This window comes from Leclercia sp. J807 (assembly GCF_009734465.1).
In the GTDB taxonomy this organism is placed as follows: Bacteria; Pseudomonadota; Gammaproteobacteria; order Enterobacterales; family Enterobacteriaceae; genus Enterobacter.
In genome coordinates, this window is record NZ_CP046446.1 from 1,036,082 (window position 1) to 1,093,752 (window position 57,671).

The 57,671-nt window shown below is 56.7% G+C and carries 52 protein-coding genes, 1 other RNA gene and 1 other annotated feature (2 of these 54 running past the window's edge); of the genes, 28 read left to right on the plus strand and 25 right to left on the minus strand.

Translation table 11 applies throughout. The features are described 5' to 3' along the window. On the plus strand, positions 1–406 hold the 3' portion of the coding sequence (gene cof, locus GNG26_RS04795; protein ID WP_103824050.1) for an HMP-PP phosphatase. The gene continues 413 nt to the left of window position 1, outside the view; 406 of the gene's 819 nt are visible here — the last part of the coding sequence; its start codon lies off the left edge, out of view; its stop codon occupies positions 404–406. Between the two features lie 41 nt (positions 407–447). Here the strand turns inward: cof and GNG26_RS04800 are convergent, their stop codons facing one another. Then, positions 448–1,494, minus strand: coding sequence for a PLP-dependent cysteine synthase family protein (locus tag GNG26_RS04800; protein ID WP_114387777.1), 1,047 nt, complete (start codon positions 1,492–1,494; stop codon positions 448–450). A 115-nt stretch (positions 1,495–1,609) separates the two neighbouring features. On the opposite strand from GNG26_RS04800, the gene GNG26_RS04805 reads away from it, so the two are divergent. From GNG26_RS04805 to amtB, 5 genes are all read left to right on the plus strand, one after another. After that, on the plus strand, positions 1,610–2,068 hold the full coding sequence (locus GNG26_RS04805; RefSeq protein ID WP_168194496.1) for an Lrp/AsnC family transcriptional regulator: 459 nt from the start codon (positions 1,610–1,612) through the stop codon (positions 2,066–2,068). A 30-nt stretch (positions 2,069–2,098) separates the two neighbouring features. Continuing rightward, positions 2,099–3,871 (plus strand): SmdA family multidrug ABC transporter permease/ATP-binding protein, encoded by a 1,773-nt coding sequence (locus GNG26_RS04810; RefSeq protein WP_156237932.1) that lies wholly within the window; start codon positions 2,099–2,101, stop codon positions 3,869–3,871. Then, positions 3,864–5,642, plus strand: coding sequence for a SmdB family multidrug efflux ABC transporter permease/ATP-binding protein (locus GNG26_RS04815; protein WP_156237933.1), 1,779 nt, complete (start codon positions 3,864–3,866; stop codon positions 5,640–5,642). Before GNG26_RS04810 ends, GNG26_RS04815 begins: the two co-directional genes overlap by 8 nt. Before the next feature lie 196 nt (positions 5,643–5,838). Next, positions 5,839–6,177, plus strand: a complete 339-nt coding sequence (glnK, locus tag GNG26_RS04820) for a P-II family nitrogen regulator (RefSeq protein ID WP_032616849.1) — start codon at positions 5,839–5,841, stop codon at positions 6,175–6,177. 33 nt (positions 6,178–6,210) lie between these two features. Further along, positions 6,211–7,497, plus strand: coding sequence for an ammonium transporter AmtB (gene amtB / locus GNG26_RS04825; protein ID WP_032616850.1), 1,287 nt, complete (start codon positions 6,211–6,213; stop codon positions 7,495–7,497). 96 nt (positions 7,498–7,593) lie between these two features. Here the strand turns inward: amtB and tesB are convergent, their stop codons facing one another. Then, positions 7,594–8,454, minus strand: a complete 861-nt coding sequence (tesB, locus tag GNG26_RS04830; RefSeq protein ID WP_103178494.1) for an acyl-CoA thioesterase II — start codon at positions 8,452–8,454, stop codon at positions 7,594–7,596. Between the two features lie 208 nt (positions 8,455–8,662). Between tesB and GNG26_RS04835 the strand changes: the two genes are divergently transcribed. Beyond that, positions 8,663–9,232, plus strand: a complete 570-nt coding sequence (locus GNG26_RS04835) for a YbaY family lipoprotein (protein WP_156237934.1) — start codon at positions 8,663–8,665, stop codon at positions 9,230–9,232. Between the two features lie 33 nt (positions 9,233–9,265). Here GNG26_RS04835 and GNG26_RS04840 read toward each other — a convergent pair whose 3' ends face one another. Next, a complete protein-coding gene (locus GNG26_RS04840) occupies positions 9,266–9,601 on the minus strand; it encodes an MGMT family protein (RefSeq protein ID WP_168194659.1) in 336 nt (111 codons plus the stop codon). 154 nt (positions 9,602–9,755) lie between these two features. Here GNG26_RS04840 and ffs point away from each other — a divergent pair. The 3 genes from ffs (at position 9,756) to GNG26_RS04855 (ending at position 10,590) form a co-directional block, all read left to right on the plus strand. After that, an RNA gene (ffs, locus tag GNG26_RS04845) (signal recognition particle sRNA small type) lies at positions 9,756–9,852 on the plus strand. Between the two features lie 271 nt (positions 9,853–10,123). Next, the gene (locus tag GNG26_RS04850) at positions 10,124–10,375 is read left to right on the plus strand and encodes a hypothetical protein (protein ID WP_039032396.1); all 252 of its coding nucleotides are present in this window, start codon (positions 10,124–10,126) and stop codon (positions 10,373–10,375) included. Continuing rightward, positions 10,372–10,590: a hypothetical protein gene (locus tag GNG26_RS04855; RefSeq protein WP_032616855.1), complete on the plus strand. Its 219-nt coding sequence runs from the start codon at positions 10,372–10,374 to the stop codon at positions 10,588–10,590. Before GNG26_RS04850 ends, GNG26_RS04855 begins: the two co-directional genes overlap by 4 nt. A 142-nt stretch (positions 10,591–10,732) precedes the next feature. Here GNG26_RS04855 and GNG26_RS04860 read toward each other — a convergent pair whose 3' ends face one another. Continuing rightward, positions 10,733–12,154 carry a PLP-dependent aminotransferase family protein gene (locus GNG26_RS04860; RefSeq protein WP_156237935.1) on the minus strand — a complete coding sequence of 474 codons (1,422 nt, stop codon included), beginning with the start codon at positions 12,152–12,154 and terminating at the stop codon, positions 10,733–10,735. Positions 12,155–12,238: 84 nt separating this feature from the next. Here GNG26_RS04860 and GNG26_RS04865 point away from each other — a divergent pair, with 84 nt between their 5' ends. The 4 genes from GNG26_RS04865 to GNG26_RS04880 all read left to right on the plus strand — a co-directional run bounded on the left by GNG26_RS04865 (position 12,239) and on the right by GNG26_RS04880 (position 17,601). Beyond that, positions 12,239–12,847, plus strand: coding sequence for a YitT family protein (locus GNG26_RS04865; protein WP_103824060.1), 609 nt, complete (start codon positions 12,239–12,241; stop codon positions 12,845–12,847). A 76-nt stretch (positions 12,848–12,923) separates the two neighbouring features. Continuing rightward, positions 12,924–13,997, plus strand: a complete 1,074-nt coding sequence (locus tag GNG26_RS04870; RefSeq protein WP_156237936.1) for a LacI family DNA-binding transcriptional regulator — start codon at positions 12,924–12,926, stop codon at positions 13,995–13,997. Positions 13,998–14,101: 104 nt separating this feature from the next. Continuing rightward, entirely contained in the window at positions 14,102–17,188 is a 3,087-nt protein-coding gene (locus tag GNG26_RS04875) for a beta-galactosidase (protein WP_156237937.1), read from the plus strand. A 59-nt stretch (positions 17,189–17,247) separates the two neighbouring features. Continuing rightward, the gene (locus tag GNG26_RS04880; protein WP_156237938.1) at positions 17,248–17,601 is read left to right on the plus strand and encodes a DUF1428 domain-containing protein; all 354 of its coding nucleotides are present in this window, start codon (positions 17,248–17,250) and stop codon (positions 17,599–17,601) included. Between the two features lie 32 nt (positions 17,602–17,633). On the opposite strand, the gene GNG26_RS04885 is transcribed toward GNG26_RS04880, so the two are convergent. Continuing rightward, complete coding sequence (locus GNG26_RS04885; protein WP_156237939.1) at positions 17,634–19,202, minus strand: EAL domain-containing protein; 1,569 nt, start codon at positions 19,200–19,202, stop codon at positions 17,634–17,636. 257 nt (positions 19,203–19,459) lie between these two features. On the opposite strand from GNG26_RS04885, the gene ykgO reads away from it, so the two are divergent. Further along, complete coding sequence (ykgO, locus tag GNG26_RS04890; RefSeq protein WP_003859006.1) at positions 19,460–19,600, plus strand: type B 50S ribosomal protein L36; 141 nt, start codon at positions 19,460–19,462, stop codon at positions 19,598–19,600. A 50-nt stretch (positions 19,601–19,650) separates the two neighbouring features. On the opposite strand, the gene GNG26_RS04895 is transcribed toward ykgO, so the two are convergent. The 5 genes from GNG26_RS04895 to acrA form a co-directional block, all read right to left on the minus strand. After that, positions 19,651–20,115 carry a YlaC family protein gene (locus GNG26_RS04895; protein WP_156237940.1) on the minus strand — a complete coding sequence of 155 codons (465 nt, stop codon included), beginning with the start codon at positions 20,113–20,115 and terminating at the stop codon, positions 19,651–19,653. Positions 20,116–20,378: 263 nt separating this feature from the next. Next, positions 20,379–20,597, minus strand: a complete 219-nt coding sequence (locus GNG26_RS04900) for an HHA domain-containing protein (RefSeq protein ID WP_032616864.1) — start codon at positions 20,595–20,597, stop codon at positions 20,379–20,381. 8 nt (positions 20,598–20,605) lie between these two features. Continuing rightward, positions 20,606–20,998, minus strand: a complete 393-nt coding sequence (gene tomB / locus GNG26_RS04905; RefSeq protein ID WP_103824066.1) for an Hha toxicity modulator TomB — start codon at positions 20,996–20,998, stop codon at positions 20,606–20,608. Between the two features lie 487 nt (positions 20,999–21,485). Continuing rightward, entirely contained in the window at positions 21,486–24,626 is a 3,141-nt protein-coding gene (gene acrB, locus GNG26_RS04910; RefSeq protein ID WP_103178504.1) for a multidrug efflux RND transporter permease subunit AcrB, read from the minus strand. 22 nt (positions 24,627–24,648) lie between these two features. Further along, positions 24,649–25,842, minus strand: a complete 1,194-nt coding sequence (gene acrA / locus GNG26_RS04915) for a multidrug efflux RND transporter periplasmic adaptor subunit AcrA (RefSeq protein ID WP_103824067.1) — start codon at positions 25,840–25,842, stop codon at positions 24,649–24,651. 142 nt (positions 25,843–25,984) lie between these two features. Between acrA and acrR the strand changes: the two genes are divergently transcribed. Together acrR and mscK are read left to right on the plus strand one after the other, a co-directional pair. Beyond that, positions 25,985–26,638, plus strand: coding sequence for a multidrug efflux transporter transcriptional repressor AcrR (gene acrR, locus GNG26_RS04920; protein ID WP_156237941.1), 654 nt, complete (start codon positions 25,985–25,987; stop codon positions 26,636–26,638). A 110-nt stretch (positions 26,639–26,748) separates the two neighbouring features. Next, positions 26,749–30,096 (plus strand): mechanosensitive channel MscK, encoded by a 3,348-nt coding sequence (gene mscK, locus GNG26_RS04925; protein ID WP_156237942.1) that lies wholly within the window; start codon positions 26,749–26,751, stop codon positions 30,094–30,096. Between the two features lie 29 nt (positions 30,097–30,125). Here the strand turns inward: mscK and rsmS are convergent, their stop codons facing one another. Beyond that, positions 30,126–30,284, minus strand: coding sequence for a pleiotropic regulatory protein RsmS (rsmS, locus tag GNG26_RS04930; RefSeq protein ID WP_103824070.1), 159 nt, complete (start codon positions 30,282–30,284; stop codon positions 30,126–30,128). Between the two features lie 12 nt (positions 30,285–30,296). Beyond that, positions 30,297–30,824 carry a primosomal replication protein N'' gene (gene priC, locus GNG26_RS04935; protein WP_103824071.1) on the minus strand — a complete coding sequence of 176 codons (528 nt, stop codon included), beginning with the start codon at positions 30,822–30,824 and terminating at the stop codon, positions 30,297–30,299. 50 nt (positions 30,825–30,874) lie between these two features. Between priC and GNG26_RS04940 the strand changes: the two genes are divergently transcribed. The 9 genes from GNG26_RS04940 (at position 30,875) to gsk (ending at position 40,351) form a co-directional block, all read left to right on the plus strand. Next, complete coding sequence (locus tag GNG26_RS04940) at positions 30,875–31,252, plus strand: DUF454 family protein (protein ID WP_156237943.1); 378 nt, start codon at positions 30,875–30,877, stop codon at positions 31,250–31,252. 152 nt (positions 31,253–31,404) lie between these two features. Beyond that, positions 31,405–31,956: an adenine phosphoribosyltransferase gene (gene apt / locus GNG26_RS04945; protein ID WP_010428187.1), complete on the plus strand. Its 552-nt coding sequence runs from the start codon at positions 31,405–31,407 to the stop codon at positions 31,954–31,956. 89 nt (positions 31,957–32,045) lie between these two features. Next, on the plus strand, positions 32,046–33,974 hold the full coding sequence (gene dnaX / locus GNG26_RS04950) for a DNA polymerase III subunit gamma/tau (RefSeq protein ID WP_103824073.1): 1,929 nt from the start codon (positions 32,046–32,048) through the stop codon (positions 33,972–33,974). Continuing rightward, positions 33,304–33,368, plus strand: a sequence feature (DnaX frameshifting element). Its footprint overlaps the gene before it by 65 nt. A 53-nt stretch (positions 33,975–34,027) precedes the next feature. After that, positions 34,028–34,360, plus strand: coding sequence for a YbaB/EbfC family nucleoid-associated protein (locus tag GNG26_RS04955; RefSeq protein WP_014882811.1), 333 nt, complete (start codon positions 34,028–34,030; stop codon positions 34,358–34,360). Beyond that, positions 34,360–34,965: a recombination mediator RecR gene (recR, locus tag GNG26_RS04960; protein WP_103178512.1), complete on the plus strand. Its 606-nt coding sequence runs from the start codon at positions 34,360–34,362 to the stop codon at positions 34,963–34,965. The genes GNG26_RS04955 and recR overlap by 1 nt, the downstream gene beginning before the upstream one ends. A gap of 111 nt (positions 34,966–35,076) precedes the next feature. Next, positions 35,077–36,951 carry a molecular chaperone HtpG gene (gene htpG, locus GNG26_RS04965; RefSeq protein WP_103824074.1) on the plus strand — a complete coding sequence of 625 codons (1,875 nt, stop codon included), beginning with the start codon at positions 35,077–35,079 and terminating at the stop codon, positions 36,949–36,951. Positions 36,952–37,130: 179 nt separating this feature from the next. Beyond that, positions 37,131–37,775 (plus strand): adenylate kinase, encoded by a 645-nt coding sequence (adk, locus tag GNG26_RS04970; protein ID WP_103178514.1) that lies wholly within the window; start codon positions 37,131–37,133, stop codon positions 37,773–37,775. Between the two features lie 246 nt (positions 37,776–38,021). Further along, positions 38,022–38,984, plus strand: a complete 963-nt coding sequence (gene hemH, locus GNG26_RS04975; protein WP_156237944.1) for a ferrochelatase — start codon at positions 38,022–38,024, stop codon at positions 38,982–38,984. 62 nt (positions 38,985–39,046) lie between these two features. Beyond that, positions 39,047–40,351 (plus strand): inosine/guanosine kinase, encoded by a 1,305-nt coding sequence (gene gsk / locus GNG26_RS04980; protein ID WP_114315738.1) that lies wholly within the window; start codon positions 39,047–39,049, stop codon positions 40,349–40,351. 75 nt (positions 40,352–40,426) lie between these two features. Here gsk and ybaL read toward each other — a convergent pair whose 3' ends face one another. Together ybaL and GNG26_RS04990 are read right to left on the minus strand one after the other, a co-directional pair. Then, entirely contained in the window at positions 40,427–42,091 is a 1,665-nt protein-coding gene (ybaL, locus tag GNG26_RS04985) for a YbaL family putative K(+) efflux transporter (protein WP_103824078.1), read from the minus strand. Between the two features lie 234 nt (positions 42,092–42,325). Then, positions 42,326–43,531, minus strand: coding sequence for an MFS transporter (locus tag GNG26_RS04990; RefSeq protein ID WP_103824079.1), 1,206 nt, complete (start codon positions 43,529–43,531; stop codon positions 42,326–42,328). Between the two features lie 163 nt (positions 43,532–43,694). Here GNG26_RS04990 and ushA point away from each other — a divergent pair, with 163 nt between their 5' ends. Further along, positions 43,695–45,347: a bifunctional UDP-sugar hydrolase/5'-nucleotidase UshA gene (ushA, locus tag GNG26_RS04995; RefSeq protein WP_114387762.1), complete on the plus strand. Its 1,653-nt coding sequence runs from the start codon at positions 43,695–43,697 to the stop codon at positions 45,345–45,347. Between the two features lie 163 nt (positions 45,348–45,510). On the opposite strand, the gene ybaK is transcribed toward ushA, so the two are convergent. The 3 genes from ybaK to copA form a co-directional block, all read right to left on the minus strand. Further along, positions 45,511–45,990, minus strand: a complete 480-nt coding sequence (gene ybaK, locus GNG26_RS05000) for a Cys-tRNA(Pro)/Cys-tRNA(Cys) deacylase YbaK (RefSeq protein ID WP_103824081.1) — start codon at positions 45,988–45,990, stop codon at positions 45,511–45,513. Positions 45,991–46,189: 199 nt separating this feature from the next. Continuing rightward, positions 46,190–46,984: a TraB/GumN family protein gene (locus GNG26_RS05005; protein WP_114387760.1), complete on the minus strand. Its 795-nt coding sequence runs from the start codon at positions 46,982–46,984 to the stop codon at positions 46,190–46,192. Between the two features lie 75 nt (positions 46,985–47,059). Then, the gene (gene copA, locus GNG26_RS05010; protein WP_156237945.1) at positions 47,060–49,558 is read right to left on the minus strand and encodes a copper-exporting P-type ATPase CopA; all 2,499 of its coding nucleotides are present in this window, start codon (positions 49,556–49,558) and stop codon (positions 47,060–47,062) included. A 106-nt stretch (positions 49,559–49,664) separates the two neighbouring features. Between copA and cueR the strand changes: the two genes are divergently transcribed. Continuing rightward, complete coding sequence (gene cueR, locus GNG26_RS05015) at positions 49,665–50,075, plus strand: Cu(I)-responsive transcriptional regulator (RefSeq protein WP_114387758.1); 411 nt, start codon at positions 49,665–49,667, stop codon at positions 50,073–50,075. On the opposite strand, the gene GNG26_RS05020 is transcribed toward cueR, so the two are convergent. The 8 genes from GNG26_RS05020 to tesA all read right to left on the minus strand — a co-directional run. Beyond that, a complete protein-coding gene (locus tag GNG26_RS05020; protein ID WP_156237946.1) occupies positions 50,072–50,788 on the minus strand; it encodes a DUF3142 domain-containing protein in 717 nt (238 codons plus the stop codon). The two genes, cueR and GNG26_RS05020, sit on opposite strands and share 4 nt — an antisense overlap. Further along, positions 50,758–52,902, minus strand: a complete 2,145-nt coding sequence (locus GNG26_RS05025) for a hypothetical protein (protein WP_156240132.1) — start codon at positions 52,900–52,902, stop codon at positions 50,758–50,760. Before GNG26_RS05025 ends, GNG26_RS05020 begins: the two co-directional genes overlap by 31 nt. 16 nt (positions 52,903–52,918) lie before the next feature. Continuing rightward, a complete protein-coding gene (locus tag GNG26_RS05030; RefSeq protein ID WP_103181037.1) occupies positions 52,919–53,377 on the minus strand; it encodes an NfeD family protein in 459 nt (152 codons plus the stop codon). Further along, a complete protein-coding gene (locus GNG26_RS05035; protein ID WP_103178526.1) occupies positions 53,377–54,288 on the minus strand; it encodes an SPFH domain-containing protein in 912 nt (303 codons plus the stop codon). Before GNG26_RS05035 ends, GNG26_RS05030 begins: the two co-directional genes overlap by 1 nt. A gap of 177 nt (positions 54,289–54,465) precedes the next feature. Further along, on the minus strand, positions 54,466–55,320 hold the full coding sequence (locus GNG26_RS05040) for a hypothetical protein (protein WP_156237947.1): 855 nt from the start codon (positions 55,318–55,320) through the stop codon (positions 54,466–54,468). Between the two features lie 323 nt (positions 55,321–55,643). Then, positions 55,644–56,498 carry a co-chaperone YbbN gene (locus GNG26_RS05045; RefSeq protein WP_103824087.1) on the minus strand — a complete coding sequence of 285 codons (855 nt, stop codon included), beginning with the start codon at positions 56,496–56,498 and terminating at the stop codon, positions 55,644–55,646. Between the two features lie 57 nt (positions 56,499–56,555). Beyond that, positions 56,556–57,365 carry an SDR family oxidoreductase gene (locus GNG26_RS05050; RefSeq protein ID WP_156237948.1) on the minus strand — a complete coding sequence of 270 codons (810 nt, stop codon included), beginning with the start codon at positions 57,363–57,365 and terminating at the stop codon, positions 56,556–56,558. Then, on the minus strand, positions 57,355–57,671 hold the 3' portion of the coding sequence (gene tesA, locus GNG26_RS05055; protein ID WP_103178530.1) for a multifunctional acyl-CoA thioesterase I/protease I/lysophospholipase L1. The gene runs 307 nt beyond the window's last position; 317 of the gene's 624 nt are visible here — the last part of the coding sequence; the start codon falls outside the window, past its right edge; it ends in the stop codon at positions 57,355–57,357. The genes GNG26_RS05050 and tesA overlap by 11 nt, the downstream gene beginning before the upstream one ends.

Genomic DNA, 57,671 nt, shown 5'->3' on the forward strand with positions numbered 1-57,671 from the left:
CCCGGCCCATGCGGTGACGAAAATCTGTTTCTGCGGCGATCATGACGATCTGTGCCGCCTGCGCATTCAGCTCAACGAGGCGCTGGGCAGCCGCGCGCATCTCACCTTCTCGGCCATCGATTGTCTGGAGGTGCTGCCGGTAGGGTGCAACAAAGGCTCCGCGCTAGCGGTGCTGAGCGAACATCTGGGCCTGAGCCTGCAGGAGTGTATGGCGTTTGGCGATGCGATGAACGATCGCGAGATGCTGGGCAGCGTGGGGCGCGGCCTGATTATGGGCAATGCGATGCCACAGCTGATCGCCGAGCTGGCGCATTTACCGGTTATTGGACACTGCCGCAACGAGGCCGTGTCCCACTTCTTAACCCATTGGCTGGATACACCTGATCTTCCTTATTCCCCCGAATAGTGAGACCCTTCCAGCAAGCCAGACGAACGTCTGGCTTTTTTTTATTTTACCAGCCGGGTGATTTCCGCAAGCCATGGCGCCACATCGCCAATATTCGCTTTCACCCATTCGGCGTTGTAATAGGTCTCCAGATAGCGCTCACCGCTGTCGCACAGCAGCGTCACGACAGAGCCGGTTTGCCCAGCCTCACGCATCCGCGCGGCCAGCTGTAACGCGCCCCACATGTTGGTGCCGGTTGAGGCCCCCACCTTGCGGCCCAGCTGTGTTTCCAGCCAGAGGGCGGTGGCGACGCTCGCGGCATCCGGCACGCGGAGCATCTCGTCCACCACGTCCGGGATAAACGACGGTTCGACGCGCGGGCGGCCAATCCCTTCGATTTTGCTCCCCACCGGGCTGCGCAGAGCAGGATCGCGCTGCTGCCAGTAATCCAGGAATACAGAGTTCTGCGGATCCACGACCATAAGACGGGTATCGTAACCCTGGCAGCGAATATAGCGGCCAATAGTGGCCGAGGTGCCGCCGGTGCCCGCGCTCATCACGATATGGGCCGGTACCGGGTGGGGCTCATTCTGCATCTGGCGGAAGATACTGTCGGCAATGTTATTATTGCCGCGCCAGTCGGTGGCCCGCTCTGCGAAGGTAAACTGGTCCATATAGTGGCCGTTCAGCTCCCGGGCCAGCATCTCTGAGGCGGCATAAATTTCACAGGCGCTTTCCACAAAGTGACAGCGACCACCGTAAAATTCGATCTGTTCGATTTTGCGCTTTGCCGTGCACGACGGCATAACGGCGATAAATGGCAGGCCGAGCAGGCGGGCGAAATAGGCCTCAGAGACGGCGGTAGAACCGGAGGAGGATTCAATAATGGTGGTGCCTTCATTGATCCAGCCGTTACACAGCCCGTACAGGAACAGCGAGCGCGCCAGACGGTGTTTCAGGCTGCCGGTGGGGTGGGTACTTTCGTCTTTCAGATAAAGCTGGATACCCGGAAAACCGGGCAGGGCAAGGCGAATAAGGTGAGTGTCCGCCGAGCGCTGATAATCAGCGTTAATTTCACTGATGGCGTTTTTGACCCAGGTGCTATTCATCGAAATTATCCATTTGTCATTTTGTGCCCAGCATAGCGAAAAGCACAGAAAAAATTGTTGCTATCTGGCCTTTAAAATAGAATGTAAGGAGAAAAATTTTCTCTGCGGGGTGGTTATGCTAGATAAAATTGACCGTAAGCTGCTCTCCTTACTGCAAAGCGACTGCACCCTCTCTTTGCAGGCGCTGGCGGATGCCGTTAATCTGACCACCACGCCCTGCTGGAAACGCCTGAAACGGCTCGAAGACGAAGGCATATTGCTGGGGCGTGTGGCGCTGCTCGATCCCGAAAAACTGGGGCTTGGCCTGACCGCGTTTGTGCTGATAAAAACGCAGCACCACAGTAGCGACTGGTACTGCGGATTCGTCAGCGTGGTCTCACAGATGCCGGAAGTGCTGGGCTTCTGGCGCATGGCGGGCGAATATGACTACCTGATGCGCGTACAGGTAGCAGACATGAAGCGCTATGATGACTTCTATAAACGGCTGGTCAACAGCGTGCCGGGTCTGTCGGATGTCACCTCCAGCTTTGCGATGGAACAGATAAAATACACCACCGCCTTACCCATTGAATAACCCGGAATACAATCCTCAGGAAAAGACCGCGTGCGATTATTTGCTCAGTTAAGCTGGTACTTTCGCCGGGAGTGGCAACGCTATCTCGGTGCAGTCGCCCTGCTTATTATTATTGCCATTCTGCAGCTCATCCCGCCAAAAGTGGTGGGCTACGTTGTGGATGGCGTTACGGAACAGCATTACACCACCGCACGGGTGATGATGTGGATCGGCACGCTGGTCCTGACGGCGGTGGTGGTCTACCTGCTGCGCTATGTCTGGCGCGTGCTGTTATTCGGTGCGTCATACCAGCTTGCCGTCGAGCTGCGGGAAGATTTTTACCGCCAGCTTAGCCGCCAGCATCCGGAATTTTATCTGCGTCACCGCACCGGCGACCTGATTGCCCGCGCCACCAATGACGTGGATCGCGTAGTCTTTGCCGCCGGGGAAGGGGTATTAACCCTGGTGGACTCGCTGGTGATGGGCTGCGCGGTGCTGATCGTCATGTCGACCCAAATCAGCTGGCAGTTAACTCTGCTGGCGCTGCTGCCGATGCCGCTGATGGCCCTGGCGATCAAACGCTACGGCGACCAGCTTCACCAGCGTTTCAAGCTGGCGCAGGCGGCCTTCTCCTCTCTTAACGACCGTACTCAGGAGAGCCTGACCAGTATCCGGATGATCAAAGCCTTTGGCCTGGAGGATCGTCAGTCGGCGCTGTTTGCCGCCGACGCGGCGGATACCGGGGCTAAAAACCTGCGCGTCGCCCGGATTGACGCCCGTTTTGATCCCACGATTTATATCGCCATCGGCACCGCTAACCTGCTGGCCATTGGCGGCGGGAGCTGGATGGTGATTAACGGCTCGCTGACCCTCGGGCAGCTGACCAGCTTTGCCATGTATCTGGGGCTGATGATCTGGCCGATGCTGGCCCTGGCCTGGATGTTCAACATTGTCGAGCGCGGCAGCGCGGCCTACAGCCGGATCCGCGCCATGCTCGCCGAAGCGCCGGTGGTCAACGACGGTAGCGAGACAGTACCAAACGGACGCGGCGAGCTGAATGTCGCCGTCCGCGCCTTTAGCTATCCGCAGACGGAACAGGTGACGCTCGAAAACGTCCACTTTACGCTGCAACCGGGGCAGATGCTGGGCATCTGCGGCCCAACAGGCGCCGGAAAGAGCACAATTTTGTCGCTGATCCAGCGTCACTTCGATATCCCTCAGGGTGAGATCCGCTTCCACGATATTCCGCTGCCGCAGCTGCGGCTGGATAGCTGGCGCAGCCGCCTTGCGGTGGTGAGCCAGACGCCGTTCCTCTTCTCCGATACCGTCGCGAATAATATTGCGCTGGGTTGTCCGCACGCCACACGCGAGGAGATCGAGCATGTCGCCCGTCTCGCCAGCGTCCATGACGATATCCTGCGCCTGCCGCAGGGCTATGAAACCGAAGTGGGCGAACGCGGCGTGATGCTGTCGGGCGGGCAGAAACAACGTATTTCCATCGCCCGCGCGCTGCTGCTTAACGCCGAGATCCTGATCCTCGACGATGCCCTTTCCGCCGTCGATGGCCGTACTGAACATCAGATCCTGCATAACCTGCGACAGTGGGGGGAGGGGCGCACGGTGATCATCAGCGCCCATCGTCTCTCGGCCCTGACCGAGGCGAGCGAAATTCTGGTGATGCAGCACGGGCACATTGCCCAGCGCGGGCAGCATGAACAACTGGCGGAACAGCCGGGCTGGTATCGCGATATGTACCGTTATCAACAACTGGAAGCGGCGCTGGATGAGGTGCCGGAAACGGACGAGGAGGCCGCCGATGCGTAGTTTTTCCCAGCTGTGGCCTACCCTGAAGCGCCTGCTGGCGTATGGCTCGCCGTGGCGTAAGCCGCTGACGCTGGCGGTGGTGCTATTGTGGGTTGCGGCGATAGCCGAAGTGACCGGGCCGCTACTGATCAGCTATTTCATCGACAACATGGTGGCGAAAAACTATCTGCCGCTCGGTTTAGTTACCGGGCTGGCGGTGGCCTATGTCGGGCTACAGTTGCTGGCGGCGGGGCTGCACTATGCCCAGTCGCTGCTCTTTAACCAGGCTGCCGTCGGGGTGGTGCAGCAGTTGCGCACCGACGTGATGGACGCCGCGCTGCGCCAGCCGCTGAGCGCATTCGATACCCAGCCTGTCGGGCAGATTATCTCCCGCGTGACTAACGATACGGAAGTGATCCGCGATCTCTATGTCACGGTGGTGGCGACGGTGCTACGCAGCGCGGCGCTGGTGGGTGCCATGCTGGTGGCGATGTTCAGCCTGGAGTGGCGCATGGCGCTGGTGGCGATGGCGATTTTCCCGGCGGTGATGATTGTGATGATCATCTACCAGCGCTACAGCACACCGATTGTGCGCCGGGTGCGGACCTATCTGGCGGATATCAACGATGGCTTTAACGAGGTCATCAATGGCATGAGCGTGATTCAGCAGTTCCGTCAGCAGGCGCGCTTTGGCGAGCGGATGGGCGAGGCCAGCCGCTCACACTACATGGCCCGCATGCAGACCCTGCGTCTGGACGGTTTCCTGCTGCGCCCGCTGTTAAGCCTCTTTTCGGCGCTGGTACTGTGCGGACTGCTGATGCAGTTTGGCTTTGCCGCCCGTGGCACCATCGAAGTGGGGGTGCTGTATGCCTTTATCAGCTATCTGGGCCGTCTTAATGAGCCGCTGATTGAACTCACTACCCAGCAGTCGATGTTGCAGCAGGCGGTTGTCGCCGGTGAGCGCGTCTTTGAGCTGATGGATCGCCCGCGCCAGGCCTATGGCGATGACGAGCGCGAGCTGCAAAGCGGGGCGATTGAATTTGATCAGGTCTCCTTTGCCTATCGCGACGATCGTCTGGTATTGCAGGATATCAACCTGACGGTGCCGTCCCGCAGCTTTGTCGCGCTGGTGGGGCATACCGGCAGCGGTAAAAGTACCCTCGCCAGCCTGCTGATGGGCTACTACCCGCTCACCGAAGGTGAAATTCGTCTGGATGGGCGCCCGCTGTCGACCCTGAGCCACGCCGTGTTGCGTAAAGGGGTGGCGATGGTGCAGCAGGATCCGGTGGTCCTGGCCGACACCTTCTATGCCAACGTGACGCTGGGGCGGCCCTTTAGCGAAGAGCAGGTGTGGGACGTGCTGGAGAAAGTACAGCTGGCGGAGCTGGCCCGCGGCCTGCACGACGGTATCCATACCCGGCTGGGCGAGCAGGGTAACAATCTGTCAGTCGGACAAAAGCAGCTATTAGCGCTGGCCCGGGTGTTGATCGATACACCGCAGGTGCTCATCCTCGATGAAGCCACCGCCAGCATCGATTCCGGCACCGAGCAGGCTATCCAGCAGGCGCTGGCGGCGGTACGCGAGCACACCACCCTGGTGGTGATTGCCCACCGTCTGTCGACCATTGTTGAGGCAGATACCATTCTGGTGCTTCATCGCGGCCAGGCGGTTGAGCGCGGCACCCATAAGCAACTGCTTGAGGCGAAAGGGCGTTACTGGCAAATGTATCAACTGCAGCTCGCTGGCGAAGAGCTGGCCGCCAGCGCGCGGGAGGAGTCCCTCAGCGCCTGATGCACTAAAATTAAGCAACCTGCCAGCCGCTGAATCGGTTGGTGCAAAAATGAAACGCACCCTGCACTGTCATGGTGCGTTTTTTTTCGCCATCTATCGTTATGCCTCGTATTCACGCCCTTTTCACTTTTGGCACACCCCTTGCAATACCTCCTTCGTTAGCTCGCCAAAACCGAATTCTGACTGGAGGGGATATATGAAGCTGGTTACCGTGGTAATCAAACCATTTAAGCTCGAAGACGTGCGTGAAGCACTCTCTTCAATGGGTATTCAAGGGCTGACCGTCACCGAGGTGAAAGGCTTTGGTCGACAGAAGGGGCATGCGGAGCTCTACCGTGGCGCGGAATACAGCGTTAACTTCCTGCCAAAGGTGAAGATTGACGTGGCGATTGCCGACGATCAGCTGGATGAAGTCATCGACGTGATTAGCAAAGCAGCTTACACCGGCAAAATTGGCGACGGCAAAATTTTCGTTGCTGAGCTGCAACGCGTTATTCGCATTCGTACAGGCGAAGCCGACGAAGCGGCACTGTAAAACAGCAGGCACACAGTGATAGGGATCGAGAAAATGAACACAACAACACTTAAAGCAGGTCTGGGGTCTCTGGCGTTGTTGCCGGGGCTGGCAATGGCTGCACCCGCGGTAGCAGACAAAGCCGATAACGCCTTTATGATGATTTGCACCGCGCTAGTGCTGTTTATGACCATTCCGGGGATCGCGCTCTTCTACGGCGGCCTGATCCGCGGCAAAAACGTCCTCTCCATGCTCACCCAGGTGACGGTGACCTTTGCGCTGGTTTGTGTGCTGTGGGTGGTTTACGGCTACTCGCTGGCCTTCGGGGAAGGCAACGCCTTCTTCGGCAGCTTTAACTGGGCGATGCTGAAAAATATCGAGCTGACCGCGGTCATGGGCAGCTTCTATCAGTACATCCATGTGGCGTTCCAGGGCTCGTTCGCCTGTATCACCGTCGGGCTGATTGTCGGGGCGCTGGCGGAACGTATCCGCTTCTCCGCCGTGCTGATCTTCGTGGTGGTGTGGCTCACGCTCTCCTACGTGCCGGTGGCGCATATGGTCTGGGGCGGCGGCTTGCTGGCTTCTCATGGCGCACTGGACTTTGCGGGCGGTACCGTTGTGCATATCAACGCCGCGGTAGCGGGGCTGGTGGGGGCTTACCTGATTGGCAAACGCGTCGGTTTCGGCAAAGAAGCGTTCAAACCGCACAACCTGCCGATGGTCTTTACTGGCACAGCTATCCTCTACTTCGGTTGGTTTGGCTTTAACGCTGGCTCAGCAAGCGCAGCAAATGAAATCGCGGCGCTGGCCTTCGTGAATACCGTTGTGGCGACGGCGGGCGCTATCCTCTCCTGGATCTTTGGCGAGTGGGCGGTACGCGGTAAGCCTTCGCTGCTGGGTGCTTGTTCCGGTGCCATTGCCGGTCTGGTGGGCATCACCCCGGCCTGTGGCTTCGTCGGTGTCGGTGGCGCGCTGATCATCGGTATCGTGGCGGGTCTGGCCGGCCTGTGGGGCGTAACGGCGCTGAAACGTGTTCTGCGTGTGGACGACCCGTGTGATGTCTTTGGCGTGCATGGCGTGTGCGGCATTATCGGCTGCATCATGACCGGCTTCTTCGCCTCAACGTCCCTTGGCGGCGTGGGTTATGCGGAAGGCGTGACCATGGGCCATCAGGTTCTGGTTCAGCTGGAAAGTATCGCCATCACGGTGGTCTGGTCGGGTGTGGTGGCCTTTATCGGCTACAAACTGGCGGACATGACGGTGGGGCTGCGCGTACCGGAAGAGCAGGAGCGCGAAGGTCTGGACGTCAACAGCCACGGCGAGAACGCATACAACGCGTAAAGTTAAAGTATTGCCCGGTGGCGCTACGCTTACCGGGCTTACGGATTGTGCTTTTGTAGGCCGGGTAAGGCGAAGCCGCCACCCGGCTTTTTCATATCAGCCGCGGTTGCGCATCACTCCTTCCTGCACGGTGGAGGCCACCAGCACGCCATCCTGGGTATAAAACTCACCACGAACAAACCCGCGGGCGCTCGACGCCGAGGTACTCTCCACGCTGTACAGCAGCCACTCATTCATATTAAACGGACGGTGGAACCACATTGAATGGTCAATGGTGGCAACCTGCATCCCTTTCTCAAGGAAGCCCACACCGTGCGGTTGCAGGGCAACCGGTAGAAAGTTGAAGTCGGAGGCATAACCCAGCAGATATTGATGGACGCGGAAATCTTCCGGCATCGCGCCGTTCGCGCGGATCCAGACCTGACGGGCAGGCTCGGCGATATGACCCTTCATTGGGTTATGGAACTCAACCGGGCGGATCTCCAGTGGTTTATCGCAAAGAAACTTCTCTTTAACCTGCGGGGGCAGCAGATGCGCCAGCGCGCGGGCAATGTCCGTCTCCGAACGCAACGCGTCTGGCGCGGGGGCAGGGGGCATCGCTTTCTGATGCTCATAGCCCGGCTCCGGTGCCTGGAATGAGGCGGTCATGTAAAAAATTGGCTTGCCGTTTTGCACCGCCGCCACGCGGCGAGCGCTGAAACTGGTGCCGTCGCGCAGGACTTCAACGTCATACACGATGGGCTTCTGGCTGTCGCCAGGGCGCAGAAAATAGCTGTGAAAGGAGTGCACAAAGCGCTCCTGGGGTACGGTCTCTTTTGCAGCGTAGAGGGCTTGTCCCACAACCTGGCCGCCGAAAACCTGGCGTAACCCCAGATCTTCGCTTTGTCCCCGAAAGAGTCCTTCTTCAATTTTTTCCAGGTTTAATAATGTCAGCAGATTGCTTAGTGCCTGACTCATAGTCGTCCTCAATTAATACGCCGTGGCGAAAGATACGCAGAGTATAACGCAGAAATGCAAGTGGTCCGATGGGTGCAATAATCTGAATAACAGGGGGATTCCAGGCATAAATAATTGATCTGTGCCACACTTAGTCTCGTTATCTTTATGTTAACCACTCATCTGGCGGTATCGATCCCGCTGGTGCATTGATGATAAGGAGAACTCAATGAAACTCGTGCACATGTTAAGTGGTTTAGCGGTAGCGGTTGCTCTCTCTGCCTGCGCGGACAAAAGCGCAGACATTCAGACGCCAGCGCCGAACCCTAACACTGCTGGCGTAGCGACGCAGCCGACCATTCAGCAGCCAAATGTCTCAGGTACAATCTGGATCCGCCAGAAGGTGGCTTTACCGCCGGATGCAGTGTTAACCGTTACCGTGTCTGATGCCTCGCTGGCGGATTCGCCATCGAAGGTTCTGGCGCAGCGGGCGACGCGTACCGAGGGTAAACAGGCGCCATTTAAATTTGAACTGCCGTTTAACCCGGCGGATGTTCAGCCTAACGCCCGCATCCTGCTGAGCGCAGCTATCACCATCGACGATAAGGTTGTCCTGATGACCGATATCGTTAAACCGGTGATCAACCAGGGCGGTACCAAAGCCGATCTGGTCCTGGTGCCGGTACAGCAGACCTCGCTGCCGCTGCAGCCTGGCGGCGGTGCGCCGACAACGGTGCCGTCAACGTCACCAACTCAGGTTAGCCCCTCTACGGCTACCCCGGCACCAACCCAGCTTTAATGCCTCATGCCCCTCTCGTCTGAGAGGGGCAGTTCAATACCGCCAGCGATAACGCTGCATATCAATTTGCCCACTTCCCGACACCTGCACACCTTCGCTGAGTAAGGCCTGACGCTGGCGCTGTAAATCTGGCCCGGTTAAAGAGATCGCTCCGTGGCGGTTGACCACCCGATGCCAGGGCAGGGTGCTGCCTTCAGGCAGCCTTCTCAGCACGCCGCCTACCTGCCGCGCTGCACGGGGAGAACCCGCCAGCTGCGCCACCTCGCCATAGGTGGTGACCGTGCCTTCGGGAATCGAGGCCACTATCTGCCATACCCGCTGGGGAAAAGAGTCGTGCTCGTCCATTTTGTGCTCCTGTGTTAAGGGCATGATAAAGATTTACGGACAAGACAGGAAGAAAACGCCCACTCTGTAAACGCTTTGCGCAATAAAACATCACCCGGACGCGGTTAACTTGCAATTGCTATCCCGTACAGTGATAATGCGCCAGCGCGTTGGTTAACAACGCTCTCAATGGGGGCTCTGTTGGTTCTCCCGCAACGCTACTCTGTTCACCAGGTCAGGTCCGGAAGGAAGCAGCCAGGGCAGACGACGTGTGTGCCGGGATGTAGCTGGCAGGGCCCCCACCCATTTCTGCTCTCCTCAGCATCGCTTCAAAGCCCATCAGCGCCATTATCCTCAACAACAGTACGCATATTATATATTTTTAAACCGACCTGTATATTTCGCAAATTGTCATCATACTGAAACATGGTTGTCATTATTCTGTCATAAATTTTCTGCAGGGTAAGTGTGACATTTTTATGATGTATAAGCAGAGAATATATATCTGGATAATAATGTTAACTTCGTGTATTAATTTAAGAAAAAATAGCCAGGGATGTAAAAACGATGACGACTGCAGTCCTGAATGTAAAAATTGACGAAGCGCTGAAAGAGAAACTTCGTCATTATGCCGAAGTGAATAATGAGAATCTCAGCGTTACCACTGAGAAGCTGCTGCAGATGGCATTTGCTGTAGCAGATGAGGCGGGAGTGACGGAGGAGGATATCGACAATCAGCATACGGAAGAAGAGAGTGTAGCTCCATTTACTCCTAAAGAAATCAAAGCACTAAGAAAAATTCTGAAGAAGAAAAAATGAAACAACATCAACAATCAACCGCCAGCAGCTACTCCGAAGCCTGCACGCTTCTGCGCTCTGGCTATGTCAAACATGTCCGCCTGGGCTGGGATGTTGGCAGTGATGAATTCTTTCGAATTGCGTCTGACTGGTGTGATACCGGCGCAAAAATAAAGAAAGAAGGCGATAGTTTTGTTATTTCCCTGAAAGGTTTTCCTATTCCTGCTCAGCACTGACCTCCCATGCTGAAAATGTCTGACTGTAACAACTACAGTCAGACATTTTTAAATTGCCCGTTATGCGCGATTATTTGTGCGCCCGCTCACTTTTTTCCCGTAATTAATATCAACGTTGCACTCGCCCACGGCGAAAAGGCGATTACACCAGCGTACGTTTTACGTTTTGCCCACCGTTAATCAGCGCCAACCACAGCGGCTTGATCCGCACCAGGGCGTTTTCCAGCGCCATTGGCTCCAGAGAGAAGGGCATGCGCAGGTAGCGGTCAAACGCCCCGGAAAGCCCGAACCGCGTCCCCGTCCCCAGATGAATACCCGCCGCTTCGGCGCGGGTGGCGAGCTGAGTGGCCAGCATATCCGGCAGTTCCACCCAGTAGGATAAGCCCCCTTCCGGTACCTGGAAGCGCCAGTCGGGAAAATGCTCCCGCAGTAGCGCGGCACAGCCATCTCGTCGCTCACGCAGCATCTGCCGTCGGGCAGGTAAAAAGGTTTCGCCCTGCTCAATCAACCACAGGGTCGCCAGCTGTTCCAGCAGCGGCGAGCCGAGATCGAGCGTATCGCGCGTTTGCGCCAGCGTGGCGATGGTGCGCGCCGGAGCGCGAACCCAGCCCAGACGCAGGCCGCCCCAGAAACTTTTTCCCGCCGAGCCGAGGGTAATGACATTGCCGTTCGGGCAGAAGGCAGCCAGCGGCGGAGGGGGAGGCGCATCGAACCAGAGATCAACCATGGTTTCATCGACAACCAGCAGGGTACGGGCCCGGGCAGCCACCGCGGCGATAGCTTGCCGGCTCGTCGCATCCATGCAGCGGCCCGTGGGATTGTGGAAATCCGGCATCAGATAAGCCAGGCGCGGCGCGGTCTGGGCGAGGGTGGCGGCAAAGCCGTCAATATCCCAGCCGGTCTCCGGCAAAGACACCCCGACAGGGCGGCAGGATGCCCCCTGAATCGCCGCGATAGCCAGCGGGTAAGTGGGGTGATCCACCACTACCCGATCGCCTGGCCCGGTGAACATGCGCAGTACCAGCGCCAACCCGCTGACGGCGCCGTTAACCACCATCACCTCTTCCGCCCGGGTCGGCAGGCCGCGCGCCGTATAGCGTGCGGCAATAGCTTCGCGCAGGGCCAGCAATCCCAGCTGGTCATAGCCGGTTTGCGTCAGATGCTGCGTCATGGCGGTCAGGGCGTGGGTATAGGCCTGATGGATCTCCGGCCCGGCGCCCAGTGCGGCGGTGGAGAGATCCAGCGCCGCACTGGCGTTGGCGCGGGTAGGAGGCGTGCGGCTGTCGGGCAGGATCACCCGCGATCCGCTGCCGTGTCGGCTTTCGAGGTAGCCCTCATCCCGCAGATGGGCAAGGGCGCTGCTGACGGTGGTCCGGCTGACTTCCAGCGTTAAAGCCAGCTCCCGCTCTCCCGGCAGGCGCGTATCCAGCGCCAGCCTGCCGTCCAGGATCAGCAGGCGCAGGGCATCGGCCAGCTGTCGCCACAGCGGGGTACGGGAAGGGCTCTCCTGCCAGTGACCCAGCAGACGCACTAATGACTGACTTCCAAATCGACGTGATGACACAGGCAGTCCACTTTTTGAAAACTGGTCATTAATCATAGGGCCATTTCAGGCAATGATAAAAGCAGAAACCACCGGAGAGCGATCATGTTACGTCGATTACTTCAGCTTTACGTCGGATTAAGCCTCTATGGCCTGTCAACGGCGATGTTTGTACGCGCGGATCTGGGGGCCGATCCCTGGAATGTTTTCCATCTGGGAGTGGCAAAACTGCTGGGAATGGATATTGGCACAGTCATCATTCTGACCGGCGTGTTGGTGCTCCTGCTGTGGATCCCGCTGCGCCAGCGCCCGGGGCTCGGCACTATCAGTAACGTGATTGCCATTGGCCTGGCTGCCGATGTCGCGCTGGCGTTTATTCCTGCTATCGATTCGCTGATGGCCCGCTGCGTATTGCTGGTCAGCGCGGTCATCGTTAATGCGCTGGCGACCGGCATGTATATCGGGGCCGGATTTGGCGCCGGGCCGCGTGATGGCCTGATGACCGGCATTAACGCCCGCACCGGCTGGTCGGTTCGCAGCGTGCGTACGGCGATTGAGATTTCAGTTCTGCTGACTGGCTGTCTGCTGGGGGGCACTTTTGGTGTCGGTACCGTGCTCTATGCGTTAAGCATCGGCCCGCTGATCCAGATCTGTCTGCCGTGGTTTCGTCAGAGGCCGCGCCCGCTAGCCCCGCAGCCTGAGCGCGTTGTCTGAATTTGCGAAGCGCTCACATGCTTTACGCCAGGCGTTATGACAGAATAGGTACCTCTGTCACTGCAACGCGAAGCGCATGAAAGCCATAACGCTCTATGATGTTGCCCGCCTCGCGGGCGTCTCTTATCAAACCGTCTCACGGGTCATTAATGATGCGGCCTACGTCTCGGCCCGGACCCGGGAGAAAGTGCTGCAGGCGATGGCCGAGCTGCACTATGTTCCCAATCGCGGCGCCCAGCAGTTGGCCGGTAAACGCACCCGTACCCTGGGGCTGATTACCACCGATCTGGCCCTGCATGCTCCTTCGCAAATTGCCTCGGCGGTGAAGACCCGAGCAGGCGAGCGCGGGGCGAGCGTGCTGATCTCGATGGTGGAAAATCCCCAGCAATGCATGGCGGCGCTGCAGGAGCTGCTGGCCCAGCGCGTGGAAGGACTGCTGGTCAACGTGCCGCTTGAAGACGTGCAGGCAGAAAGCCTGCAGGCGCAGGCCCTTCCGGTCCCGGTACTGTTTCTTGATGTCTCCCCTGACGCCCGGGTACACAGCCTGGTGTTTGATGCCGGGCAGGGGGCCACTCTGGGGGCGCAACATCTGCTGGCGCTGGGCCATCAGCGGATCGCCCTGCTTGGCGGGCCACAAAGTTCCGTCTCTGCCCGGGCGCGTCTTGCCGGCTGGTTGTCTGCCTTAGGCGAGGCGGGGCTGGAACCGTGTGCGGTTGCGGAAGGGGACTGGAGCGCGGCTTCAGGTTACGAAAAAGGCCATCAGCTGCTCGCCGGGGCGACTCTCCCGCAGGGGATCCTGGTGGCGAACGATCAGATGGCCCTTGGCGTGATGCGCGCCTGTGCCGAAAAGGGCATTGCTGTGCCGGGCCAGATCTCGGTGGTCGGTTTTGACGATACCACCGACAGCGCGTGGTTTACCCCGCCGCTGACCACGGTTCGTCAGGCGTTTCGTGAGGCGGGGCTGCGCAGCGTGGAGTGGCTGCTGGCGCAACAGGGCACTACCGATGCGGCCCCGACGCAAACCCGCCTGCCGGTGACGCTTATCGAGCGCCACTCCACCGCCCGGGAAGGGATCCCGCAGGGAAGTGACGATCTGGCCCGCCAGCTTAAATCGCTGGCGCTGCTGGCCGAACAGCTGGCGCGTCGTTAACACTTTTGTGATCGCCATCGCTTCATGACGCTCTCCCGCTTTACCCTGTCACCCTGACAGGGCATTGTAGCCATAAATTGTGAGCGCTTCGCAAAGAGGTAACTATGTCCCATCGTGCTTCGCTGACCCTCAGCACACTACTTGCCCGTCGTGACTGGGAGAATCCCGGTGTCACCCAATGGAACCGACTTCCTGCCCACGTCCCGCTGAGCGGTTGGCGTGATGAGCACGCCGCGCGGGATGAGGAGCCAACCCCGGCCATCCGCTCGCTGAACGGCGACTGGCAGTTCAGCTTTTTTTCTGCGCCAGAGCAGGTTCCCGACAGCTGGACGCAGGAGGATTGCGCGGATGCGGTGGCGATGCCCGTTCCCTCCAACTGGCAGATGCAGGGCTTTGATACGCCGATCTACACCAACGTCACTTATCCTATTGCGGTGAATCCGCCCTTTGTCCCGGCCGAGAATCCGACCGGTTGTTACTCGCTCACATTCGATATGGACGCCAGCTGGCTGGAAAGTGGCCAGACGCGGCTGGTCTTTGACGGCGTTAATTCCGCCTTTCACCTCTGGTGCAACGGGCAGTGGGTGGGCTACTCCCAGGACAGCCGTCTGCCTGCGGAGTTTGACGTGTCTGCGTTTCTGCGGGCAGGCAGCAACCGGCTGGCGGTCATGGTGCTGCGCTGGTGCGATGGCAGCTATCTCGAAGATCAGGACATGTGGCGGATGAGCGGTATCTTCCGCGACGTTACCCTGCTGCATAAACCGGATACCCATATCGCCGACTATCACGTTGTGACGGAGCTGAACGCTGATTATGACCGCGCGCAGCTCCAGCTGGGGCTGACTCTTGGCGGGAACGTCTACGCAGAGTGCGAGGTGAGCGTAAACCTGTGGCGGGACGGAGAGCGTATCGCCAGCGCCATCGGCAAGCCGGGCTCTGCGGTTGTCGATGAGCGCGGTAGCTGGCAGGAGAGGGTAAATGTTTCTCTGAAGGTGGAACACCCGGCGCTGTGGAGTGCGGAAATCCCCGCTCTTTACCGGCTGACCCTCGTGTTGCGTGACGCGCAGGGCCAGATCCTGGACGTTGAAGCCTGCGATGTGGGATTCCGTCGTGTCGAGATCGCAAACGGGCTGTTGAAGCTCAACGGCAAGCCGCTGCTGATCCGTGGCGTAAACCGTCACGAACATCACCCTGAGCGCGGACAGGTAATGGACGAAGCCACCATGCGCCGCGACATTGAGCTGATGAAGCAGCACAATTTTAACGCCGTGCGCTGCTCGCATTACCCTAACCACCCGCTCTGGTATCGCCTGTGCGATCGCTATGGGCTCTATGTGGTGGATGAGGCCAACATCGAAACTCACGGCATGGTGCCGATGAGCCGCCTGGCTGACGATCCGCGCTGGCTGCCTGCTATGAGCGAACGCGTCACCCGCATGGTGCAGCGCGATCGTAACCACCCGTCGATCATCATCTGGTCTCTGGGCAACGAATCCGGTCATGGCGCCAACCATGACGCCCTTTACCGCTGGGTGAAAACCACCGATCCTGGCCGTCCGGTGCAGTATGAGGGCGGCGGGGCGAATACGGCGGCGACCGACATCGTCTGTCCGATGTATGCCCGCGTCGATCAGGACCAATCTTTCCCGGCGGTCCCGAAATGGTCCATTAAAAAGTGGATCGGTATGCCGGATGAGACGCGTCCGCTGATCCTCTGCGAATACGCTCACGCGATGGGCAACAGCTTTGGCGGGTTCGCTAAATACTGGGAAGCCTTCCGCAAACATCCTCGTCTGCAGGGCGGCTTCGTCTGGGACTGGGTGGATCAGGCGCTGACGAAGCATGACGAACAGGGCAACCCTTTCTGGGCCTACGGTGGCGATTTTGGTGATAAACCGAATGACAGACAGTTCTGTCTGAACGGGCTGGTCTTCCCCGATCGCACGCCGCATCCGGCCCTCTATGAGGCCCAGCGCGCGCAGCAGTTCTTCACCTTTACCCTCGTCAGCCATTCGCCGCTGGTGTTGGAGGTGCAGAGCGATTATCTCTTCCGCACCACGGACAACGAGCAGTTACGCTGGTCGGTGATCCGTGATGGCGACGTGCTGGCCACCGACGTTGTGGCGCTGGACATTCCGCCACAAGGGACGCAACGGCTGGAGCTCGCTCTGCCACAGTGGGCATCTGCGCCGGGCGACCTGTGGCTGAACGTTGAGGTTATTCAGCCAGCCGCCACGCCGTGGTCCGCTGAAAACCACCTTTGCGCCTGGGAACAATGGCCATTACCAGCGCCGTTATGCATCGCGACGCCGAAGGCTAACGGGCCCATTCCACAGCTGATCCGTGAGGATGATGCGTTGGTCATAACCCATCAACAGCAGCGCTGGCAGTTTGATCGCACCAGCGGCAACCTGATGCAATGGTGGCGCGACGGCGTGCCGACGTTGCTTTCGCCGCTGACCGATAACTTTACCCGCGCCCCGCTGGATAACGATATCGGCGTCAGCGAAGTGACCCGCATCGATCCGAATGCCTGGGTGGAACGCTGGAAGGCGGCAGGGATGTACAGCCTGACGCCGCGTTTGCTGCAGTGCGAGGGGGAGCAGCTGGCGCAGGGGGTAACGATCGCCACGCTCCAGGCCTGGGAGCACAACAATCAGGTGCTGTTCCTGAGCCGTAAATGCTGGCGCATCGATAGCCAGGGCGTGCTGCACGGCGACGTTGAGGTGCAGGTGGCAAGTGATATACCAGAGCCTGCCCGAATCGGGTTGAGCTGTCAGCTGGCGCAGACGCCGCAGACCGTAAGCTGGCAAGGTCTCGGGCCGCATGAGAACTACCCGGATCGCAAGCTCGCTGCCCGTCAGGGACGCTGGGAACTGCCGCTTGCTGAGCTGCACACTCCTTACATTTTTCCGACCGACAACGGCCTGCGCTGCGATACGCGTCAACTGAATGTAGGGCAGCATCAGCTGGAGGGTGATTTTCACTTCTCGGTAAGCCGCTACAGTCAGACGCAGCTGCGCGAGACCTCGCATCACCATCTGTTACGTGAGGAGCCCGGCTGCTGGCTGAACCTTGACGCGTTCCATATGGGCGTTGGGGGCGATGATTCCTGGAGCCCAAGCGTCTCTCCGGAGTTTATCCTGCAGGTGAAAAAGGTGCGTTACGCCTTTAGCTGGCAACAGAACTAAACTTAATCGCTGATGCGGCCACACCGCGTGGCCGCACATTCACTTCGGAGGTTTATCTGATGAAGTATGTCGACGGTTTTGTGGTTGCCGTGCCCGCAGATAATAAGGAGGCTTATCGCGAGCTGGCGGCGAAGGCCGCGCCGCTGTTTAAAGAGTTTGGCGCGCTGCGTATTGTAGAGTGTTGGGCAGATGACGTACCCGACGGCAAATTAACGGACTTTCGCCTGGCGGTGAAGGCGGAAGAGAACGAAGAGGTGGTTTTCAGCTGGATCGAATATCCTTCCAGAGAGGTGCGCGACGAAGCGAACCGGAGGATGATGAACGATCCCCGAATGAAAGAATTTGGCGAAGCCATGCCTTTTGATGGTAAGCGCATGATTTATGGCGGCTTCTCGCCGCTTCTGGACGAATAAGCGTGACGCCCGGCGGCGCTTCCCGCCGGGCGCTAAGCGTGGCTCTCGGGATCGAGATTCGTTTCCGCCCACTGGATAAACGCCTCTTTTGGCAGCGCCTTGCTGTAAAACCAGCCCTGGCCGTACTGCACACCGTGGCGTCGAAGCCATGCCAGCTGGCCTTCGGTTTCAATACCTTCTGCCACCATGTCCAGATCGAGCGACTTGGCCATTTCTATGATGTGCGAGGTGACATTTTTATATTCCAGCGCATCCACAAACGATTTATCAATTTTTAGCGTATCGACATCCAGATCCTGCAGGTAACTGAGGCTGGAGTAACCCGTTCCGAAATCATCAATATAGACAGAGTGTCCGGCACGTCGGAATGCGGCAATGGCCGGTGCGCTGACCGCGGGATCGGCGAACCCGCGCTCGGTGAGCTCCAGCGCAATCTGCGAAGGGTGCAGTTGCCACTGATTCAGCAGGTGGCTCAGCAGCGGGAGCACGGTACCCGAGATCAAATCCTCCGGCGCCAGGTTTATCGAGATATGGTGGCCCGGATGCTGGCGTAACCATTCGCCCATATCCTCAAACACTTTTTCAATAATAAGTGTCGTCAGCTGGTTGGTCAGGCCCGTCTGTTCCGCCAGAGAGACAAAAATATCGGGTGACAGATAGCTGCCGTCCGGTTGCGGCCAGCGCGCAAGGGCTTCCGCACCGGTGAGTCTGCCGCTGTTCAGATTCACAATCGGCTGGAAATGAACCTGGAATTCCCGGGCATTAATCGCATCCATTAAACGATACCGGGGCGATTGCAGACGGCGTAACACGCGCAATATAAACCAGGCCGTCAGCAGACTGATCAGGATGCCAAAAGGCAGCCAGAAAATAAGCTGGTGATGCCAGCTCTTTTTTAAAGGTGTCAGGGAGGACCACGCCACAATGGTGAAGCCCAGGTCAGATACATCGTGCCGGTTGTACATCACGCCGTTATGCTGGAAATTCTTGCTGCCATTGCGCTGCATTTCCTGGAACACCTGCATATCCAGCTTGTTGCTGCTGGCAAAAACGATATTGCGGCGAAGCCCCACCAGGGCGACGTCGATCGGCCATGAGCCAAAGGGGATCACATCGATCAGCGAGGCCGGATCGATCATGACAATGTAGTGCTCTGTGCCAATCGCGGCCATATAGCGGTCGAGGCCCAGATCGTTATGTGAGGTGACCCAGGCCCGGTAGCCATCGGAGGTGATGCGCAATGCTGGCGGAAACGGGGCGGCATGGCTCACTTGTTCCAGCGACGAGCAGCGCGGTTTCAGATCCTCAACGTAAAGGACTTCCTGAATATAGCGCCAGGAAAAGGAGGCGCGGCGCATCGCCATCGCATGTTCGTAAGTACAGGGAGTTCCGTTAAAAGAGTGCATCTCCTTCAGAGCGGATTCCGCCTGGCTAATCACTCTGTCGGTACGTATCTGTACGCGTGAAGAGTAATTATTCAGATCATCGACAAACTTATCTTCTGCCTGGCGGTGCGCCAGCCAGATGCTCAGGCAGACAGGAACAAGGACAGCAATGATGAGTACACAGGTAACCACACTGACCAGGTGTCGGGTTGTCATGCTCCTGTTTCCTTTTATAACGCCGGTATAGGGCGCCCAAGCCGATGACATTAAAACGAAAAAGCCGTTGAAGTGTAGTGTTATAGCACGCTATTGAGAGTGAATTCATTCAGCAATTGAGACACTGAATTAAATACCATTTTAAGTGACTTTTTCACAGAGCGAAAACCCGACGATCGCTACAGGTGCAGGTTGTTTTTGCACCTCTACTCGGATATGCTAATTGTTATGTTATAACAAATCATATTGAGGTAGACATGCAGGTTCTGAATTCATTGCGCAGCGCTAAACAACGCCATCCTGATTGTCAGATTGTGAAGCGTAAAGGGCGGCTATATGTCATTTGTAAATCTAATCCGCGCTTTAAGGCGGTACAGGGGCGTAAGAAGAGACGTTAAGCGGGATAAAGATGCCTGCCGCTGATGTCGGCGGCAGGCCAGAGTCGGGGTCAGGCGGCTACGCGGGAGAGGGTGAAGACATCGTAGAAAGAGAGCTCGCCTTTCGTGGCGATCATCTTCTGCAGTTTCTCTTTTTGCTGCGACTCGACGTTAGGGGAATGCAGAATATTTTCGATCAGCTGAGGAGGCACAAAGCGCGTGTTGTACCACTCACCGTTGTAGCAGACCCGGAAATCAAGCACATCAATATCTTCATAGCGATAACGCGGATTAACGTCAAAGAAGAAGAAGGCGTTAAAGACGATGAATAAAACAACCAGCAACCAGACGGAACCAATCAGCGTTTCGGATTGCAGCATCACCACCAGCGTAGCAAGCCACGCCGCATACATGGCGACAAACAGACCAGGATGTTTGCGAATAAAGCTGATGCTGAAGCGCGGCTTGTTGTCACGCTTTTCGCGAACATTGAGATCATTAATGGTTTCGGTAAGCAGGCGTTGTATCTCGGTCATCTTCTGCCCTTTCTGAATTCAACTTAATACGAAGGATCCGTATATTTTAAGTGACCACAATGTTTGTGGACAGTAACAGTTATGCTAAGAAATATCATAACAGTTACCAGGAAAGGGCGGGTGGAATGAGATGGCTGGCTGTTCATTACAACGCAATGTTTCCCCCGCCGATGGCGCTAGCCCAGCAATGGAGAACGGCCTGTTACGCAAAGGATGAAGCATCTGAAAGTAGAATCTTTATCTCTGACAGTTGTGAGAGACAATCAGCGTACAAACTTCCATACAGCGGTTGGGATTTTATCGTACAGCTTATTCATCGTAAGTTCAGCCAGACGATGATCGGCTGCTGAATAGAATACCGCAAGCTCATTATCAGAAAGCTCGTATTTATTTTTTTCAATGACGCGTTCCAGGGTGTCAATGGACTGACAGCGTCGCAAACGCATCAAATAATCAGTCTTGGTTAATGGTTTATCAGACATAAATTCACCTAATTGTTTGTAATAATTTTAACCGGAGAAACTAACGGATTAGCTCTACTCGCATTGACAAAACAACGAAAAAGCCGATTGCCCGATTTACGCCATTTTTGTAAATCCTGTGCGTTAATGCCGTAGCTGCTGAATAACATAAAAGTGTCATCCAGGTATTCGTCAATCTGCTCAATCAACTTATTATCTTCGTTATACTTAATTTTATAATTAAGCGCGAAGGTAGCAATATGCTCAATCAACTCGTTTAACTGCAAATTAATGGCAGAAGTAGGGTCATTTACCCAGCCATGGTTGCTTTCATCGAGATTGGTCAGGCAGTCATGGTACAGGGATTCACAAAGGAATTTCAACTGTGCAATATCTTGCCTTTTGGGCGAGTATTCGTCCATAGCGCATCCCCTTTTTGAGTGATTTTTTACTCACCGACATCGTTGTCGGGAAGGGTACAACTGACTCAGTGTCAATGACTACTGTTATGCCTCTTGCTTTAACTATAATCTACTCTAATCAGGATTTCACCGCGCTATTACGAAAAATTACAATTACGCAGCATTTTACAGGCTCTGGCGGTCGCTATGTTATATATTGTTTTATCCTGATACAGCTCTTTACTTATCCCCTGTGTGATTTTCCGGCCACACTTAAAATCATAGGCCCGAGCGTTTAAAATCAAAAAAAACCAGGAATACTCTTAATACCTAAGACGTGACGCAAAAAATTGAGAATTTCTGTAATAGAACCAGGTTAAATATGATAAGCCGTTTAAGGGTTACATTAAATATATAAACCCTCAATAAGCTAATTTTATGATTTTTAATTGCTGAAAAAAAGGCCGCATATGCGGCCTTTTTAAGGTTTAAACCCGAATCGGGGTCATCAAACCGGATGATTGTGTTCGGTTTCGTCGTTCTTACGGCTGAAACGACGACGTACGACCACGAAGAAGACCGGCACGAAGAAGATGGCCAGGATGGTTGCGGTCACCATCCCGCCCATTACACCGGTACCTACGGCGTTCTGTGCACCGGAGCCTGCACCCGAGCTAATAACCAGCGGCATAACGCCGAGGATAAAGGCTAGCGAGGTCATCAGAATAGGACGCAGACGCATACGTACCGCCTCCAGCGTCGCTTCAATCAGGCCTTTCCCTTCTTTATCCATCAGATCTTTGGCGAATTCGACGATTAATATCGCGTTCTTCGCCGACAAGCCAATGGTTGTCAGCAGGCCCACCTGGAAGTAAACGTCGTTATTCAGGCTACGGAACGTGGCGGCCAGCAGGGCGCCGATAACGCCGAGCGGAACGACCAGCATAACGGAGAACGGAATCGACCAGCTCTCATACAGCGCCGCCAGACAGAGGAACACCACAATCAGGGAGATAGCATACAGGGCAGGGGCCTGGTTGCCGGACAGACGTTCCTGATAGGACATCCCCGTCCAGTCGTAGCCGATGCCTGCTGGCAGTTTACCGGCCAGTTCTTCCATCAGGTTCATGGCCTCACCGGTACTTCTGCCCGGTGCCGCCTGACCCAGGATCTCCATGGATGGCAGACCGTTGTAACGTTCCAGACGTGGCGAGCCGTATTCCCAGCGTGAGGTGGAGAAGGCTGAGAATGGCACCATCTGTCCGTTGCTGCCGCGCACATACCAGTTGTTGATATCGCTCGGCAACATACGGTACTGCGCTTCAGACATCACGTAGACCTTCTTCACGCGACCGCGGTCGATGAAGTCGTTGACGTAGCTACCGCCCCAGGCTGCGCCCAGTGTGGTATTGATGTCACTGATAGAGACGCCCAGCGCCTGGGCTTTTTCCTGATCGATATCCACTTTGAACTGCGGCGTATCTTCCAGGCCGTTCGGACGAACGCCAACCAGCAGGTCAGGGTGCTTCGCAACTTCGCCAAAGAGCTGGTTACGCGCCTGAGTCAGTTTCTCATGGCCCAGACCACCCTGGTCGATAAGCTGGAAGTCAAAGCCGGTTGCCGTACCCAGTTCAACAATCGCTGGCAGGTTAAAGGCGAAGACCATTGCATCTTTAATCTGCGAGAAAGTGCCCATCGCACGACCCGTAATGGCCTCAACTTTGTTCTCGTCGCCTGGACGCTCAGCCCAGTCTTTCAGAGAGACGAAGGCGATCCCGGTGTTCTGACCACGACCCGCAAAGCCAAAGCCGTTAACCGCAAACACCGATTCAACGTTGGCTTTCTCTTTGTTCAGGTAGTAATCCGTCACCTCATCCAGCACTTTCTGGGTACGTTCCTGGGAAGCACCTGCTGGCAGCTGGGCCATGGTCAGGAATACGCCCTGGTCTTCGTCCGGCAGGAAGGAGCTTGGCAGACGAACGAAGAGGTAGGCCATGCCGACCACGATGATGATGTAGAGCAGCAGATAACGACCGGTGCTGCGCAGGATATTGCCTACGCTGTCGGTGTAGTGGTGCGTGCTCTTATCGAACATGCGGTTAAACCAGCCGAAGAAGCCTTTTTTGTTCTCGCCGTGGTCGCCTTTTGCCACCGGTTTCAGCATGGTGGCGCACAGTGCCGGGGTCAGGATCAGTGCCACCAGTACCGACAGGGCCATCGCAGAAACGATAGTGATCGAGAACTGACGATAGATCGCACCGGTAGAACCACCGAAGAAGGCCATCGGGATAAATACCGCTGACAGCACCATGGCGATACCGACCAGGGCGCCCTGGATTTGGCCCATCGATTTACGGGTCGCCTCTTTCGGCGGGAGTCCCTCTTCGGACATCACACGCTCGACGTTTTCGACCACCACGATGGCGTCATCCACGAGCAGACCGATCGCCAGCACCATCCCGAACATCGTCAGGGTGTTTATCGAGAAGCCAAAGGCCGCCAGGATAGCAAAGGTCCCGAGCAGAACCACCGGTACGGCGATGGTTGGAATCAACGTCGCACGGAAGTTTTGCAGGAACAGATACATGACCAGGAAGACCAGAATGATCGCTTCTACCAGCGTTTTCACAACCTCGTGGATGGAGATTTTCACGAATGGCGTTGTGTCATACGGGTAGACGATTTTCAGGCCTGACGGGAAGAACGGTTCCATTTTCTTCAGTTCGGCACGGATCGCCGTCGCGGTATCCAGGGCGTTGGCGCCAGTCGCTAGTTTAATCCCCAGACCGGATGCCGGCTGGCCGTTAAACTTCGCGATCACGTCGTAGTTTTCACCACCCAGTTCCACCTTCGCCACGTCGCGCAGGCGCACCTGAGAACCGTCCGGATTCACCTTCAACAGGATCTTACTGAACTCATCCGCAGAGGTCAGACGGGTCTGGGCGATGATCGAGGCGTTCAGCTGCTGGCCTTTAACCGGCGGCGTACCGCCTAACTGACCGGCTGCAACCTGGGCGTTCTGCGCTTTAATGGCGTTGATCACGTCTACCGGCGTCAGCTGGAAGTTGTTCAGTTTGTTCGGATCCATCCAGATACGCATCGCGTACTGAGAACCGAACAACTGAACGTCACCGACACCAGAAGTACGGCTGATGGCGTCCTTCATGTTAGCGCCCACGTAGTCGGAAATATCCTCCTGCGTCATGGTGCCGTTGGTGTTGATAACGCCGACAACCATCAGGAAGCTACTGGAGGATTTCTCCACGCTCACACCCTGCTGTTGTACTTCCTGCGGCAGCAGTGGCATCGCCAGCTGCAGTTTGTTCTGTACCTGAACCTGGGCAATGTCCGCATCCGTACCTGACTCGAAAGTCAGGGTGATCTGAACAGTACCGGTTGAGTCACTGTTGGAGGACATGTACATCAGGTTATCGATACCGTTCATGTTCTGTTCGATAACCTGCGTGACGGTGTCCTGCACCGTTTTTGCATCAGCCCCTGGGTAGGTTGCGGCGATTGAAATTGCTGGCGGCGCAATGGTTGGATATTGCGCGACAGGCAGCTTCAGGATCGCAAGTCCCCCGGCTAGCATGATGATAATGGCGATCACCCACGCGAAAATGGGGCGATCGATAAAGAAATTAGGCATGTCTTAACGGCTCCTGTTTAAGTTAAGACTTAGGTTGTTCTGACTGACCGCCTGCTGAGGCTTGTTGTTGATTGTCAGACGTGACCTCTTGCGCTTTTACCTTGGCGCCTGGGCGAACTTTTTGTAATCCGGTAATGATGACGCGATCGCCATCTTTCAGACCGTCAGTCACCAGCCATTTATCACCAATCGCCTGGGTTGCTTTAATCTGACGAACTTCGACTTTGTCTTCAGCGCCAATCACCATCGCACTGGCATCGCCGCGCGGAGTACGGGTCACGCCCTGCTGTGGTACCAGCAGTGCGGTTGGGTTGATCCCTTCTTCCAGGCTGGCGCGAACGAACATACCCGGTAACAGCGTATGGTTCGGGTTCGGGAAGATGGCGCGCAGGGTGATTGAACCGGTAGTCTGATCAACCGTCACGTCAGAGAACTCGAGGCTGCCGGTCTCCGGGAACTTGATGCCGTCGCTGGTAACCAGTTCAACTTTTGCTTTGCCGTTTTCCTGCTTCAGGGTGCCGTTTTCCAGCTCCTGTTTCAGACGCAGGAAATCGTTGCTCGACTGGGTGACATCGACATAGATCGGGTCAAGTTGCTGCACGGTTGCCAGCGCAGTGGTCTGGCCGTTCTGTACCAGCGCACCCTCGGTCACAGCGGATTTGCCAATACGGCCGCTGATAGGGGAGGTCACTTTGGTATAGGCCAGGTTGATACGCGCGGTTTCAACGGCAGCTTTCGCAGCGACGACCGCAGCGTTAGCCTGCTGGGCATCCGCCTGCGCACTGTCATATTCCTGTTGGCTGATGTACTGGGTACCCAACAGTTTCTGATAACGGTTGACGGTCAGCTGGGCAATTTTTGCAGCAGCCTGCGCTTTGGCCAGATCGCCTTTCGCGCTTTCGTAGTTCGCCTGATAAGTTGCAGGATCAATCTGATACAGAGACTCGCCCGCTTTAACATCGCCGCCTTCAGTAAAATTACGTTTCAGGATGATGCCACTTACCTGTGGACGCACTTCAGCAATACGGTAAGCGCTGGTTCGGCCGGGTAATTCTGTTGTCATCTGGAGAGGTTCGGTTTTGAGCGTCACGACACCAACTTCTGGCACCTGCTGCGCTCCTTGTTGAGCCTGTTTTTCGTCACATCCTGTAAGCGCTAAGCTGCCTGAGAGCATCAGAACGATCGCCAGAGGCGTTAACCCTCTGTTTTTGTTCATATGTAAACCTCGAGTTTCCGATTTCAAATTGATCAATGGATCAAGCGTCCACAAACCCATTGCTGCGTTTATATTATCGTCGTGCTATGGTACATACATTCATAAATGTATGTAAATCTGGCTCCTGTAAATTCACCTGCGCATGGCACGAAAAACCAAACAACAAGCACTTGCAACACGCCAACACATCCTTGATGTCGCTTTACGCTTGTTTTCGCAACAGGGGGTTTCCTCCACCTCTCTGGCACAGATTGCTCAGGCTGCTGGGGTTACCCGGGGAGCGATTTACTGGCATTTCAAAAATAAGTCAGATTTATTTGGTGAAATTTGGGAGCTTTCAGAATCCAGTATTGGAGATCTTGAGACTGAGTATCGGGCAAAATTCCCTGACGATCCACTCTCAGTTTTAAGAGAGATTCTGGTCTATATCCTTGAGGCGACAGTTATTGAAGAACGACGTCGTCTTATGATGGAGATCATCTTCCATAAATGTGAATTTGTTGGGGAGATGGCGGTGGTGCAGCAGGCGCAGCGCAGTCTCTGTCTGGCCAGTTACGACCGGATCGAACAAACCCTGACGCACTGTATTAAAGCCAATATGCTCCCGGCTAATCTTTTGACCCGTCGCGCCGCCATTCTGATGCGCAGCTATATTTCCGGCATTATGGAAAACTGGCTGTTTGCTCCCCAGACTTTTGATCTGCAACGTGAAGCCCGTGATTATGTCGCGATCCTGCTGGAGATGTACCAGCTCTGTCCCACGCTACGGGCGCAGCCTGAGCCGCTTATGGCCTGACTCCCAGGAATTATCCAGGAGCCAACAGTTCACGCTATTTTGCTTTCGACTGCCGTGATATTCTTCACGCCGGTCATCCCGGTCATTCATCACACAAATTACACATTACTATGTCGCACTACACACGCCAATCGCATCCTGTTTTTGCCTTTATTTTGCTTCTCTTTTTTGCCTTATTGGCCTCCCCGGTTGCGTTTGCACGTGGTGATAACACCAGCGACACGCCAACCCGGGCAGATATTCAGAGCCAGCTTGATGCCCTGAGCAAACAAAAAGAGCTCAATCCGCAGGACAAGCTGGTGCAAAAGGACCTGACGGAAACCCTTGAGACTATTGATAAGCTTGAGCGGATCAAGGCCGAAACCACACAATTACGCCAGAAAGTGGCCCAGGCGCCGGAAGCGATGCGTAAGGCGACCGAAAGTCTGAATGCGCTGAGCGATGTGGACAATGATGACGAAACCCGCAAAACGCTGGCCACGCTCTCATTACGCCAGCTGGAACTGCGCGTATCGCAATTGCTCGACGACTTACAAACCGCCCAGAGCGATCTCTCAACCTACAACAGCCAGCTGGTTTCCCTGCAAACTCAGCCGGAGCGCGTACAGAACGCGATGTATACCGCCTCTCAGGAGCTGCAGCAGATCCGCAATCGGCTGAACGGCACCGCGGTGGGCGAGGCGGCGTTACGCCCCACGCAGCAAACGTTGCTCATGACGCAGCAGCTTCTGCTGAATGCCCAGATCGAACAGCAGCGCAAGAGCCTGGAAGGCAATACCGTCCTGCAGGATACCCTGCAAAAACAGCGCGACTACGTCACCGCGAATATCAACCGTCTGGAGCACCAGCTGCAACTGCTGCAGGAAGCGGTTAACAGCAAGCGACTGACCCTGACAGAGAAAACCGCTCAGGAAGCCGTCAATCCGGACGAAACCGCGCGTATCCAGGAAAACCCGCTGGTGAAGCAGGAGCTGGATGTTAACCATCAGCTCAGCCAGCGTTTGATAGCCGCCACCGAAAACGGCAACTCGCTGGTTCAGCAGAACATCAAAGTCAAAAACTGGCTGGATCGCGCCCTGCAGTCAGAACGCAATATCAAGGAGCAGATCGCCGTTCTGAAAGGCAGCCTGCTGCTGTCGCGTATCCTTTATCAGCAACAGCAGACCTTACCCTCTGCCGATGAGCTGGAGGACATGACCAACCGCATTGCGGATCTGCGTCTTGAACAGTTTGAAGTCAACCAGCAGCGTGATGCCCTGTTCCAGAGCGATGCCTTTGTGGCGAAACTGGAAGAGGGACACAGCAGCGAGGTCAATGGAGAGGTTCACGACGCGCTGCTGCAGGTGGTGGATATGCGCCGCGAGCTGCTGGACCAGATGAACAAACAGCTGGGTAATCAGCTGATGATGGCCATTAACCTGCAGATCAACCAGCAACAGCTGGTGAGCGTATCCAAAAGCCTGCAGGAGATCCTCACCCAGCAAATCTTCTGGGTAAACAGCAACAAACCGATGGACTGGGACTGGATCAAATCCTTCCCGGGCATGCTAAAAGACCAGATTAATGGGATGAAAATCACCGTTAACTGGGAAAAAGCCGGCCCGGCGGTGGCCTTTGCCTTCCTGGCGGGTCTGCCGCTGTTGCTGATTGCCGGTTTAATCCGCTGGCGTCTTGGCTGGCTGAAAAAGTACCAGGCGAAGCTGGCGAATGAAGTCGGGCAGTTGCGTAATGACAGCCAGCTTCATACTCCGAAAGCCATTTTTATCGATCTGATCCGCGCCCTGCCGGTCTGCCTGTTAATTCTGGCGGCGGGGCTGATCCTGCTCACCATGCAGCTCAATATCAGCGATCTGCTGTGGGCCTTCAGCAAAAAGCTGGCGCTGTTCTGGCTGGTCTTTGGCCTGTGCTGGAAAGTGCTGGAGAAGGACGGCGTGGCGGTGAGCCACTTCAATATGCCTGCGCAGCTGACCAGTCACTGGCGCCGCCAGATTGTGCGCATCAGCCTGGCGCTGTTGCCGCTGCACTTCTGGTCGGTGGTGGCGGAACTCTCTCCGCTCCATCTGATGGATGATGTGCTGGGGCAGTTCGTGATCCTGCTTAACCTGCTACTGATAAGCGTCCTGATGTGGCCGATATTCCGTGACAGCTGGCGTGACAAAGAGTCGCATACCATTCGTCTGGTGACGGTAACCGTACTCTCTATTATCCCTGTCGCGCTGATGGTGCTGACGGCCACCGGCTATTTCTATACCACTCTGCGTCTGTCAGGGCGCTGGATTGAAACCGTCTATCTGGTGATCTTCTGGAACCTGCTCTATCAGACCGTGCTGCGCGGGCTGAGCGTTGCCGCCCGCCGTATTGCCTATCGCCGTGCGCTGGCGCGTCGGCAGAATATGGTGAAAGAGGGGGCCGAAGGCGCTGAACCGCAGGAAGAGCCGACCATCGCCCTGGAGCAGGTCAACCAGCAGACGCTGCGTATCACCATGCTGGTGATGATTGCTCTGTTCGGCGTGATGTTCTGGGCGATCTGGTCTGATTTAATCACCGTCTTTGCCTATCTCGATAGCATTACGCTATGGCACTACAGCGGCACCGAAGCGGGGGCCGCAGTGGTGAAAAACGTCACCATGGGCAGCCTGTTGTTCGCGCTGGTCTCGTCGGTGGTGGCATGGGCCTTGATCCGCAACTTACCCGGCCTGCTGGAGGTGCTGATCCTCTCGCGCCTGAATATGCGCCAGGGGGCCTCCTACGCCATTACCACCATCCTGAACTATGTGATTCTGGTGGTGGGTGCCATGACCGTCTTCGGTTCGCTCGGGGTGTCGTGGGACAAACTGCAGTGGCTGGCGGCAGCATTGTCGGTGGGCCTTGGTTTCGGTTTGCAGGAGATCTTCGGGAACTTCGTCTCTGGCCTGATTATTCTGTTCGAACGTCCGGTGCGTATCGGCGATACCGTTACCATCGGCACCTTCTCGGGCACCGTCAGCAAGATCCGTATCCGTGCGACCACCATCACTGACTTCGATCGCAAAGAGGTGATCATCCCGAACAAAGCGTTCGTCACCGAGCGGTTGATCAACTGGTCGCTGTCGGACACCATCACCCGCGTGGTGATCCGCCTCGGCGTGGCCTACGGTTCCGATCTGGAGACGGTGAAAAATGTCCTGTTGAAAGCGGCGATGGATCATCCAAAAGTGATGCATGATCCGGAGCCAGCCGTCTTCTTTACGACCTTTGGGCCGAGTACGTTAGATCATGAGCTGCGTCTGTACGTGCGTGAACTGCGCGATCGCAGTTATACGGTGGATGAACTGAACCGCACTATCGAACGTATGTGTCGCGAGAACAACATCAATATCGCGTTTAACCAGCTGGAAGTGCATCTGCGCAATGAGAAGGGCGACGAGCACACTGAAGTGAAACGTGACATTAAGGGTGACGATCCGACCCCAGCGTGATGCGCCCCCTCGCTCTCGCCTTCTCCCTTTCAGGGAGAGGGCAGGGGGGAGGGTAATTTCCCTTCAAAATCCCGCTTCACAATCTCCAGCGCTTTCAGCACTGTTTCAGTGGGGATAGCATGGTTCTCCAGCAACATGATCAGGTCGACGGCCAGCTTGACTTCGTCGGGGGCGTTTTCCAGTGACACACACTACTCCTGTTAACGGGTCAGACGCGCGATAACGCGTTCAATGTCATCCAGTGCCTTGCGGCAACGTTCAAGCCGTCCTTCCAGGGCGGTGATTTCACGCATCAGCATCTGCTGTTCTTCCAGCGTTTCGGCCTGATTCAGCCGCGCCGTGCGTTCATTTTTCATTTCACAGAGCCGACGTTCAAACTCCTGGTGTTCCAGACGCTTGCGCTGCCATTTTGTGGTGCCGGCAGAGGAGCTGTCCCAGACGCGTAGCGGCCAGGCGGCAATCTCCCGATGCAGGGCGGCAATCTGTTCCGCCAGATGACCGGCAAGCCAGGCCACCTGCTCAGATTGCCCCTTTTCCACGGCGTGACGCAGCTCATCCAGGTTGTGCTGGGCTTCATCCAGATAGGCATTCATCACCGTGCTGCGGGTGCGGAACAGCTGCCGGTCAAAGCGCGGCTTCAGCGTGGCGTGCTGCATCAGCGGGGAGGCCTGCGTGCGCAGGGCCGACAGCTGATTTTGCAGTGTCTGTAAAAGCAAGGCTGTTTTCAATCCGCACTCCAGTGGTACAGTAGCCGTTCAGTTTGATACCGATTCGCATTATGCAGCGTACTATTCTAATCATCATTGGCTGGCTTGCGGTAGTGCTCGGCACGCTGGGTGTCGTTTTACCCCTTCTGCCGACTACCCCTTTTATATTGCTTGCGGCGTGGTGCTTTGCCCGCTCCTCGCCACGTTTTCACTACTGGCTGCTGTACCGCTCATGGTTTGGCGGCTATCTGCGCCACTGGCAACAGTACCGTGCGATGCCGCCCGGGGCTAAGCCGCGGGCCATTGCGCTGATCCTGGTGACCTTCGCCATTTCATTATGGCTGGTCAAAATGATGTGGGTACGGATCCTGCTGCTGGCGATCCTCACTTGCCTGCTCATTTTCATGTGGCGGATCCCCGTTGTTGATGAAAAGCAACAAAAGCAATAATCCTCAGACTGGCTGTTGCATTTCTTGTGCGCAGCCAGTAAATTCGACCGTTTTCGAGCACGGGCGGGCCTGGTTAAAGGTTAAACAATTGTTACTTTGACCAACCCTTTATCCGCTCCGTGAGTAACACCGTTTTCATCAGGCATCCATTTATGACCGCAACTGCGCAGCAGCTTGAATTTCTTAAAAACAGCATCAAAAGCATCCAGGATTATCCGAAGCCTGGCATTCTTTTCCGTGATGTCACCAGCTTGCTGGAAGACCCAAAAGCGTACGCGCTCAGCATTGAACTGCTGGTTGAGCGTTATAAGAACGCTGGGATCACCAAAGTTGTAGGCACCGAAGCCCGTGGTTTCCTGTTTGGCGCCCCGGTTGCGCTGGCAATGGGCGTGGGCTTTGTACCGGTGCGTAAACCGCGCAAACTGCCTCGCGAAACCATCGCCGAGAGCTACGAGCTGGAGTATGGCACCGACCAGCTTGAGATCCACGTTGATGCGATCAAGCCAGGCGATAAAGTGCTGGTGGTTGACGATCTGCTGGCCACCGGCGGCACCATTGAAGCGACCGTGAAGCTGATCCGTCGCCTGGGTGGTGAAGTAACCGATGCGGCCTTTATCATCAACCTGTTCGATCTGGGCGGTGAACAGCGCCTCGAAAAACAGGGCATCACCAGCTACAGCCTCGTGCCATTCCCGGGACATTAATCCTCCCGCCCGCAACCTCGCCCAACGGGTGAGGTTGTGTTAGCATTACCCCCCTGAATATCCACCTTCCAGCGTTGCAGAGCCTGCCCATGAGTTATCAGGTGTTAGCCCGTAAATGGCGACCCCAAACCTTTGCTGACGTTGTCGGCCAGGAACATGTGCTGACCGCCCTGGCGAACAGCTTATCGCTAGGCCGTATCCATCACGCCTGGCTTTTTTCCGGCACCCGTGGCGTCGGTAAAACCTCTATTGCCCGTTTGCTGGCGAAAGGCCTTAACTGCGAAACCGGGATCACCGCCACGCCGTGCGGCGTGTGCGATAACTGCCGTGAAATTGAGCAGGGGCGCTTTGTCGATCTGATTGAGATCGATGCCGCATCGCGCACCAAAGTCGAAGATACCCGCGATCTGCTGGATAACGTCCAGTACGCCCCGGCGCGTGGCCGCTTCAAGGTCTATCTGATCGATGAAGTGCACATGCTGTCGCGCCACAGCTTTAACGCCCTGCTGAAAACGCTGGAAGAACCGCCTGCACACGTTAAATTCCTGCTGGCGACCACCGATCCGCAAAAGCTGCCGGTCACTATCTTATCCCGTTGTCTGCAGTTCCACCTGAAGGCGCTGGACGTCACGCAGATCCGCGATCGGCTCGAATACATCCTGAACGAAGAGCAGGTTGCCCATGAACCGCGGGCGCTGCAGCTGCTGGCGCGTGCCGCCGATGGCAGCCTGCGCGATGCGCTCAGCCTCACCGATCAGGCGATTGCCAGCGGCGAAGGCAAGCTGACGACCCAGGCGGTAAGCACCATGCTCGGTACGCTGGATGACGATCAGGCGCTGTCGCTGATTGAAGCGGTTGTCGAGGCCAACGGCGAGCGGGTGATGGAGCTGGTCAACGCCTCAGCTTCACGCGGCGTGGAGTGGGAAGCCCTACTGGTTGAGATGCTTAGCCTGCTGCACCGTATTGCGATGGTGCAGCTCTCCCCGGCGGCGCTAGGCCCGGATATGGCCGCGATTGAACAGCGGATGCGCGAGCTGGCGCGAACCATTCCGCCAACGGATGTACAGCTTTACTATCAAACCCTGTTAATTGGCCGCAAAGAGCTGCCGTTCGCGCCCGACAGACGTATGGGGGTTGAGATGACCCTGCTGCGCGCGCTGGCGTTCCATCCGCGCATGCCGTTGCCGGAACCCGAGGTGCAGCCGCAGTCGTTCGCACCGGCCGCGCCGACGGCGGTTATGTCACCGCAGCAGGTACCAGTACAGCCGGCAGCGCCATCGCCGCAAAATGTGCCGCTGTCGGACGCCACCAGTTCGGTGCTTGCTGCCCGCAGCCAGCTACAGCGCGCGCAGGGAGCACCCAGACCAAAAAAGAGTGAACCGGCAGCGCCTGCAAGAGCGCGGCCGGTAAATAACGCCGCGCTTGAACGTCTGGCTTCGGTCACGGATCGTGTCCAGTCGCGTTCGGCATCGGTCACTTCTGAGCCGAAGGCGCCGGTGAAGCAAGAAGCCTATCGCTGGAAAGCCACCACCGTCACCGAAGAGGTGAAGGTGGAGATTGCCACGCCGAAGGCGCTGAAAAAGGCGCTGGAGCATGAGAAAACGCCGGAGCTCTCCGCGAAGCTGGCGGAAGAGTCGCTTGCGCGCGATGCCTGGGCGGCAGAGGTCAGTAAACTGAAGCTGCCGAAGCTGGTGGAGCAGGTCGCGCTCAACGCCTGGCGTGAGCAGGAGGGCAACCGCATCTGCCTGCATCTGCGTCCGGGCCAGCGTCACCTGAACTCGGCGAGCGCGCAGCAGGTGCTGACTGAGGCGCTCTCCACATTACAGGGCGCGCCGGTTGAATTGACTATCATTGAAGATGATAATCCGGCGGTCCGTACCCCGCTGGAGTGGCGTCAGGCCATTTATGAAGAGAAGCTCGCGCAGGCGCGCGAGGCAATTATCGCGGATAATAACATTCAGACCCTGCAGCGTTACTTCGATGCAGAACTGGATGAAGAGAGTATTCGACCCATTTGATCGTGAGTCTGACTTACGGTTGTTATCTTTAACGTGAAAGAAGAGAGAAGCCTATGTTTGGTGGTAAAGGCGGTCTGGGTGGTCTGATGAAGCAGGCCCAGCAGATGCAGGAAAAAATGCAGAAGATGCAGGAAGAGATCGCGCAGATGGAAGTGACTGGCGAATCGGGCGCAGGTCTGGTCAAAGTGACCATCAACGGCGCACACAACTGCCGTCGCGTGGAGATCGACCCAAGCCTGCTCGAAGACGACAAAGAGATGCTGGAAGATCTGGTTGCCGCTGCGTTTAACGATGCTGCGCGCCGTATCGACGAAACTCAGAAAGAAAAAATGGCCTCTGTATCCTCCGGAATGCAGCTGCCACCGGGCTTTAAGATGCCATTCTGATGCAAACCAGTCCGCTGCTTACGCAGTTAATGGAAGCGCTACGCTGCCTGCCGGGCGTAGGCCCGAAGTCGGCGCAGCGCATGGCGTTTACCCTGCTGCAACGCGATCGTAGCGGCGGCATGCGTCTGGCGCAGGCCCTGACCCGCGCCATGTCAGAAATTGGCCATTGTGCCGACTGCCGCACCTTTACCGAGCAGGAGGTGTGTAATATCTGCGCCAACCCGCGTCGTCAGGAAAATGGTCAGATCTGCGTGGTGGAGAGTCCTGCGGACATCTATGCCATTGAGCAGACCGGGCAGTTTTCCGGCCGCTATTTTGTGCTGATGGGGCACCTGTCGCCGCTGGACGGTATTGGTCCGGATGATATCGGCCTGGACCGCCTTGAACAGCGCCTGAAATCGGAAACGATTAACGAGGTGATCCTCGCCACCAACCCAACGGTGGAAGGGGAGGCAACAGCCAACTATATCGCCGAGCTGTGCGCGGAGTCGGGCGTCGATGCCAGTCGAATCGCCCACGGCGTGCCGGTGGGCGGCGAGCTGGAAATGGTCGATGGCACTACGCTGTCCCACTCTCTGGCAGGTCGTCACAAGATTAATTTCTGACCAAACGGAGGCTGCAGTCGTGGCCTCCGCTTGAAAAAATTCCTCCGTATCCCCATCTCTCCCTCAACGCTTTTAAACCCCATTAAATGGCATTGTTGAGGTCGACTTAGTATGAAAGGACAAGAAACCCGTGGTTTCCAGTCAGAGGTAAAACAGCTTCTGCACCTGATGATCCATTCTCTTTATTCCAATAAAGAAATTTTCCTGCGCGAGCTTATCTCTAACGCCTCTGATGCGGCAGACAAGCTGCGTTTTCGTGCGCTCTCGAAGCCAGAGCTGTATGAAGGTGACGGCGAACTGCGCGTGCGTGTCTCATTTGATAAAGAGAACCGCACCCTGACCATCGCCGACAACGGCATCGGTATGACCCGTGATGAAGCCATTGACCATCTCGGCACCATCGCCAAATCCGGCACCAAAGCGTTCCTGCAGTCGATGGGTTCCGATCAGGCCAAAGACAGCCAACTGATTGGTCAGTTCGGCGTGGGCTTCTACTCCGCCTTCATCGTGGCGGATAAAGTTACCGTACGCACCCGTGCGGCAGGCGAAAGCGCCGAAAACGGCGTATTCTGGGAATCCCACGGTGAAGGTGAATACACCGTTGCCGACATCACCAAAGCCGATCGCGGCACCGAGATCACCCTACACCTGCGCGAAGGGGAAGACGATTTCCTCAACGACTGGCGCGTACGCTCCATCATCAGCAAATATTCTGACCATATCGCCCTGCCGGTAGAGATCGAAAAACAGGAAGAGAAAGACGGCGAAACCGTCATCTCCTGGGAGAAGATCAACAAGGCGCAGGCGCTGTGGACGCGTAACAAGTCTGAAATCAAAGACGACGAATACAACGAGTTCTACAAGCACATCGCCCATGACTTTACCGATCCGCTGACCTGGAGCCACAACCGTGTGGAAGGGAAGCAGGAGTACACCAGCCTGCTTTACATCCCGGCGCAGGCACCGTGGGATATGTGGAACCGCGATCACAAGCACGGCCTGAAGCTGTACGTGCAGCGCGTGTTCATCATGGACGAAGCCGAACAGTTCATGCCGAACTACCTGCGCTTTGTGCGCGGCCTGATTGATTCCAACGATCTGCCGCTGAACGTCTCCCGTGAGATCCTGCAGGACAGCACCGTAACCCGTAATCTGCGCACCGCGCTGAGCAAACGTGCGCTGCAGATGCTGGATAAGCTGGCGAAAGACGACGCCGAAAAATACCAGACCTTCTGGAAACAGTTCGGCCTGGTGCTGAAAGAGGGCCCGGCGGAAGATCCGTCCAACGTTGAAGCCATTGCCAAACTGCTGCGCTTCGCCTCCACGCACACCGACTCTTCCGAGCAGAACGTGTCGCTGGAAGAGTACATCTCCCGCATGAAAGAAGGGCAGGAGAAGATCTACTACATCACCGCCGACAGCTATGCCGCGGCGAAGAGCAGCCCGCACCTGGAGCTGCTGCGTAAGAAAGGCATCGAAGTATTGCTGCTTTCCGATCGCATCGATGAGTGGATGATGAACTACCTGACCGAGTTCAGCGGCAAAGCGTTCCAGTCCGTGGCCAAAGCCGATGAGTCCATCGACAAGCTGGCGGATGAAGTGGACGATACCGCGAAAGAGGCAGAAAAAGCGCTGGAGCCGTTTGTTGAGCGCGTGAAAACCCATCTGGGCGATCGCGTGAAAGAGGTGCGTTTCACTCACCGTCTGACCGATACCCCTGCCATCGTCACCACTGATGCTGACGAGATGAGCACCCAGATGGCGAAGCTGTTCGCCGCCGCGGGCCAGGCAGTGCCGGAAGTGAAATACATCTTTGAACTCAACCCGGATCACGCGCTGGTGAAACGTGCAGCCGAGACCCAGGACGAAGCCCGCTTCGCCGAGTGGGTTGAACTGCTGCTGGATCAGTCCCTGCTGGCCGAACGCGGCACGCTGGAAGATCCTAACCAGTTCATCAAACGCGTGAATGCGTTGCTGCTGGCGTAAATCACTTCCCTCTCTTCGCTGAAGAGAGGATAAGGGTGCAGGTTATCTGCCTGCACCCACTAATAAATTCCCCTCATTAACCGTTTCAGCCTTCCCGCCTTTCTTGAGCGATACCCGTTCTGGTGGTATTGTTTAGCGCTTTTTGAAAAATTGAATCGACTTTTGAGGGGATTTTCGCAATGCGTATTATTCTGCTTGGCGCTCCGGGCGCGGGTAAAGGAACTCAGGCTCAGTTCATCATGGAGAAATACGGTATTCCGCAAATCTCTACGGGTGACATGCTGCGTGCCGCTGTTAAATCTGGCTCCGAGCTGGGTAAACAGGCGAAAGACATTATGGACGCCGGCAAACTGGTGACCGACGAGCTGGTTATCGCTCTGGTTAAAGAACGCATTTCTCAGGAAGATTGCCGTAACGGTTTCCTGCTGGACGGCTTCCCACGTACCATTCCGCAGGCGGATGCCATGAAAGACGCGGGCATCAACGTAGATTACGTGCTGGAGTTCGACGTACCGGACGAGCTGATCGTTGACCGTATCATCGGTCGTCGCGTACACGCCGCTTCCGGCCGCGTTTACCACGTTAAGTTCAATCCGCCGCAGGTGGAAGGCAAAGACGACGTGACCGGCGAAGAGCTGACCACCCGTAAAGACGATCAGGAAGAGACCGTGCGTAAGCGCCTGGTGGAATACCATCAGATGACCGCGCCGCTGATCGGCTACTACAGCAAAGAAGCGCAGGCGGGTAATACCAAATACGCAAAAGTTGACGGCACTAAGCCTGTCGCTGACGTTCGTGCAGAGCTGGAAAAGATCCTCGGCTAATCACGCCCCCACTAAATCATTCGGGCTGCATCGCGGCGGCAAGCACGCGAATCCCCAGGAACATAGATTACTATGTGACTGGGGTGAGAGTGCGCAGCCAACAAAGAGGCAGCCTGAAGGATGACGTGGGTTCTCACCCGGGTCCCCGGGTGAGAAAAATTCTCATTCTACCTTTTACTGCAATTGGTTCCGTTTACGCACTTTTCAGATACACTTATCAGCCTGTTAAAAGGTTATGAGGCGTGAATGAGTCAGGCGAAAACCGGCATCCTGCTTGCCAATCTGGGAACCCCCGAAGCACCTACTCCAGCGGCGGTAAAACGCTACCTGCGACAATTTTTAAGCGATACGCGCGTTGTGGATACCCCACGTCTGCTGTGGTGGCCTTTGCTGCGTGGCGTGATTCTGCCGATCCGTTCGCCGCGCGTGGCAAAGCTCTATCAGTCCGTCTGGATGGAAGAGGGTTCGCCGCTGATGGTCTACAGCCGTCGTCAGGAGAAGGCGCTGGCTGCCCGTCTGCCGGATATGCCGGTAGCGCTGGGCATGAGTTACGGCAAACCTTCCCTGAAAAGCGCCGTCGATGAACTGCTGACGCAGGGCGTTGATCACATTGTGGTGCTGACGCTCTATCCACAGTACTCCTGCTCCACCGTGGCAGCCGTCTGGGATGAGCTGGCGCGCATTCTGGCAACCCGTCGTCGCATTCCTGGCGTGACCTTTATTCGCGACTACGCGGATAACGAGCTCTATATCAACGCCCTTGCCAGCAGTGCCCGCGCGTCGTTTGAGAAACACGGCGAGCCGGATCTGCTGCTGCTCTCCTATCACGGCATCCCGCAGCGATTCGCCAACGAAGGGGACGACTATCCGCAGCGCTGCCGCGATACCACCCGTGAGCTGGTGTCCGCCCTCGGCCTGCCGCCCGAGAAGGTGATGATGACCTTCCAGTCGCGCTTTGGCCGCGAGCCCTGGCTGACCCCCTACACCGATGAAACCCTCAAAATGCTGGGTGAGAAGGGCGTGAAGCATATCCAGGTAATGTCGCCAGGCTTTGCGGCAGACTGTCTGGAAACCCTGGAAGAGATCGCGGTGCAAAACCGGGAGTTCTTCCTCGAAGCGGGCGGGACAAAGTATGAGTATATTCCGGCGCTTAACGACAATCCTGAGCACATCGAGATGATGGCGTCATTGGTGACCCGCAGCCGCTGATCGCACTCTGCGCCGGGTTTGTGCTACCATTCCCGGCCCATCCGTCACTCATAGCTCAGAACATGAAATTTCCCGGTAAACGTAAATCCAAACACTACTTTCCCGTTAACGCCCGCGATCCGCTGCTGCAGCAAATTCAGCCGGAAAATGAGTCCAGTGCCGCCTGGGTGGTGGGTATCGACCAGACGCTGGTGGATATTGAAGCTAAAGTGGACGATGCGTTTGTCGAACGTTACGGCCTGAGCGCCGGGCACTCTTTGGTAATTGAAGATGATGTAGCGGAAGCGCTCTATCAGGAGCTGGTGCGGGATAACCTGATCACCCATCAGTTTGCCGGGGGGACCATCGGCAACACCATGCACAACTACTCTGTGCTGGCGGACGACCGCTCCGTGCTGCTGGGCGTGATGTGCAGCAATGTCGAAATCGGCAGTTACGCCTACCGTTATCTTTGCAACACCTCCAGTCGTACCGATCTGAACTACCTCCAGGGCGTGGACGGGGCGATTGGCCGCTGCTTTACGCTAATCGGTGAATCCGGCGAGCGGACCTTCGCCATCAGCCCTGGCCATATGAACCAGCTGCGCGCCGAGAGCATTCCTGAAGAGGTGATTGCCGGGGCATCTGCACTGGTGCTGACCTCCTATCTGGTGCGCTGCAAGCCCGGCGAGCCGATGCCGGAAGCGACCATGAAGGCGGTGGAATATGCGAAGAAATACAACGTGCCGGTGGTCCTTACCCTGGGCACCAAATTTGTCATCGCCGATAACCCGGAGTGGTGGCAGGCGTTCCTGAAGGAGCACGTCTCGATTCTGGCGATGAACGAAGAAGAGGCCGAAGCCCTGACCGGGGAGAGCGATCCGCTGCTGGCATCTGATAAGGCGCTGGACTGGGTCGATCTGGTGCTCTGCACTGCCGGGCCGGTAGGGTTGTATATGGCCGGTTTCACCGAAGAAGAGGCGAAGCGCAAGACCCAGCATCCGCTGCTGCCAGGGGCGATTGCCGAGTTCAACCAGTTTGAATTCAGCCGCGCCATGCGCCACAAAGACTGTGTTAATCCGCTGCGTATCTTCTCGCATATCGCCCCGTACATGGGCGGCCCGGAGAAGATCATGAACACCAACGGCGCAGGCGACGGCGCGCTGGCGGCGCTGCTGCACGATATCACTGCCAACGCGTTCCACCGTACTAACGTGCCGAACTCCAGCAAACACAAGTTTAACTGGCTGACCTATTCGTCGCTGGCCCAGGTGTGTAAGTACGCAAACCGCGTGAGCTATCAGGTGCTGAACCAGCACTCACCGCGCTTAACGCGCGGCCTGCCGGAGCGGGAAGACAGTCTGGAAGAGTCCTACTGGGACAGATAAGCCCATCCCCCGGCGGCGCTGCGCTTGCCGGGGCGACGTGTGAGCCTGCTAAGCGAAGCGCCAGCAGGCTTTTTTTTACCCCATCACCGCCTTTTTCTCCAGCAGCGCCAGCATCGTATTCGCAATTTCGCGCTCACCCATCACCACCTGATTCGCGCCACGCTCGGTGATGTAATCCACCTCGTCGTCGTAATGGGCGCGGGCAATGATTTCAATATCCGGACACTTTTCTCGCGCCGAGGCGACAATTTCACCCGCTTCATAGCCGTTGGGAATGGTCAGCAGCAGCCAGCGCGCGCAGTCCAGATGCGCCAGATTCATGATCTCTTCGTTCGCCGCATTCCCCAGCACCGCCCGGATCCCACGCGCGCGCAGCTCATCCACGCGGGTACGGGAGTTTTCAATCACCACCAGTGGAATGCCCTGGGCCATCAGCTTCTCACCCAGCAGGCTGCCGACGCGGCCAAAACCCACCAGCAGGGCGTGGTTACAGATATCCACCGGGATCTGTTTCTCTTCTTCCGTCGCCTCTTCCAGGGTCTGCTCTTCGAGGGTTTCGGTTTTATCGAGATATTTTTCCAGCAGCGCGAACAGCACCGGGTTGAGCATAATTGAGAGGATCGCCCCCGCCAGCACCAGGTTTTGCCCAGCCTGCGGCAGCAGATCCAGCGCCATGCCCAGCCCGGCGAGAATAAAGGCAAATTCACCAATCTGGGCGAGACTGGCGGCAATAGTCAGCGCGGTACGCGGCGAGTGGCCGAACATACGCACCAGGAAGAAAGCGGCGAGTGACTTACCGAAGATAATGATGGCCAGCGTGCCGAGCACCGCCAGCGGCTGTTCAATCAACACCAGCGGGTCGAACAGCATCCCCACGGAGACGAAAAACAGCACCGCAAACGCGTCGCGCAGCGGCAGGGTATCGTGGGCGGCGCGGTGGCTCAGTTCCGATTCATTGAGCACCATCCCGGCAAAGAACGCGCCGAGGGCGAAGGAGACATCAAACAGCTCAACGGCGCCAAAGGCGATACCCAGCGCCAGGGCGAGTACGGCAAGAGTAAACAGCTCGCGCGAACCGGTGGCGGCACTGCGGGAGAGGATCCAAGGCACCAGGCGACGGCCCACCAGCATCATAATGGCGATAAAGGCCACTACCTTACCAATGGTGATACTCATATCCAGCGCCAGCGAGGCAAAGCCCACGTTCTCTTTTTCCAGCATTCCGGCGACCGCTGGCAGCAGCACCAGGGTTAAGACCATCACCAGATCTTCAACAATCAGCCAGCCAATGGCGATCTGCCCCCGCTGACTGTCAATGAGCTGCCTCTCTTCAAGCGCACGCAGCAGCACCACGGTGCTGGCGGTGGAAAGGCAGAGACCAAATACAATGCCGGTCATCAGCGGCCAGCCCAGCATCGCTGAAAGCGCCATACCCAGTAACGTCGCCACGGCTATCTGGGCGATCGCGCCGGGAATGGCGATCGACTTTACCGCCATCAGATCCTTCAGGGAGAAATGCAAACCCACACCGAACATCAGCAGGATCACGCCAAGCTCCGCCAGCTCCGGGGCAAGTTTAGTATCAGCAACAAAACCCGGGGTAAAAGGCCCGGCTAACACGCCCGCTAATAAATAGCCCACCAGAGGCGAAATGCGAAGTTTGTTGGCAAGCATGCCGAGTATAAATGCGAGTACAAGTCCACCAACAATGGTGGTGATAAGCGGTGTGGCGTGGTGCATTCCGTCTCCTTTCGTTGCTGAGTTAATCCATTTTTGGTCCAAAAACCAAAAAGCCGAGTAATAGTTTATGACAAATTTAATGATTATGTTTATGAATAATTATTGAAATTTGAGTAAAACAGCAATAAGGGTTAAACAAAAACAGAACATGACGATTTTTAAGAGGCTGTGCTAAGAAAGGCTTATGGCAGTAGGGAAGGGCGCGGCCAAACCTGGAGTTTGGCCGCAGATAAATCAGGCTTTATGCCGGTTATCAGGCAGGAATATAGTCAACATCCCGAGAAGAGGCAGGAAAGCGCAGATTTTGTAGACCAAAAAGATGCTGGTATGGTCTGCAATCAGCCCTAACACTGCCGCTCCCAGGCCGCCCATTCCGAAGGCGAAACCAAAAAACAGCCCGGAAACCATGCCGATACGGCCCGGAAGCAGCTCCTGGGCATAGACCAGGATGGCAGAAAACGCAGAGGCAAGAATAAAACCAATGATCACGGTTAAAACACCCGTCCACCACAGTGTTGCGTAGGGCAAAATAAGCGTAAACGGCGCAACGCCAAGGATAGAGCCCCAAATCACATATTTGCGTCCGATTTTGTCACCCAGTGGCCCACCAATAAAGGTCCCGGCGGCGACGGCAAACAGGAAGGCGAAGAGATGAAATTGGGCGTTTTGTACCGATAATCCGAATTTTTCCATCAGGTAAAAGGTGTAATAGCTGCTGATGCTCGCCATATAGAAATATTTGGAGAAAATCAGCATCAGCAGGATGCTGACCGCCAGAATAACCTTGTTACGCGGAAGGGGATTGATAACTGGCGCTTTTGGTTTGCCCTTATTAACCCGGTGCTGGGCGGCGTACCAGCGGCTGATTTGCGCCAGCACCACAATCGCCAGCAGCGCGGCCAGCACAAACCAGGCCACGTTGCCTTTGCCATAGGGGGCAATAATTACCGCCGCCAGCAGCGGGCCGAGGGAGCTGCCGAAGTTACCACCTACCTGGAACAGCGACTGCGCCAGCCCGTGACGGCCACCGGAGGCCATACGCGCCACGCGGGACGACTCCGGGTGGAAGACCGATGAGCCGGTTCCCACCAGCGCGGCCGCGACCAGTACGCCCTCGAAACTGCCCGCCATCGCCAGCAGGATCAGGCCGCTCAGGGTAAAGCACATGCCAATGGGCAGCGACCACGGCATCGGATATTTATCCGTCCAGTAGCCCACCACCGGTTGCAGTAGCGACGAGGCCAGCTGGAAGGTGAGGGTGATCATGCCGATCTGCACGAAGGTAAGAGAGAACTCGGACTGCAATAAGGGATAAATCGCCAGAATAAGCGACTGGATCATATCGTTCAGCAGATGCGAAAGACTGATTGCGCCGAGAATACCAAATGAGGTGCGAGCCTTAGCAGCCGACACCGGTGGAGTAGATTCACTGATTGCCATAAATACCACGTCGATTGTTATAGGAAGTGCAGGATGTAATTATTATTCGCCTAACATACCTTTCCCCGACATTTGAGGAAAGTCGCAATTCTGAAAACATATTTGTCTATTCTGATTACTCATTGTAATTTTTGCGTTTGTCTATGCATCAGGGAGTGAAGAAATGAAGTTAATGAAGCGAGGCGTCGCGCTGGCAATCATTGCGGCGTGTGGGCTGCTCAGCCTGCCGGCCCAGGCCTGGGAAAAAGATAAAACCTATAACATCACCATTCTGCATACCAACGATCACCACGGCCACTTCTGGCGCAGCGAATATGGCGAATACGGCCTTTCGGCACAGAAAACGCTGGTGGATGGGATCCGTAAAGAGGTGGCGGCAAAAGGCGGTAGCGTGCTGCTCCTCTCCGGCGGCGACATTAATACCGGCGTGCCGGAATCAGATTTACAGGACGCGGAACCCGATTTCCGCGGCATGAATTTGATTGGCTACGATGCGATGGCCGTGGGCAACCATGAGTTTGATAATCCCATCGAAGTATTACGCCAGCAGGAGAAGTGGGCCAAATTTCCGTTCCTCTCCGCCAATATTTATCAGAAAAGCACCGGCGAGCGCTTATTTAAACCCTGGGCCATTTTCAAACGCCAGGATATTAAAATTGCGGTGGTGGGGCTGACCACCGACGACACGGCGAAAATCGGCAACCCGGAATATTTCACCGATATCGAATTCCGTAAACCGGCTGACGAAGCGAAGCTGGTGATCCAGGAGTTACAGCAGAACGAAAAGCCGGACGTGATTATCGCTACCACCCATATGGGCCATTACGATAATGGCGAGCATGGCTCGAATGCGCCAGGGGATGTCGAGATGGCGCGCAGCCTGCCGGCGGGCTCCCTGGCGATGATCGTGGGCGGTCACTCCCAGGATCCTGTCTGCATGGCTTCGGAAAATAAAAAGCAGGTGGACTATGTGCCAGGCACGCCGTGCGCGCCCGATAAGCAGAACGGGATCTGGATTGTGCAGGCGCACGAGTGGGGCAAATATGTGGGCCGGGCCGATTTCGAATTCCGTAACGGCGAGATGAAGCTGGTCCACTACCAGCTCATCCCGGTCAACCTGAAGAAGAAGGTGACCTACGATAACGGCCAGAGCGAACGCGTCCTCTATACCCCGGAAATTGCGGAAAACCCACAGATGCTCTCCCTGCTGACGCCGTTCCAGAATAAAGGTAAAGCGCAGCTGGATGTGAAGATCGGCACGCTCAATGGCAGACTGGAAGGCGATCGCAGCAAGGTGCGCTTCGTGCAGACCAATATGGGCCATCTGATCCTGGCCGCGCAAATGGCGCGCACCAATGCCGATTTTGCGGTGATGAGCGGCGGCGGCATCCGCGACTCCATTGAGGGCGGCGATATCACCTATAAAGATGTCCTCAAGGTGCAGCCGTTCGGCAACGTGCTGGTCTATGTCGATATGAGCGGTAAAGAAGTCACTGACTATCTCACCGCGGTAGCGCAGATGAAACCGGACTCCGGCGCCTATCCGCAGTTTGCCAACGTGAGCTTTGTGGCGAAGGGTGGGGTGCTCAACGACCTGAAGATCAAGGGTGAACCGGTTGATCCGGCAAAAACCTACCGTATGGCGACCTTGAGCTTCAACGCCACCGGCGGCGATGGTTATCCGCACATTGATGATAAACCAGGCTATGTGAATACCGGCTTTATTGATGCCGAGGTGCTGAAGCAGTACATCCAGCAGAACTCACCGCTGGATGTGAACGCCTATGAACCGCAGGGTGAAGTGAGCTGGCAGTAAGCGCCATCAGTGCCGGGTGGCGGCTTCGCCTTACCCGGCCTACGGTTCGAACGGTTATGGGGTTTGGAACCGTACGGCCTGATGCCCGGTGGCGCTGCGCTTACCGGGCCTACGGTTCGAACGGTTTTGTAGGCCGGGTAAGCGCAGCGCCACCCGGCGTTTTTTAATCCCGACGCGCAATGTCCGCAAACTGCGCATCCAGCATTTTCGCCAGATCGCTCGCCGCCAGTTCAATATCCATCCCGCGCTTGCCGCCGGAAATATAGATCGTTTCAAACGCCTGTGAAGGCGCATCAATCAGCGTCGGCAGGCGCTTCTTCTGCCCCAATGGGCTGATCCCGCCCACCAAATACCCCGTGGTGCGTTGCGCCACCATCGGGTCGGCCATATCCACTTTTTTGGCGCCCAGCGCTTTGGCCACTTTCTTCAGATCCAGTTGGCTGGCAACCGGCGTCACCGCCACGGCGAGATGTTTCATATCGCCATTGACCGCAACCAGCAATGTTTTATAGACCTGATCCGCATTCAGACCTAGTTTACGCACCACTTCATCACCAAAATTGGTTTCAGCCGGATCGTGGTCATAGCTGTGGATCCGAAACGAAATCTTGTTTTTTTCGAGTAATTTAACGGCGGGAGTCATAGCAATCCTTCTTAGCCCGGACAATAAACGCCTTAAGAATACGCCTGAAAAGCGGCTAAAAAATAGCACCATCTTGCGCAATAGTGTTGGCAGTGATGGTCACTTTGAGCGACAATCTGCTGAACCGGGGGTCTCCTCCGGCATAATAACAATGATGAAATTCCTCTTTGACGGGCCAATAGAAATATTGGCCACTTTTTTATCTCAGCAGCGACGGCAAATTCCCCTCGCCGTACAGATGCAACGCCCCTACCGCCACCACATACCGCCCGGCCGGCAATGCGTGCAGCTTTTCGCACCACGCCTGATTACGCTCATGCATCAGCACATCATACAGCGATTCGCTGAAGGTCGCCGGAAGCGCCAGCTTGTCGACGACAGGGGGGGAATCCAGCCACCAGCTCACCATGGTTTGCAGCAGGCGGGCATTGGTGTGCCAGTGAGTCAGGGTATCTTCCAGCAGCAGCAAACCGTCGTCTGGCATCTGGCGCAGCAGGGCGATCTGGCTGGCCGCCCCTTCCAGCTCAATGACCGGTAGGTTCTGCGTACGCGCGGCATTCAGCAATTGGTAATCGATGCCGTAATCTCCCCGCAACCCCAACCGCTGCGCCTGGGTAGCCTGCAATACCATGGCGATCTGCCACAGCGGCTGGCTCTCAAGCTGATTAAGCGATAATCCAAGCTCCTCGGCGACCCGTTGCAGTTCCGTAAGCTGCGTCGGGCTGAGACGCTCCGCCAGCGGAGGCGGGATCGCAAGTCCTGCGAAGGGCGACTCATCCCCGGAGATATCCGCTTCGACGATCAGCGCGTCGGCGTGATGCAAACGGGTAACAAGGCCATCGGGCAGGGGAGACATATCCCGCGTCCCCATATGGATACTGCCGACCAGATGCAGATGCTGTCCGCCGGGAAGGGTGATATCAAGACCAGGCCAGCGATAGCGGCGGGGGAAGAGGGCGCGAAACGATGCTTTCAGACGTTGAAACAGACCCATACGCGCTCCCTGATGAAAAATTCATGCTAGCGCGTGGGGAGGAGTGGCGCAAGACGTCCTTGTCCTGCAGCAACGTTACGCTTTAGGTTTAAAGCGCAACAGGCGGTTGGCGTTACTGACCACCGTAATCGAGGAGAGGGCCATAGCGGCACCCGCCACCACCGGGTTCAGTAGCGTCCCGGTCAGCGGCCATAAGATCCCGGCGGCGATAGGAATACCGAAGGCGTTGTAGATAAAGGCCCCCAGCAAATTCTGCTTCATGTTGCGCAGGGTCGCTTTCGAGATGGCGAGCGCGTCGGCCACGCCGGTCAGACTGTGGCGCATCAGGGTTATCGCCGCCGTTTCGATAGCGACATCGCTGCCACCGCCCATCGCAATCCCGACATCGGCCTGTGCCAGCGCCGGAGCATCATTGATGCCGTCGCCAACCATCGCCACCCGGCGCCCCTGCTTCTGCAGTTTGATAATCGCGTCCGCTTTGCCATCCGGCAGTACGCCCGCAATCACCTCATCAATGCCAGCTTCCCTGGCGATAGCCTGTGCGGTAGTGGCGTTATCGCCGGTCAACATCACCAGACGATAACCCTCCCGGTGCAGGCGTTGCAGTGCGGTCACGCTGTCTGCGCGCAGCGGATCGCGGATGGCAAACAGCGCCGCGGCCCGCCCGTCAATCGCCAGCAACACCGGCGTTGCGCCCCTGGTGGCCCAGGAGTGCAGATGTTCATCCAGCGCGCTGGTATCAATACCATTTTCCGCAAGCAGCGCCTGATTACCGAGTAGCAGGGTGCGGTTATCCACCTCGCCGCTGACGCCAAGGCCACGCAGGGTGCGGAAGTTATTTACCTGTGGCAGGACGGTATCTGCTTTCTCCAGAATCGCCCGGGCCAGCGGGTGGCTGGAACCCTGTTCGAGCGCGGCGGCCAGGTGCAGAGCATCGCCTTCGCTTATCCCGTTCAGGGTATGGACGGCAACCACCTGCGGTTTACCTTCGGTGAGGGTACCGGTTTTATCAAAGACCAGCGTATCCAGAGTGCTGGCGCGTTGCAGGGCGTCGGCGTCGCGAACCAACACGCCCGACTCCGCGGCACGCCCGACGCCGGAGATAATCGACATCGGCGTCGCCAGCCCCAGGGCGCAAGGGCAGGCGATGATCAGCACCGTGGTGGCGATCACCAGGGTGTAAACAATCTGCGGCGCGGGGCCAAAAAAGTACCAGATAGCGGCGCTGAACAGGGCGATACCCACCACCACCGGCACGAAGATGGCAGAGATTTTATCCGCCAGCTTGCCGATCTCCGGTTTGCTGCTTTGGGCCTGGCGCACCATTCGAATAATGCGCGACAGCGTGGTGTGACTGCCGACGGCGCTGGCGCGGAACAGCACGCTGCCATCCTGCACGACAGTACCGGCATGAACGCTCTCCCCGTCGCTTTTCTGCTGTGGTACCGGCTCGCCGGTGAGCATCGCCTCGTCAAACCAGGCTTCGCCCTGGGTGATCTCCCCGTCCACCGGGACGCGCTCCCCGGTGGTCAGGCGCAGGATCATGCCTGCCTCAACCTCTGCCAGCGGCACGCTCTGTTCGCCGCTCTCCGTCACCACCCGGGCGGTCGGCGGGGTTAAATCGAGCAATCTCTCCAGCGCTTTTGAGGAGCGCTGGCGGGCCCGCGCCTCCAGCATATGGCCGAGGTTAATCAGGCCGATAATCATCGCGCTGGCTTCATAGTAGAGATGGCGGGCTTCCATCGGGAACCACTGCGGCCAGAGGTTTACGCTCATCGAGTAGAGCCACGCCGCGCCGGTACCCAGCGCCACCAGGGTGTCCATGGTGGCGGTGCGGTTTTTCAGGCTCTTCCAGGCGCTGGTATAAAAGTGGCCACCCGCGACGATCATCACGCCGAGGGTGAGCACGCCAATCGCCAGCCACAGCGTGCGGTTATCGTCGGTAACCATCATGTTGTCGCCGAGCATACCCCAGCCCATCACCGGGATACCTACCAGCAGGGCAACAATCGCCTGCCAGCGAAAACGTTTCATGGTGGCGATGGCCGTCTCCTGCTGGCGCGCCCGCCGTTCGACGTCATCCTCAATCGCCTCGGCGCCGTAGCCCGCTTTTTCAACAGCCTGCACTAAATCAGCGGCGGAAGCACTGCCCATCACCAGCGCAGTGCGTTCCGCCAGATTGACCCGTGCCTGTGCCACACCCGGAACCGCCTGCAGGGCATCCTGCACCCGGGTGACGCAGCTGGCGCAGCTCATGCCGTTGATCAACAGCTGTTGGCTGTCATCACTGTCGTGAGCTGCCGGAAGCTCAGAGGGGTCCGCTGTCAGGGCTTCCGACGGAGTTGTTGACGCTGTCAGCGGATCAGCCTTTGGGTGGCTTAACGCCGCACCGTACCCGGCCTGTTTGATGGTGTCGATCAGGGCATCGGCGCTGGCGCTGCCGGTGACGACCGCGTGCTCGATGGTCACCTCTGCATGCTCAACGTCCGGGCGTTGCTCCAGACTCTCTTTAACGCGTTTGACACAGTGGCCGCAGGAGAGGCCATCCAGTGTCAGATCGATGGTTTGAGACATAATTAGCTCCTTATAAATCTCCAGCCAGATATTGACCGGAGGGACACTTTCATCTAACTGTTATGAAGGTTAAACCTTCCATCAAGGGGAAGGTCAAGGGGGAAACGTGAATATCAGTGATGTTGCCAAAAAAACCGGCTTAACCAGCAAAGCGATTCGTTTTTACGAAGAGAAAGGGCTGGTGACACCGCCGCTGCGCAGTGAGAACGGCTACCGGAGCTATACGCAAAAGCACCTTGATGAACTCACGCTGCTGCGCCAGGCGCGTCAGGTGGGGTTCAATCTGGATGAGTGCGGCGATCTGGTGACGCTGTTTAACGATCCTGCCCGCCACAGCGCCGACGTTAAAAGCCGGACGCTGGATAAGGTTGCCGAAATTGAGCGGCATATTGTAGAGCTACAGGCGATGCGCGATCGGCTGCTGGCCCTCGCCGAGAGCTGTCCGGGGGATGAGAGCGCCGACTGCCCGATCATCGATAATCTCTCCGGCTGCTGTCACCGCAAAGCGAAGGCTTAACGCCGGGCGGGGTTGAGCATAAACACCACCGTACCGCGATACCAGGGGGATTTTCGCAGTTGCGCTTCGGCCTGCACATCCCGCTGACCGTTTTGTACCAGCCCGAGCTTAAAGGGAATGCGCAGCCGGGCAAGCGCGGGGAGATAGGCCTGATAGTTGTCTACCGTGTGGCGGCCCTGATAGCTCTGGATCACCAGTTCATCCACCGCCAGTGCGTTCAGCGTGGCGACATCGCCGGTTTTCGCCCAGTCCAGTAGCCCGGTCACCCCCAGCGCAAACTCCGGCGGCAGCTGCTGGCGAAGTGTGCGCAAAAAGCGCGCGTAGTCCGCCAGCTGGTGGGTAGCGGCATCAAAATCGACCTGCAAACCCACCACCTGATTTCCTGCGGCCTGCCAGCGCTGCATCAGGCGGACAATTCTCGGCACGATGGTCGGCGGCACCTCAAGGGTGGTAAAGCGCACGGTCAGCCAGATGGAGGGAAAGGTCAGGCGACTGACCGGCAGGCCGAGGCGCTGAAACACCACCTCATTGGGCCGGGCCAGCACTTCGCCCTGATGGAGATAGACCGTTTGCGCCTCTTTCAGTGCGTCGCTGGCCTTCACCCCTGACCAGAGCCAGAAGGCCGGATGCTCGTGGGCGGTAACGATTTCTGCCGCCTGCGCCTCTCCGGCCAGCAGCGCGGCTACCAGTAGTATTTGAGTTTTTGCGCCCACGGACTGCCCGGATACTGCGTTTTTAACTGCGAGAACCAGCCTTTGCGCTGGGCTTTGTCCACATCGGTTCCGCCACATTCGTTATAGCCGGACGGGGCGTAGCACATGATGGCCCGATAGAGCGCATAGCTCTTATCTTCATGTTCCGCCTTCGGTGAGGTAATGACCTGCTGGTAGTAAGCCTGTCTGTCGAACTGTCCGTAAGGTTCTTTGCGGTGGATGGCCGCCTCCAGCACACCGTTGCCCGCACTCTCTTTCCACAGATCGACACGGGTATTGGTTGTGCGGAAAAATTCGCCCAGACAGTTCAGGGCATGGGCATCTTCGGCGTTCTGGCTGAGCACCTGCACGGTTTTATCCAGACTACGACACACATAACCGGCTTCGGCGGCATCACCGTTCCAGTCGAATACGCTCAGGTTAACATCGTCAAACGCTTTGCCAATAACTGGCGACGTTATCGCGCTGGCGAGCTTTCTGTCATTTAACCAGTCGCTAAAGCGGTTCTCCGTTAAGTCGCGCACCAGCAGGGTATGCAGCGCAATGGTCCGCTCTTCATTGTTGGGTCCCTGACTGACCTGCTGACGTAACCGCTCAGGCGAGGCTACCGCTTTCAGTACCCGGGAGCGATAACGCAGGCTGGTGATGGCGCTATCCGCGGCAAATATCGCCTCTGTATTGCCGCTATAGACCAGGGTGGCCGCCAGTCTGGACTGCACGTACTGCTGCTGTTCAGCATCCTGGCTGAGGTTGAGCAGCTTAAGCCAGAAATCACGCGCCGCAGGCCACTGCTTTTGCGCCATCAGCGCGTCGCCGTACAGTACCTGCTCGCTGAAGGCGACAATGTCGTGCGCCGGGAGTGTTTCTGCCGGTTTAACGGCCTGAAGGATGGCGGCAGGGTTATTCGTCGCCTGCCACAGGTTCAACTGTAAATTGCGCCACAGCGCCAGCTTGCCGCTCTGTTCAAACGCCGGTTTACTACTGTTGAGATCCTCCTGCGTCAGGGTCGGTTTCTCGTCGCTGTTCAGGCGAAGGGCGCGCAGGAGCTCGATATAGCTGACCTGCGGTGCGTCGGGGAAGGCCTCTTTCACGGCGGTCATAAAAAAGTGCATGCCAAAGACATTATCGTATTCGGTTACCAGCCCGCGTAACGTCTGAGCATCAATAGCCTGCTGAAAACTCTGCTCATACAGTACTGCCAGCTGAGGCCATGCCTGCAAATACCAGTTGATGCGCCGCAGCATGCCCTGCGCTGAACGGGCATACTGCCCTTGCGGCCAGCGTTGAAGATAGGCTCGCGCCTCTTTTTGCGCCTGCTCAGCGGCTGGCCGCCTAATATCCTCGAGAAGAAAATCGCCATACTCTCCGTGGCTGAACTCGCTGCTTTTATTCAGCGCCGTGCGCATCAGCATATACTGCGCGGTTTCTGCCAGCCATGGACTGTCGCGTTTAACCAAAATAGTGAAGTCTCGTTCTGCGCTGTCATAATCCCCGTCATAGAAATGGGCTGCACCTGTCAGATAAAATTTATACAGCAGAGAAAACGAATTTGCCGGAAGATTCTCCAGAGTACTGGCAATGTAGTTCTGGCTTGCACCAGAGTAAATCGCTATGCGCGCCTGTGCCAGAGCATGTCGCTGTTCCGCCGTCAGCGCATTGTCAGCCAGCAGCGCGGCAAAAAACTGGCTGAGGCTGTCGGCAGTGTTCGAGACGAAGCGGTTTTCTTGCTCGGTGTCCTTCTGGGTATCAATGGCCTCGAGCTGCAATGCGGCCAACTGCTGGCTAAGAACGCTATTTTCAGCCGGTTTATCCGCCGCTGTGGTGGTCGGGGCCACCCGTTCACCCCACTCCGGGTGGTAAGCAAAATAGACGTCACGGGAGCGGGTAATATCTGCAGGCATCGACTGCACGGGCAGGGCAAAGGATTTGGCTTCGCTCAGCAGGCGCAGCAGGTTGTCGCGGGAGTCGTTGCCGGGCGTCAGCACCGGGTCGCCTTTCAGCAGACAGTGCTCATCGCTCCAGTTGCAGTCTTCCATATCAAATGAGGCAAATGCCGGCGCGGCGCTCGCCAGTAAGGCGCTAACGCTGAGTGCCAGCGTTGTCTTCCTGACCATCATGCTATTCCTGTTTTTATCGGGAAAGGGCCCGGACGCGAAGGGTAATACCCTCTACGGCCACCACCTCAACTTTGGTGCCGACGCTTAAATCCTCGTCGGCCACAACCGGCCATGAACTGTCGCCGACGCGCATATGACCGCGCCCGTTAACCAGGGCGGTGTCCAGGGTAAACTGCATCCCCACCAGCTGTTTACCTCGCTGGTTGAGCCGGGCATCGGCGGGCTTCTGGGCGCGCACCTGCCTTGAAAGCCAGCGCCACCAGAGCCAGGCGGCAATCAGGGTCAACAGGGCAAACAGCACGCCCTGCCATGCCCAGTCGAACGGTAAGATCCACACCAGCAGCCCGGTGATAACGGCTGCCACGCCGCTCCACAGCAGATAGCCGTTGCCGCCGAGCATCTCTGCCGCCAGCAGGAGGCCGCCGAGGCTCAGCCAGAAAACGTGCGGATGCGCAGCAATCATCTCGATCATCATTTGCGCTCGTTGCCGCTGTTTTTGATCAGCTCCGCGATGCCACCGATCGAGCCCATCAGGCTGCTGGCATCCAGCGGCATCATCACCACCTTGCTGTTATCCGCCGAGCCAATGGCCTGTAGCGCCTCGGTGTATTTCTGCGCCACAAAGTAGTTAACCGCCTGGATATCCCCGGCTGCGATGGCTTCCGAAACCATTTTCGTGGCGCGGGCTTCGGCTTCCGCCGAACGTTCACGGGCTTCAGCCTGTAAGAAGGCCGACTGGCGTTCGCCCTCGGCTTTGAGGATCTGCGACTGTTTTTCCCCTTCAGCCTTCAGGATCTCCGCCTGACGCACCCCTTCGGCCTCCAGAATGTAGGCGCGCTTGGTTCGCTCGGCCTTCATCTGGGCGTTCATGGAGGTGATCAACTCTGCTGGTGGGCGCACGTCGCGGATCTCAATACGCGTGACTTTAATACCCCAGGGATTAGTGGCTTCATCGACGATGTGCAGCAGGCGGGTGTTGATGCTGTCGCGCTGGGAGAGCATTTCGTCCAGCTCCATTGAACCCAGCACGGTTCGAATATTCGTCATCGTGAGGTTTATGATGGCTAGCTCAAGGTTGCTGACCTCGTAAGCCGCTTTCGGCGCGTCAATCACCTGAATAAAGCAGACCGCATCGATGGTGACATTGGCGTTATCCCTGGAGATAACCTCCTGAGACGGGATATCGAGGACCTGCTCCATCATGTTGATTTTGCGGCCAATGCGGTCCATAAACGGCACGACCAGACTTAAGCCCGGCTGCAGTGTCGTGGTATATCGACCAAAACGCTCAACCGTCCACTGGTAGCCCTGCGGAACGATTTTGACACCGGCGGCGACGATCACCAGCGCCACGAAGATCAAAATAGGGATGACGATGAACATGTAAAACCTCCTGTTTTGTATTCCATGTTGCGATAAAAACTGTTCGTTTGTTGCGCATAAGTATACCGGCAAACAGGGGTAAATTCCCGCCAAATCAACGAGCCGGGCTGGATTCAGACATAAAAAAGCCCCGCTAAAAATAGCAGGGCAACGCGTGTTTTCCGTCAACGGAGAAGCTCAGGCTTCGGGGTGAGTGTAAGAGAAGTCAGCGATATACTGCTCGCCCGCATCAACGATCGCCCGCGACAGTCCTGCATAATATTTTTCCAGCCCCATCGCTTCTATCTGCTGCAGCTGCTCGCGCACCGGGGCACAGAACAGACCGGCGTTACCCGCTTCGACGCGCTTATTATTCGGTGGCAGATCGCCGGTGATTGCTTTAAACCAGGTGCGGATACCCTGTTTAAGGTTATTTGGCGCTTTCGACAGATCGTCGATCCCCGTCAGCACCTGCAGGGTCGGGAAGCGATCTTCCGCCACGGCGCTTTTCAGGCGGTCAAAGAACTGGCTGAACAGTTCAAAGGAGCCCAGTTCGATAATTTTCGGTTTTGTGGTTTTACCGTTTTTATTGCCGATTTTGCTTGCCGCAGGCGTACTGGACGGCACGATACCTGTCTTATGCAAGTCTAAACCAAACAGCAGATTGCAGTGGGCACGGCGCTCTTTCAGCGGGTAGGACATCAGCACATCGATAAACGTTGTCGCCATCACATCCGAAAGCTTATGGTTGATCAGCCACTGAGAGCGGGAGAAATCTGCCGGGGAGACAAACCAGTGCGGAACCTCGTTGTAACGCTTAGATTTACCTTTGCCATCAAATTCAATGAAATGCGTGCCGTTGTCGAAAGCAAATTTGCAGTTTTTAAAGCTGACGATGGTGGTGTTGACGATCAGCGCTTTTTTGACGAAATCAACGACTTCCGGGCCAATAACGAAGCTGGTCTCTGCCGATGAGCGGATGACTTGCATTAATGTTTCTACATCAGGAACACCCGGCTTAAGAGAGGTGAACTCATAAAAGATATGTGTCATGCCGCATACTTCCTATAGTTATTAGCGTGGCCTTTTCATAACGAAAAAGTTTAACACCATCCTGCCAGAGGAGGCTAATGGCAACGTGTGCGGGAGTTTTGCGACGATCACAAATGGAAGATAAACGTTACTCCAGGCGGGCTAATCGTCCAGAAACGTGGACATGCCAAAGGCTATATTTTACATCGTTAAAGTCTGATTAACATTTGTTTAAAATTAAACATCAGGAAGACTAAACAAACGCTACCAGCAGAGATAAAAAAGCCGCCATAACGGCGGCTGACAGAGTATTTAAGGCGGCACTGACCGGCCAGCTGGCAGAATCAGTACAGCAGAGCGTAAAGTTTACGGCGATAAGTCGAAGCCAGTGAATCACCCGTCCCGAGGGCGGCCAGAATTTCCTGGAACATTTTGCGCGCCTGGCCGTCCGCCGCAGCCAGATCCTTTTTAAGATGGCTAAACAGCAGTTCCAGCGCCTCTTCGTTACGGCCCACCTGATGGAGCTGCAGCGCCAGCTGGCTCGCCAGTACCGCGTCGTCAGGGTTGTCGGCAACCTGCTGTTGCAGCTGCTGAATTTCCGGCGTATCCGCCGCCTGCTTCAGCAGTTCAATTTGCGCCACCAGCCCCTGATAACGGGTATCCTGATCCTGCAATGGGATCGTTTTGAGCACCACTTCGGCCTCTTCAGAACGCTTTAAGATAATCAGCGTTTCCGCCAGCAGCAGGCCAATTTCACCATTCTGACCGGAGAGCTGCCACGCCTCTTTGAGCAACGGCAGGGCTTCGTCATGTTTGCCTTCGGCCATCAACGCTGCCGCCTGCTGCGCTTTCAGTTCCTCTTCGCGCGGTAGCACTTTATCCAGCAGGGCGCGGATCGCCTCTTCCGGCTGCGGGCCCTGGAAGCCATCCACCGGCTGACCGTTCTGGAACAGATAAACCGTAGGAATGGCGCGCAGGCCAAACTGGGAGGCAATCATCTGCTCGGCGTCGCAGTCCAGCTTCGCCAGGATAAACTGACCGTTATACTGGGCTGCCAGCTTCTCGAGCACCGGGGTCAGCTCCAGACAGTGCTGGCTCCGTTCAGACCAGAAGTAGAACAGCACCGGTTTGGTCATCGACTGTTCAAGGGTCTGGTGCAGGTTGGCTTCGGTAATGTTGACAATATTCTGTACGGACATGCGGCTATCCCAATTATGAGTTTCTGTTTACATGGGGGCGTGGCGCGTGGCTTCAACTCAACCCTGTAAAAATTTGTCCATCAACCGGCCAGGCAGCAGGCGCTTCAGCAGGCTGACGGCATGGGTCACCAGCGTGACCGGATAACGCAGTTTGGGGTTTTTGCTCTCAAAAGCATGGCGCACTTTGGCGACCACCGCCTCCGGCCCCAGGGTAAAACGGGCGGCGATACCGGGATTTTCCACCGGTTTGTCAGCCTGGGTTTGATTGACGTTGTCGGTAAAGCGGGTGCGGATAGGGCCCGGTTCAATCAGGCTCACCTTGATGCCGCTGTGACGGAGCTCCATGCGCAGGGCATCTGACCAGGCTTCCAGCGCATATTTGCTGGCGGCGTAAGCCCCGCGGCCAGGGGTAGAGATAAGCCCCATCACTGAGGAGGTCATCACAATCCGGCCTTCGCCGTGCGGCAGCATGGCTGGCAGCAGGCGCATAGTCAGCTGATGAACGCCAAAAAAATTGGCGGAGAATTGTGCTTCAAGCTGCTGGCGGGTGACGCTCTGCAGCGGGCCGTAAACGCCGAAACCGGCATTGTTAAACAGCCCGTACAGACGATTATTGGTGAGAGCGATCACCTCATCGGCGGCGCGCTCAATGCTGTCGGTACAATCCAGATCCAGCTGTACGCCGGTTAAGCCCATGCCGTTCATCCGTTCAACATCTTCCGGTTTACGGCAGGCGGCCAGCACCCAGAACCCCTGACGCTTCAGCTCAAGGGCGCTTTCCAGGCCAATTCCACTGGAACATCCTGTAATTAAGACCGATTTTTGCATAACTTTACCTGTCAGGATCTCCGTTGAATTACGAGTCATGTTTAACTAATGGAGCCAACCGGGTTGCCATCCAGTCGGCGATAAACGGTTGGGCGTCCCGATTGGGGTGAATGCCGTCGTCCTGCATCCACTGCGGTTTCAGGTAAACCTCTTCCATAAAAAAGGGCAGCAGCGGAATATCGAACTCTTTAGCAAGCTTCGGATATATCGCGCTAAAGGCTTCATTATACCGACGACCATAGTTGGCAGGCAGTCGAATTTGCATCAGCAACGGCTGGGCGTTCGCGGCGCGGATATCCTGCAAAATTTTGCGCAGGGTTTGCTCTGTCTGCTGTGGCTGGAAAC

What these genes read in the sequence shown, in the direction of transcription:
- GNG26_RS04800 (WP_114387777.1), bottom strand. Translation starts at nt 1,494, where the DNA reads ATGAATAGCACCTGGGTCAAAAACGCCATCAGTGAAATTAACGCTGAT.
- GNG26_RS04805 (WP_168194496.1), top strand. Translation starts at nt 1,610, where the DNA reads ATGCTAGATAAAATTGACCGTAAGCTGCTCTCCTTACTGCAAAGCGAC.
- GNG26_RS04815 (WP_156237933.1), top strand. Translation starts at nt 3,864, where the DNA reads ATGCGTAGTTTTTCCCAGCTGTGGCCTACCCTGAAGCGCCTGCTGGCG.
- glnK (WP_032616849.1), top strand. Translation starts at nt 5,839, where the DNA reads ATGAAGCTGGTTACCGTGGTAATCAAACCATTTAAGCTCGAAGACGTG.
- amtB (WP_032616850.1), top strand. Translation starts at nt 6,211, where the DNA reads ATGAACACAACAACACTTAAAGCAGGTCTGGGGTCTCTGGCGTTGTTG.
- tesB (WP_103178494.1), bottom strand. Translation starts at nt 8,454, where the DNA reads ATGAGTCAGGCACTAAGCAATCTGCTGACATTATTAAACCTGGAAAAA.
- GNG26_RS04835 (WP_156237934.1), top strand. Translation starts at nt 8,663, where the DNA reads ATGAAACTCGTGCACATGTTAAGTGGTTTAGCGGTAGCGGTTGCTCTC.
- GNG26_RS04840 (WP_168194659.1), bottom strand. Translation starts at nt 9,601, where the DNA reads ATGCCCTTAACACAGGAGCACAAAATGGACGAGCACGACTCTTTTCCC.
- GNG26_RS04850 (WP_039032396.1), top strand. Translation starts at nt 10,124, where the DNA reads ATGACGACTGCAGTCCTGAATGTAAAAATTGACGAAGCGCTGAAAGAG.
- GNG26_RS04855 (WP_032616855.1), top strand. Translation starts at nt 10,372, where the DNA reads ATGAAACAACATCAACAATCAACCGCCAGCAGCTACTCCGAAGCCTGC.
- GNG26_RS04865 (WP_103824060.1), top strand. Translation starts at nt 12,239, where the DNA reads ATGTTACGTCGATTACTTCAGCTTTACGTCGGATTAAGCCTCTATGGC.
- GNG26_RS04870 (WP_156237936.1), top strand. Translation starts at nt 12,924, where the DNA reads ATGAAAGCCATAACGCTCTATGATGTTGCCCGCCTCGCGGGCGTCTCT.
- GNG26_RS04875 (WP_156237937.1), top strand. Translation starts at nt 14,102, where the DNA reads ATGTCCCATCGTGCTTCGCTGACCCTCAGCACACTACTTGCCCGTCGT.
- GNG26_RS04880 (WP_156237938.1), top strand. Translation starts at nt 17,248, where the DNA reads ATGAAGTATGTCGACGGTTTTGTGGTTGCCGTGCCCGCAGATAATAAG.
- GNG26_RS04885 (WP_156237939.1), bottom strand. Translation starts at nt 19,202, where the DNA reads ATGACAACCCGACACCTGGTCAGTGTGGTTACCTGTGTACTCATCATT.
- ykgO (WP_003859006.1), top strand. Translation starts at nt 19,460, where the DNA reads ATGCAGGTTCTGAATTCATTGCGCAGCGCTAAACAACGCCATCCTGAT.
- GNG26_RS04895 (WP_156237940.1), bottom strand. Translation starts at nt 20,115, where the DNA reads ATGACCGAGATACAACGCCTGCTTACCGAAACCATTAATGATCTCAAT.
- GNG26_RS04900 (WP_032616864.1), bottom strand. Translation starts at nt 20,597, where the DNA reads ATGTCTGATAAACCATTAACCAAGACTGATTATTTGATGCGTTTGCGA.
- tomB (WP_103824066.1), bottom strand. Translation starts at nt 20,998, where the DNA reads ATGGACGAATACTCGCCCAAAAGGCAAGATATTGCACAGTTGAAATTC.
- acrB (WP_103178504.1), bottom strand. Translation starts at nt 24,626, where the DNA reads ATGCCTAATTTCTTTATCGATCGCCCCATTTTCGCGTGGGTGATCGCC.
- acrA (WP_103824067.1), bottom strand. Translation starts at nt 25,842, where the DNA reads ATGAACAAAAACAGAGGGTTAACGCCTCTGGCGATCGTTCTGATGCTC.
- acrR (WP_156237941.1), top strand. Translation starts at nt 25,985, where the DNA reads ATGGCACGAAAAACCAAACAACAAGCACTTGCAACACGCCAACACATC.
- mscK (WP_156237942.1), top strand. Translation starts at nt 26,749, where the DNA reads ATGTCGCACTACACACGCCAATCGCATCCTGTTTTTGCCTTTATTTTG.
- GNG26_RS04940 (WP_156237943.1), top strand. Translation starts at nt 30,875, where the DNA reads ATGCAGCGTACTATTCTAATCATCATTGGCTGGCTTGCGGTAGTGCTC.
- apt (WP_010428187.1), top strand. Translation starts at nt 31,405, where the DNA reads ATGACCGCAACTGCGCAGCAGCTTGAATTTCTTAAAAACAGCATCAAA.
- dnaX (WP_103824073.1), top strand. Translation starts at nt 32,046, where the DNA reads ATGAGTTATCAGGTGTTAGCCCGTAAATGGCGACCCCAAACCTTTGCT.
- GNG26_RS04955 (WP_014882811.1), top strand. Translation starts at nt 34,028, where the DNA reads ATGTTTGGTGGTAAAGGCGGTCTGGGTGGTCTGATGAAGCAGGCCCAG.
- recR (WP_103178512.1), top strand. Translation starts at nt 34,360, where the DNA reads ATGCAAACCAGTCCGCTGCTTACGCAGTTAATGGAAGCGCTACGCTGC.
- htpG (WP_103824074.1), top strand. Translation starts at nt 35,077, where the DNA reads ATGAAAGGACAAGAAACCCGTGGTTTCCAGTCAGAGGTAAAACAGCTT.
- adk (WP_103178514.1), top strand. Translation starts at nt 37,131, where the DNA reads ATGCGTATTATTCTGCTTGGCGCTCCGGGCGCGGGTAAAGGAACTCAG.
- hemH (WP_156237944.1), top strand. Translation starts at nt 38,022, where the DNA reads ATGAGTCAGGCGAAAACCGGCATCCTGCTTGCCAATCTGGGAACCCCC.
- gsk (WP_114315738.1), top strand. Translation starts at nt 39,047, where the DNA reads ATGAAATTTCCCGGTAAACGTAAATCCAAACACTACTTTCCCGTTAAC.
- ybaL (WP_103824078.1), bottom strand. Translation starts at nt 42,091, where the DNA reads ATGCACCACGCCACACCGCTTATCACCACCATTGTTGGTGGACTTGTA.
- GNG26_RS04990 (WP_103824079.1), bottom strand. Translation starts at nt 43,531, where the DNA reads ATGGCAATCAGTGAATCTACTCCACCGGTGTCGGCTGCTAAGGCTCGC.
- ushA (WP_114387762.1), top strand. Translation starts at nt 43,695, where the DNA reads ATGAAGTTAATGAAGCGAGGCGTCGCGCTGGCAATCATTGCGGCGTGT.
- ybaK (WP_103824081.1), bottom strand. Translation starts at nt 45,990, where the DNA reads ATGACTCCCGCCGTTAAATTACTCGAAAAAAACAAGATTTCGTTTCGG.
- GNG26_RS05005 (WP_114387760.1), bottom strand. Translation starts at nt 46,984, where the DNA reads ATGGGTCTGTTTCAACGTCTGAAAGCATCGTTTCGCGCCCTCTTCCCC.
- copA (WP_156237945.1), bottom strand. Translation starts at nt 49,558, where the DNA reads ATGTCTCAAACCATCGATCTGACACTGGATGGCCTCTCCTGCGGCCAC.
- GNG26_RS05025 (WP_156240132.1), bottom strand. Translation starts at nt 52,902, where the DNA reads ATGGTCAGGAAGACAACGCTGGCACTCAGCGTTAGCGCCTTACTGGCG.
- GNG26_RS05030 (WP_103181037.1), bottom strand. Translation starts at nt 53,377, where the DNA reads ATGATCGAGATGATTGCTGCGCATCCGCACGTTTTCTGGCTGAGCCTC.
- GNG26_RS05035 (WP_103178526.1), bottom strand. Translation starts at nt 54,288, where the DNA reads ATGTTCATCGTCATCCCTATTTTGATCTTCGTGGCGCTGGTGATCGTC.
- GNG26_RS05040 (WP_156237947.1), bottom strand. Translation starts at nt 55,320, where the DNA reads ATGACACATATCTTTTATGAGTTCACCTCTCTTAAGCCGGGTGTTCCT.
- GNG26_RS05045 (WP_103824087.1), bottom strand. Translation starts at nt 56,498, where the DNA reads ATGTCCGTACAGAATATTGTCAACATTACCGAAGCCAACCTGCACCAG.
- GNG26_RS05050 (WP_156237948.1), bottom strand. Translation starts at nt 57,365, where the DNA reads ATGACTCGTAATTCAACGGAGATCCTGACAGGTAAAGTTATGCAAAAA.